Genomic DNA, 57,671 nt, shown 5'->3' on the forward strand with positions numbered 1-57,671 from the left:
TTTCCCACAGGACTGAACCCCGGGTTTGCACAAGCTTCTGTGAATAACTTTTTTTCAGGCATTTTCTGTACACAAGGCTGTAGATATGTCTGAAACAATATGAAAACTATGAAGAAAAGTTTCCACAGGGTGTTTATGACAAAGGTTTCCGGCCTTTTACTGAAGGCTCGTGCAGGTTAGAATCTCCGGTCACTTCAGGCACCGGTTGGCGTTGGTTTAACGGTGCCTTATCAGTCAGGTTTTCGGGAGCAGGCGGTCGTGCCGAACAGTATGTGGCATCAATGTCTTGAAGTACTCCGGGATGAGTTTCCCGCACAGCAGTTCAATACCTGGTTGAGGCCCCTTCAGTCTGATCACCGGGAAGGGCAGCTCATGCTGTTTGCCCCGAACCGGTTTGTGATGGACTGGGTCAACGAAAAATACCTTCGCCGTATAGAAGAAGTATTGAAGGATCTGAATGGTGGTCAGGCGCCACGAGTCATGATGAAAGTGGGCTCTGCGCCCAAGCCCACAGATCCGGTGGTTCGCTCCGAAGTGGCGCCGCCGGTCCGGGTCTCGGAAGAAACCGAGCAGACCGTTACGGAAGAAGAAAGAAGTGTTGCGGCTACTGTTGCGGATTCAGCACCAAGAGCGATGTCTGCGCCGGCACCCAAGGCCCAGGCCGAGCGCCGTCCGGTGCAGGTAGAAGGTGATATCAAACACCAGAGTTTTCTTAACGAAACCTTTACCTTCGATACCTTTGTCGAGGGTAAATCGAACCAGCTGGCCCGGGCTGCCTCCATGCAGGTGGCGGAAAACCCCGGTGGTGCCTACAACCCGCTGTTTCTTTATGGCGGCGTGGGCCTGGGTAAAACTCACCTGATGCATGCCATTGGCAATGAGATTGTGCGTCGCAACCCGCGCGCGAAGGTAGCCTATCTGCGTTCGGAACGGTTTGTGGCCGACATGGTCAAGGCACTGCAGCTGAATGCCATCAATGAGTTCAAACGCTATTACCGGTCGGTGGATGCGCTGCTGATTGACGATATCCAGTTTTTTGCCCGCAAGGAACGCTCTCAGGAGGAGTTTTTCCACACCTTTAATGCGCTGCTTGAAGGTGGCCAGCAGGTGATCGTGACCTGTGACCGTTTCCCGAAAGAAATCTCTGATATGGAGGAGCGGCTGAAATCCCGCTTTGGCTGGGGCCTGACGGTGATGGTCGAGCCTCCGGAACTGGAAACACGGGTGGCGATCCTGATGAAGAAGGCGGAACAGGCCAATGTGAAACTCAGCAGCGAGGCCGCGTTCTTTATTGCACAGAAAATCCGGTCAAACGTTCGTGAGCTTGAAGGGGCGCTGCGTCTGGTGATAGCGAATGCTCACTTCACTGGCTCAGAGATTACCCCGCCGTTTATCCGTGAGAGCCTCAAGGATCTCCTGGCCCTGCATGAAAAGCAGGTGAGCATCGATAATATCCAGCGAACGGTGGCTGAGTACTACAAGATCAAGGTGGCGGATCTGCTGTCCAAACGCCGCACTCGCACAGTCACCCGGCCGCGCCAGGTGGCTATGTCCCTGGCCAAGGAACTGACCAACCATAGCCTGCCGGAGATTGGCGACGCGTTCGGTGGGCGTGACCACACCACCGTTCTGCATGCCTGTAAAAAGATTGTTGAATTGCAGGAAACCGATCCAGGTATCCGTGAGGATTATCAGAATTTTATGAGATTGCTGACCACCTGATTGAAGGTGGCCCGTACGAACAACACATACATTCACTTCCGATAACTGAAGCCGAGTGCCATGAAACTGACCATCAGCCGTGAATCACTGATCACCCCGCTGCAAAGCATCGCGGGCGTTGTGGAAAAGAAACAGACCATGCCGGTGTTGTCCAACGTCCTGCTGGAAGCGGAAGACAATACGCTGACACTGACCGGTACCAATATGGAAGTGGAGCTGGTGGCTCGGGTAGCACCAGTCCATGTGGATCAGCCTGGTCGTATCACGGTTCCGGCGCGGAAGTTGGCGGATATCTGTCGGGCCCTGGGGGATGAGGCGCCTATCGATCTGGCACTGGAAGGCGATCGTCTGCATCTGCGCGCCGGAAATTCCCACTTCACCCTGTCGACGCTGCCGGCGGAGCACTTTCCCAATGTCGAAGATGAGCCGGAAAGCTTCCGTCTGGCATTGCCACAGAAAGAGCTCGGTCGCATGCTGGATGCCACTGCGTTCGCCATGGCCCAGCAGGATGTGCGTTATTACCTGAACGGGTTGTTGCTGGAAGTGGATGTGAATCATGCCCGGGTTGTGGCTACCGATGGTCATCGTCTGGCCATGGCCCAGTTCGATCTGGATACCGGGTGTCCAGAGTTGCGGCAGGTTATTGTGCCTCGTAAAGGTGTGCTGGAGCTGGCCCGGCTTCTGGATGATGAAGAATCGCCGGTTACGCTAGTCATCGGTGACAATCATCTGCGGGCGACGGTGGGCAGCTATACCTTTACCTCCAAGTTGATTGAAGGCAAGTTCCCGGATTACAACCGGGTGATCCCGCGGGGCGGCGACAAGACCGTACTGGCTGATCGTTCAACGCTGAAAAGTACCCTGCAGCGGGCGGGCATTCTGTCTCACGAGAACATCCGTGGTGTGCGTCTGAACCTTTCTCCCAACCAGTTGCAGGTGTTCGCCAATAACCCTGACCAAGAACAGGCCGAAGATGCCTTGCCGGTGGAGTATCAGGGCGAATCACTGCAGATCGGGTTTAATGTAGGCTATCTGGTAGATGTCATGAATGCACTGGATGATGACCAGGTGAAGATTACGTTGTCGAATCCCAACAGCAGTGCGCTGATTGAGGCTCAGAACGACAACCGTTGCCTGTATGTTGTCATGCCGATGCGACTGTAATCAGGTTTGGAGGGCTCTATGGGTGCTGTAACGAATGGAATCAAAGGCGCGTTCAGGATCGGTCAAACCCTGTCTGTGCTTGGCCGCACCGGGGTAAACTGGGTTCGGGGCGATCGGCCCCCTGCCCCGAAACTGTTGAGGCAGACCTTCGAAAGCCTGGGCGCAACCTACATCAAGCTGGGACAATTTATTGCCAGCTCGCCGACCTTTTTCCCCAAGGAGTATGTGGAGGAGTTCCAGTTCTGCCTCGACAAGACCCCGAGCCTTCCCTTCAGCGTAATCAAGAAGATCATCCGGGACGAGCTTGGTCGCCCTATTGATCAGGTGTATTCGGAAATTGATCCGGTTGCACTGGCTTCGGCATCCATTGCCCAGGTTCATGCTGCTCGCCTGGTAACGGGTGAAGAAGTGGTGATCAAGGTTCAGAAGCCGGGTGTGGAAAACATTCTGCTGACGGACCTCAACTTCCTTTACCTGTCTGCCCGAATGCTCGAGACGCTGGCCCCGAAACTGTCCTGGACCTCCATGTCTGGTATTGTTGATGAAATCCAGAAAACCATGATGGAAGAATGCGATTTCATCAAAGAGGCCAACAACCTGAAAGTGTTCCGGGAATTTCTGCAGAACACCCACAATGAAGACGCGACGGTGCCGCGGGTGTACGAGCATTGCAGTACTCGCCGGATTCTGACCATGGAGCGGTTCCATGGGGTCCCATTGACGGATCTGGAGAGTATTCGAGGCTTTTCCCGGGATCCGGAGCGGACATTGATAACCGCCATGAACACCTGGTTTGCCAGCCTGACCCAATGCGAGTTTTTTCACGCAGACGTTCATGCCGGTAACCTGATGGTGCTTGAGGATGGCCGGGTTGGTTTTATCGATTTCGGCATTGTCGGTCGTATCAGGCCGGATACCTGGCAGGCCGTGAGTGATTTCATTTCCGCGATTATGGTGGGCAATTTTGACGGTATGGCCGACGCCATGATCCGGATTGGCGTCACCCGGCATACCGTGCGGGTGGACGATCTGTCTGCTGATCTTCAGCGTCTGTATCGTCAGATGGATCGCATGGTGCCGGATGATGTGCCCTATGAAGTGGAACAGGCCGAGGACGACGTGAATAATATCCTTATGGACATGGTAAAGGTTGGCGAAAGTCACGGTTTGCATTTCCCCCGTGAATTCGCCTTGCTGCTCAAGCAGTTCTTGTATTTCGACCGCTATGTTCACATCCTGGCGCCAGAAATGGATGTGTTCATGGACGAACGGCTAACCATGCTTCATTAACCGGTCTACCGGGGTTTCTAGTACACTAGGGCGATATCGGAAACGGTATCGCCCTTTCTCGTTTTGGTCGTCCGAATTCTCAGCCTGAGCACTCAGTTACCCATGGCGCTAGTCAAACTCCAGACACAGCATTTCCGAAACCTGTTATCTGCGCCTGTAGAATTTTCACCGTCCTTCAATCTTCTTTATGGCGCCAATGGCAGTGGTAAAACCAGTGTGCTGGAGGCAATTGGCTATCTTGGCCTTGGCCGGTCGTTTCGGGTCAGCCGGCATCAGGCAGTCGTGGCTCATGGGCAATCGAAACTGACTGTCTTCGGGGCACTGGATTCAGGTCTGTTGGCGCAAGAGTCTTCAGAGAAGGTTGAGCACAGAATTGGTATTTCCCGGGATGTCAGCCTCAAGGAAACCCAGTTGCGGGTAGATGGTGAGGCGGTTCGCAGTCTTTCGTTTCTGGCGATGCATCTGCCGGTCTCGGTCATTGATCCCGGGGTATTCGACATTGTTGCTGGTGGCCCGGGTAAGCGTCGGCAGTTTCTGGATTGGTTAGTGTTCCACGTGGAACCTTCCTTTTCTTCCCTGTGGCAACAGGTTCAGAGAGTCACGTCACAGCGGAATCAAATGCTGAGAAATGGTAGACTGGACGAATCGTTGATGCGGGTCTGGGATTCCCAGTACGGCGCCTTGGCGGAGTCGTTGAGTGACATCCGGCAAACTGTTTTCCAACGCTTCAAGATCGCTTTTGAATCGGTGTTGGCGGAGCTGGATGCGCCCTGGGTGGAAGGTCTGAAGATGGACTTTTATCCGGGCTGGGATCGAAGCACAGCGTTGACCGAAGTATTGGTCAACCATCGCGAACAGGAACGTCGGATGGGCCACACCTTGTACGGCCCGAACCGGGCGGATATCCGTCTGAAGTTTGGTGGTCGTCCGGTGGCGGAAACGTTCTCGCGGGGGCAGCAAAAGACACTGGTGATCCTGATGAAGATTGCTCAGGGCAAGGTGTTGAGTGATCTTGGCAAACAGGTGACGTTTCTGTTGGACGATATCAACGCCGAGTTGGATGTTCGTCATCGCGTTATGCTGGCTCGCAACTTACAGGAACTGCGTTGTCAGGTGTTTATCACCTCCATTGAGCATCCGGAACCGGACACGTTGTGGCACGATGGGGATACACCTGAATACAGAATGTTCCACGTGGAACATGGACAATTGACGGAAGAATAGCTGAGCCGGGCGGGTTCGCGAATGATCGTGTCTGTCGCCAGGGCTGGGCTCACCTCCAGGAGTCTCTTTTAATGAGTGAATCGAACTACAATTCCTCCAGTATCAAAGTCCTCAAAGGACTCGACGCGGTGCGTAAACGGCCCGGTATGTACATCGGTGATACCGACGATGGCACCGGCCTGCATCACATGGTCTTTGAGTTGGTGGATAACTCCATCGATGAGGCTCTGGCTGGTTACTGTTCTGAAATCGGCATCATCATCCACCCGGACGAATCCATTACAGTAAAAGACAATGGTCGCGGTATCCCGGTCGATCTACATGAAGAGGAAGGTGTTTCGGCCGCCGAAGTCATCATGACTGTGTTGCATGCCGGCGGTAAGTTCGACGACAACTCCTACAAGGTCTCCGGCGGTCTGCACGGTGTGGGTGTGTCTGTGGTCAACGCCCTGTCTTCCTCGCTGACCCTCACCATCCGCCGGGATGGCAAGGTCTATGAGCAGAGCTACACCCACGGTGTACCTAATGCGCCCCTGGGCGAAGTCGGTGAAACCGATGCCTCCGGTACCAAGGTTCACTTTATTCCCTCTCCGGAAACCTTCACTCATATCCAGTTCCATTACGACATCCTGGCCAAGCGCCTGCGGGAACTCGCTTTCCTGAACAGTGGTGTGCGTATCCGCCTGACGGATGAGCGTTCAGGCAAGGAAGAGATCTTTGAGTATGAAGGTGGTCTTCGGGCCTTTGTAGAGCACCTGAATACCAACAAGACGGCCATCAACCGTGTCTTCCATTTCAACCGTGAACGGGAAGACGGCATTGCGGTGGAGGTGGCCATGCAGTGGAACGATGCCTTCCAGGAAAACATCTACTGCTTCACCAACAATATTCCCCAGCGTGATGGTGGTACTCATCTGGCCGGTTTCCGGGCAGCACTGACCCGCTCTCTGAACAACTACATTGATCATGAAGGCCTGGGCAAGAAAGCCAAGGTTGCGACCTCCGGTGATGATGCCCGGGAAGGTCTGACCGCTATCATCAGTGTGAAAGTGCCCGATCCCAAGTTCTCCTCCCAGACCAAGGACAAGCTGGTGTCCTCGGAAGTGAAGACGGCGGTGGAGCAGGAACTGTATCAGAGCTTTGCGGAGTACCTGCAGGAGCAACCCAACGAAGCCAAGCAGATCGTTAACAAGATGATCGAAGCGGCCCGTGCCAGGGAAGCAGCCCGTAAGGCACGGGATATGACCCGCCGCAAGGGTGCCCTGGATATCGCTGGCCTACCCGGCAAGCTGGCAGACTGCCAGGAAAAAGACCCTGCCCTCTCCGAACTGTTCATTGTGGAGGGTGATTCTGCGGGTGGTAGTGCCAAGCAGGGCCGTGATCGTAAGACCCAGGCCATCCTGCCCCTGAAAGGTAAGATCCTGAACGTCGAGAAAGCCCGCTTTGACAAGATGCTGTCCTCTGCCGAGGTCGGCACCCTGATCACCGCGCTGGGTTGTGGCATCGGCCGCGAAGAATTCAACCCGGACAAACTCCGTTATCACTCCATCATCATCATGACCGATGCCGATGTGGACGGTTCTCACATCCGTACTCTGCTGCTGACCTTCCTGTTCCGCCAGATGCGGGAAATCATCGAGCGCGGCCATGTATTCATCGCCATGCCGCCGCTGTACAAGGTCAAACGTGGCAAACAGGAGCAATACCTGAAGGACGAGAAGGCGAAAGAAGCCTATCTGACCCAGACGGCTCTGGAAGGCGCCCAGCTGTATGTAAACCCGGAAGCACCGGCCATCAAGGATTCCGCCCTGGAAACCATGGTGAAGGACTATCAGGCAGTGATGGCGATGATCGATCGCCTGTCCCGGGCCTATCCGGCCAAGGTACTGCAACAGATGGTCTACAACAGCACGCTCAAGCCGGAACACCTGAGGGACGAGACCGAAGTGGCCCGCTGGGTGGCGCGCCTGGGTGAAGGTCTTGATCTGGATACCCGAACCGGTACCAAGTACACCTTCTCTGTGACTCGCGATGAGGAACGGGGCCTGTACCTGCCTAAGGTCACCATCTTTGTGCATGGCATTCCCCATGAGCATGTGTTCAGTCATGACTTCTTTGAGTCTTCTTCGTACGGTGCCATTGCGCGCCTGGGCGAGACCCTGGAGGGGCTGATCGAGGATGGCGCCTACATCCAGCGTGGCGAGCGCAAGCAGTCTGTGCTGTCCTTTGAGGGCGCCCTGGAGTGGCTGATGAAGGAAGCCCAGCGTGGCCTGAACATCCAGCGATACAAGGGTCTGGGTGAAATGAACCCGGATCAGCTCTGGGAAACCACCATGGATCCGGAAACCCGCCGGATGATGAAGGTTACCATTGAGGATGCGATTGCTGCCGACCAGATCTTCACCACACTGATGGGGGATGATGTGGAGCCACGGCGGGACTTCATCCAGAGCAACGCGCTGGAAGTAACCAACCTGGATATCTGATCAGACAAACCTTGTTGGCAATAAAAAACGGTGGCTCCTTGTGGATGCCACCGTTTTTTTATGGGTGTCCGGGGAACCCGGAAACCGGTGTTGTAATAACCTATTTGGAGGAGCCGGACTCTGCCCTCTTCCGCTCCTTTTCTTTTTCCTTTTCAATCAGGTGTGGCGCCATCACCTCTTCCAGGGTATACCCCGTCAGGCGCCGGATGGTGCGCCAGAGATAATAGAAAATCAGCATCATCATCACCATGGAGGGGATGGCAATCATCGGATAGCTCACCAGGGTCATGCGGCCCAGTTCCTCATTGAAAGCCTGGGTGCCCGAAGGGCTCACCACAATCCATTTCGCCAGCACATAATTCATGATGGACGAGAACAGGAAGGTGCCGGCAAAGAAATAGCTGGCCTTAAGTAGGCGCCCTTCAAACTCCTCCACGCAGTTCTTTTCTTCCAGTGAGGCCTGAATCTTGTCCACGTCCAGCACATTCGGGTTATAAAGCAGAGTACGAACCAGGGGGTACCTGGTGCGCGTAGACACCAGTACCGCCAGACCAATGACGGCGGGCACGGCCGCTTCCTTGATGGCGAGCCAGCCCGCATCCAGTTCCAGCAAACCAATGCCGCCGGTGAGGCCGACACTGATCAGGCCCAGCAAGGCGATGAAGTTTTTCTTGTGGTAGCGCACCAGCTCGAACAGGCCCCAGCCCAGGGGAAACGCCAGGCCGATGATCAGCGCATTGACGCTGCCGAGGTGTTCGTCACCACTGAACTTCATCAGAATCACCGAGGGAATGATGATACTGACCAGCAGGTCGATCCAGGGTCTGGGTTGGTGGTCGGGAGTGGGAGAATTACTCTGGGACGTCATGGTTACCGCCTGATCGGTGAATCAACGGCAGAACCCGAGGGGGGAACTGCCGGAAAGAGCTTCCGGCAGTATACGACGAATAGGAAGTCAGACGTAACCGCCTGGTTCAGGCACCCACCTCCTTCAGGCATTCCTCAACAATATTCAGCCCCTCTTCCAGCACCTCGTCTTCGATGGTCACCGGCATCAGGAACCGCAGTGTGTTGCCGTGCATACCGCAACTTAGCAGGATCAGCCCTTTCTCTTTTGCCTTCTTGGTGATAGCACCGGCCAGTTCCGGCATGGGCTTGTGAGTATCCTTGCTTTCCACCAGTTCAAAGGCCGCCATGGGGCCTAGATTGCGGGCGTTGTCCACATGGGTGAACTGCTCCTGCCACTGGTCGAATCGGGCTCTCAGTTTCTCGCCCAGGCGCTGGCTCTTGCCAAGGATGTCTTCTTCCTTGATTACATCGAACACCGCCAGGGCGGCGGCGCAGGCGGTGGGACTGCCGGTGTAGGTGCCGCCCAGGGAATTCGGGCCGGAGGAGTCCATCACCTTGTCGGTGCCGACAATGGCAGAGATGGGCATGCCATCGGCCATGGATTTGGCCATGGTCATGATGTCCGGCTCAACACCACTGTGTTCGATGGCGAACAGCTTGCCGGTGCGGCCAAAGCCACTTTGCACTTCGTCCACGATCATCATGATGTCGTTGTCATCGCAGATCTTGCGGATGGCTTTCAGGAAACTTGTCGGGGCCGGGTAGAAACCGCCCTCACCCAGAACCGGCTCCAGTACGATGGCGGCGGTCTCATGGGCCGGGGAGTCGGCTTTCATGGTCATCGCCAGGCCACGCAGGGACTCTTCTTCGGAAATGCCATGGTAAGGCACCGGGTAAGGCGCGCGGTAGACCAGGCCGGGCATGGGCCCGAAGGAGGTCTGGTAAGGGGCGGCCTTGCCGTTCATGGCCATGGTGAAGAAAGTCCGGCCGTGGTAACCGCCGTCAAAACAGATAACGTTGTTTTTGCCGGTGGCCGCGCGGGCAATCTTGACCGCGTTTTCCAATGCCTCGGCGCCGGAGTTGGCCAGCATGACCTTGCCGTGGCCTTTTACCGGCACTACTTCGCTCAGCTTCTGGGCCAGCTTCACGTAGCCCTCGTAGGGCATTACGGTCTGGCAGGTGTGCATCAGTTTGTCGAGCTGCGCCTTGACGGCCTCAACCACCCTGGGATGTCGATGGCCGATGTTCAATACGCCGATACCGCCGGCGAAATCGATCATGCGTTTGCCATCTGCGTCCCAGACCTCTGCGTTCAGGGCGTGATCTGCAAATTGATCATTGGGGCTTGCTGCGCCCGCGGCGACGTATCGCTCTTTGAGTGCCTGCAATTCTTTGTTGCTCACTTTGCGTGTCTCCCTGTGTCAGGATTAGGAATTTCTAGTACCAGTGTAGGGAGTACGCACCCAACACACAAACCGACCAACGGGGCACTCAGTGTTCTGTCTGGCTCCCGGTGTCTCGGAATTGCAGGCTGGCCAGGCGCCGGTACAGCGCGTTATCGCGGATCAACTGGTCGTGACTGCCCACTGCCAGCAGTCGGCCCTCGTCAAATACCGCGATCCTGTCGGCATCCCGCACCGTTGCCAGCCGGTGAGCAATCACCAGGGTAGTCCGGCCCTCCGTGAGCGCCGGCATGGCCTGCTGAATCAGATGCTCGCTTTCCGCATCCAGGGCGCTGGTGGCTTCATCAAGCAGCAGAATCGGAGCGTCGGCCAACAGCGCACGGGCAATCGCCAGTCTTTGTTTCTGGCCACCGGAAAGGCCCTGGCCGGCATCGCCCAGGGGCGTGTCGTAACCCTGTGGCAGGGCCTGGATGAATTCGTGGGCGTGGGCAATACGGGCGGCCTGCTCGATCTCAGCCTGATTGGCCTCGGGCCGGGCGTAGCGCAGATTATCGGCGACAGTGCCATGAAACAGGGCCGGATTCTGCGTCACCAGGGCGAAACACCGTCGCAGGTCAGCCAGTGGAACCTTGGCGGTGTCTATGCCCTCCAACCGGATAGAACCGTCCTGTAGCGGATAGAAACCCAGTAGCAGATCAAACAACGTGGATTTACCGGCACCGGACGGTCCGACCAGGGCAAGGGTTTCACCCGGCTGGATTTCCAGAGAGACCCTGGCAAGCGCTGGCCGTTCCGTGCGCCCGCTGTAGCTGAAGCTCAGGTTATCCAGAGTAATTGCACCGGTCACTGTGCCCGGAAGCCGGTCCGTTCCTGTCTCGGGACGCCGCTCCGGCTCGGTTTGCAGCAGCTCAAACAGGCGAGCTGCGGAACCGGCGGCGCGCTGCAATTCGCCAATCACCTCACTGATGGCTCCAGCCGCCACGCCAACCAGAAGGCTATAGAACACAAAGGCTGCCAGCTCCCCCGGTGAGATCCGGCCATGAATCACGTCCAGCCCGCCAATCCAGATGACAATACCGACGGCGCCCATTACCAGGGAAATCGCCAGTGTGGTCAGCCAGGCGCGCTGGCGAATCCGTTGCCGGGCAATATCGAAGGCCTTTTCAGAGACCTCGGCGAAGTAGCGGCGATCGTGAGGCTGATGATTGAAGGCCTGTACGGTTTTGATCTGGCTGAGATTCTCCCCGACATAACTGCCAACATCCGCCACCCGGTCCTGACTCAGTCGGGACAGCGCCCGCACCCGGCGGCCGTAAAACAGGATCGGCGCAATCACCAGCGGAAACCCCAGCAGGATGATGCTGGCCAGCTTGGCGTTGGTGACAAACAGAAGAATCAGCCCGCCGATAAGCATCAGCGTGTTGCGCAGGGCGATGGAGACGGTGGAGCCAATCACCGATTGCAGTACGGTGGTGTCAGCCGTAAACCGGGACTGAATCTCCAGGGCCCGGTTCTGTTCAAAGAAGCTGGGCGTGAGATCGATCAGGTGATTGAATACCCGTTTGCGAATATCCGCCACCACCCGCTCGCCAATCCAGGACACCAGGTAGAATCGGGCAAACGAACCAAAGGCCAGGCCGAGTACCAGCACGAAAAACAGGCCTATGGCTTTGGCGAGGTTTTCCGGAGACTGCGTGGCCAGGCCCTGATCGACCAGAATGCGCAGGCCCTGGCCCAGACCAAGAGTGATGCCGGCAGTAATAACCAGTGCCACCAGTGCCCCTACAACCGCGCGTCGATAGGGACTGATAAACTCGATGACAAGTCTTAGAGCTTTACGATGGTTGGGGCTGATGGTCACTCTCCTGATCGATCAAAGTTTAATTAAGCCGTTTGGTTTACGATTTGTTCTCCATTGAAGACGTATCATAGCCTTTAACTTTGGAGTCTGAGCACCTGGGTCCGGTAGGGCTTTCCGGGACACGCTGTAAATACGTCCCTGTACGCTCGACAAAAGCCATCCTTGGCTTTTGACGGTCCCGGAAAGCCCTACCGGACCCAGGCGCTCCCTAACCATGGAGATAGCTTTTTGAGAGCTTACGCCGACAACGACTACCCCGCCGATCATAAGCCCGACTGGTCGATTATTTCCGGGCTGTGGCCGTATCTTCTGGAATTCAGGGGGCGGGTCGCGTTGGCTATGGAGATGCTGGTTTTGGCAAAGCTGGCCACCGTCGCCACCCCGGTGGCACTGAAATACATTGTCGACTACCTGGACCAGAACCGAGGAGCCGACATGCTGCTGTGGATTCCGGTTGTCCTGGTAGTGGCCTACGGCAGCCTGCGTTTTGGTGCCACCCTGTTCAGCGAATTGCGGGATGCCGTGTTTGCGCGGGTCGCGGAGCGGGCTATGCGGCGGGTCTCTCTGCGGGTGTTTGAACACCTGCACCAGAGGGAACTGGGATTTCATCTGGACCGTAAAACCGGTGGCCTGGCCCGGGATATTGAACGCGGCACCAACGGCATCAGCTTTCTGCTGCGCTTCACCCTGTTCAACATTGTGCCTACCATCCTGGAAATCCTGCTGGTGGCGGGCATCCTGCTGGTGGTGTTCAACGTCGGGTATGTCGTCGCCATTCTGGTGGCGGTGGTTGTGTATGTGGTGTTCTCTATCAGGATCACCGAGTGGCGAACCAGGTTCGTGCGGGAAGCCAATGCCCGGGACAACCAGTCCAACTCGCGGGCCATCGACAGCCTGCTCAACTACGAAACCGTCAAATACTTCAACAACGAACGTTATGAAGCCGAGCTTTACGATCAGGACCTGGATGAGTGGGAAAAGGCTCGGTTGAAGAACCGCCTGTCGCTGGCCACCCTGAACGCTGGCCAGGCATTGATCATCGGCGTGGCGCTGATCGTCATTATGGCCATGGCGGTGGGCGAAGTGGCCAGCGGCGAAATCACCCTGGGTGATTTCACCATGATCAACGCCTACCTGATCCAGCTGTTCATTCCTCTGAATGCCCTGGGCTTTGTCTACCGGGAAATTCGCCAGGCCCTGGTGAATGTGGAGCGTCTGTTCAAACTGCTGGGTGACCAACCGGCAATCCAGGACGCGCCGGATGCCAGGCCCCTGGTTGTGGATAACGGAGAGGTACGCTTCGAACATATCCACTTTGCCTACCGCCCGGACCGGTTGATCCTGCAAGACGTTAGCTTCACTATTCCTGCCGGCCATACCGTGGCGGTGGTGGGCGCCAGCGGTGCCGGCAAGTCTACCCTAGCCCGGCTGCTGTTCCGCTTCTACGAGGTCGATAACGGCGCTATCCGGATTGATGGCCAGGATATTCGATCGGTCACCCAAGACAGTCTGCGTTCTGCCATCGGGGTGGTACCGCAGGACACCGTACTGTTCAACGATACCCTTTACCGTAACCTGGCGTATGGCCGCCCCGAAGCGACCGAGGAAGAAGTCTACCGGGCCGCGCGCATGGCCCACCTGGAAGATTTTATCCACAGCCTTCCAGAAGGCTACGAAACGAAAGTCGGCGAGCGCGGCCTCAAGTTGTCTGGCGGCGAAAAACAGCGGGTGGCCATTGCCCGGGTTATCCTGAAAAACCCGCCAATACTGATTCTGGACGAGGCAACCTCCTCCCTGGACTCCTTGTCCGAACAGGCCATCCTCGGTGCCCTGAAAGAGGTCAGCCACCAGCGTACTACCCTGGTGATTGCCCACAGGTTATCCACAGTTCGCGATGCCAATAGCATTCTGGTGATGGACGGGGGCCGGATTGTCGAAAGTGGCAGCCATCACGAGTTGCTGGCCCGCGATGGTCATTACGCCCGTCTTTGGGAACAGCAACATCGGAGTGAGGATAACTGATGCCCGGGGCTATTGCTCCCCGAGCCGAAGCGCCAGTCCTGAAGCCCGCACCACCTGTTGGCTTACGCTGTCTTTGAACACCTGCGCATCGCCGGTAATCAGGCTGAACCAGTTCTTGGCCCGGGTGATGCCGGTATAGACCAGTTCCTTGGTGAGTACCGGGCTGAGTCTATCGGGTAGCACCAGGCAGGTGTGGTTGAACTCCGAGCCCTGGGACTTATGCACCGTCATGGCGTATACCGTTTCCAGCTGTTGCAAACGGCTGGGGGAAATCCAGCGAATGCCGCTGGTGCTGTCACCGCTCGGGAAGGCTACCCGAAGGGTCGCTTTTGGCTCGCCGGTTTCGGTCTTATCCCAGGGTACACTGAAGGTGAGGCCGATATCCCCGTTCATCAGGCCGAGGTTGTAGTCGTTGCCGGTGACCAGCACCGGCCGGCCGGCGTACCAGCCGTCGGTTTTGTCGATCAGTTTTTCAGCCAGCAGCTTCTGGGCGATACGCTGGTTCAAGCCCTCCACGCCCCAAGGGCCTTTGCGTAACGCACACAGCACCTGGAAATCGTTGAAGGCTTCCAGCACCTCAGCGGCGTGGGCATCCCAGGCTTCCCGGGGACTGTCGGCGGTCAAATCACAGCTGTGGATAACTTCCAGATAATGGCGATAGCCCACCGGTGTTGGCAGCGCCTCGCCATTCACCACCCGGCCCTGGCCGGCGTTGCGGAAAGCCTCCGGTGAGCCGGTGATGGCGTGGTAGCAGATCAGCTCAAGTGTTTGATCCGGATCGGGTTTTGGTGTTTGGCCGTTCAGCCAGATTACATCATCAAACCCGGCGTCCCGGATCTGACCCAGTACCTGGCTGGTGAGCTCGCTGGTGTTTACGGCTTCTGCCAGTTGACGGATACCACTGTCCTGTCCGAAGCGGTAGCTCTTGCGCAACATCGCCACCGCCTGGTCGAGTGGCTGGCCGGAGTTATCCACAAGGCTATCCGGCACCTGCGCGCCGGTGATGGCAGCCAGCCAACGGGCAGTATCCGGCGTGTAGTGGGCGTCCAGGGCCCGTTGGCAAAGTTCCCCCAGCACCGCACCGGCGTCCACTGAGGCCAGCTGGTCCTTGTCGCCCAGCAGGATCAGCTGAGCGCTGGCGGGCAGGGCATCGAATACCGAGGCCATCAGGTCGACATCCACCATGGAGGCCTCATCGATGACCAGGATATCCACCAGCAACGGATTGTCTCGGTGATGTCGGAACTGGCGGGTGTCTGGCCGGCTACCGAGTAGCCGGTGCAGGGTGGTGACCTTGGTGGGAATGTCCTCCAGTTGCACGGAGCCGGGCAGGTCGGCCAGTGGCAGCTTGCTGACCGCACCGCCAATGGATTCGTTCAGCCGGGCGGCGGCCTTGCCGGTGGGTGCGGCCAGGCGGATACGGTACTTGCGCCCTGCCCGCTCCGGGCTTTCCCCGGCCACGGCCTGCAGGGCTGCCAGAAGATTCACCACGGTGGTGGTCTTGCCGGTACCCGGGCCACCGGTGATCACGGCAAAGCGGTTACGGGCGGCCAGGGCGCAGGCCAGTTTCTGATAATCCACCGGCTCTGTGGACCGGAACAGTTTGCTGAGCGCTGTGGATAAGGTTTGCGAGGCCGCCGATTGCGGGTCGGCCAGCGGCGATAGCAAGGCCAGTCGTTGCTGAATGCCTTCGGCAATGCGTTGTTCGTAACGCCAGAACCGGCGCAGGTACAGTCGGGTGCCGTTCAGTACCAGCGGTGCCGGCACGGAGCCATCGCTCACGGCCAGAGAACCCTGCAGGGCTGCGAGGCAATCGGTTAGCTGTACCCGTGACAGCAGTTCCTGTGGATAGCGCCCTTGCAGGTTGGCCACCTCGCTCTCAGACAGGCCGGTATTGGCCGGTTCTTCCGGCGGCAGCGCCAGGGTCTGGCCGGCATCGTCGAGTAGCGTGGCCAGATCGATGCATACGTGCCCCCGGCCCACCTGGTGCGAGGTCAGTGCCGCCAAAAGCAGCACCAGTGGTTGCGGGCGTTCGCCCTGCTCTTCGCTGAGTTCCCTGATCAGCCGGGCAAAGCCGGTATCCAGCGGGCGAATCCAGCCGGCCTGTTGCCATTGCCCTAACAGCGCCTCGGTGTCGTCAGAATGGGCCAGCAGCTGGGAGTTATCCACAGCCTCCGGTGATTCTGTGGCCGCCCGGTTCACTGGCGTGTCGTCACCCAGGTCCAGGGCAAACTGGTTTTCGGTATGGCGGGTACGGCTCATGCAGCCACCTCCCCGGACACCGGCTCGCCATCGAACAGGGCGTCCAGTTGTTCGATCAGCACCCTGGGGGGCTTGTCGGTAAAGGCGCCGCCGCTGGCGGAGTTCACCCCTCGCAGGAATAGGTACACCGCGCCGCCAATGTGCTGGTCGTAGTCGTATCCCGGTAAACGGGCCTTCAGCAACCGGTGCAGGGCCAGCAGGTAGAGGATGTATTGCAGGTCGTAGCGTTTGTCCAGAATCGCCTGGCCCATGGCCTGGTCGGTGTAGGCGTCGTCGTCCTCGCCCAGAGCATTGGATTTGTAGTCCAGCACGTAATACTGCCCCTTGTGTTCAAACACCAGGTCGATAAAGCCCTTGAGCATGCCATTGAAGCGGTTGGCCTCGGCCCGGGGCCGGTCCGCGCCGTTCAGGGTGTAACGGGTGACCAGTTTGTCCAGTTTATGGATGCTGACGTTACGGCTTTCAAACCAGAACTCCAGCTCCGGGCGCAGATTGGCCAACTGTGCCAGGCTGGCGGTTTCCCGGCCGTCGCGATCCAGCCGCAGCGGTTTGCGGATCAGCGCCAGCAGCCAGTGTTGCAGGGGTTCCACCCAGTCGCCCCAGCCCCGGGTGCCGCAGCGGCGGGCCAGCTGTTCGTGTAACAGCTCAGGATTATCCACAACCCGCTGGAAGCCCTGGGCCGTGCACCACTCCAGCAATTCGTGCAGGAAGGTGCCGGGGCCGGCGCCCTTGGGGAAATGGTGGTGGTTGCGTATGGCGGGCACGGCGGGTGCCTCTTCCACATGCTCCTGGGCGCTTTCTTCCAGCAGGTTCTGGGTCTGGGCGTCTTCCACCTCGCCGGTGAAGGTAATACCGGTGCCGGTCATGCCGGTGTATTCGATGGTGGAGTAGCTGGCGATCCACCAGTCTTCCTTCGCTTCCCGCGTGGAGATCAGCGCCGGGCCCAGGGCGTCCGGGGCCATTTCGGTGAATATTGTGTTTCCGGCTTCCGGCAGCGGGGAAATCCGGATTTCCGGGCGGCCCTGGGCCAGTGAGGCCAGAGCCTGGCTAATGGACTGCTCCGGTGTTCCGGCAATCGCATAGCCCAGGCCGCTCTGATACCAGTTATCCACAGCCGCCGCGCCCACCCAGGTGGCAAACCGGGCCCGCGTCAGGGCCACATAGAGTTTACGGATGTCTTCGCCCAGGCGTTCCTGGTCGGCCCTTTCAATGTCTTCCGGAGTCGGATCGAACACGGTCACCAGCTTGCCGGTGTCGTCGTGGTAGCGAACATACGCCTGCTTCGGGTTCTCTGCCCGGAAGGCGGTGCCGAAGGGCAGGAATACCAGCGGGTATTCCAGGCCCTTGGATTTGTGCACGGTGATTACCTTTACCAGACCGGCGTCGCTTTCCAGGCGCAGGGTGCGGTGTTCGTCTTCTTCGTCTGCCGCCCGCAGGATCTGGGTGAAGTGGTGCACCAGGGCATGTTCGCCGTCCAGTTGCAGGCTGTCCTGCTGCAGCAGTTCGGCGATGTGCAGGATGTCAGTTAGTCTTCGCTCACCGTCAGAACGCTGAAGCAGGCGGCCAGGAACCTCGAAGTCCATCAGAAAGCTCCGCAGCATGGGCAATACGCCCTGGCTCTGCCACTGTTGCTGGTAGCGCTGGAAGCGCTCGATTTCCCGTTCCAGTATCAGCTCGTCGGTGAGCAGCCGATCCAGTGCCTGCCAGCTCTGGCCCAGGGTCGGTGTGGCCAGCGCAGCCCGGATGAAGGCCAACTGCCGGGGTTCGGCAAAGGCGCGCAGCCAGCACAGTACCTCGTTCGCCTCCCGTGAGGTCAATACTGAATCCCGGTCCGACAGGTAGACACTCTTGATGCGCCGCCGGCCGAGGGCGTCCCGCACCGCAGCGGCCTCGTTGCGGTTATTCACCAGTACGGCAATGTCTCTGGGTTCAACGGGTTCGAGGTCATTCGGGCTGTCTGGCAAGGCAAAGCCGGCCTGCCTTCCCTGCCCCAGGGTCAACAATCGGGCGATTTCACTGGCACAGGTTTCGGCCATTTTAGCCGTGGCGGCGCCCTTGGCGAGGCCTTTTGGGTTGCCCTCTTTGTCGGTTTCACCGGATTCGTGGGCCCAGAACACCAGGCTGGGCTGGACTTCACCCTGCACCGACCACAGCCGCCTGGTGCCATTGGCATCGACGCCCTGGAACGGCAGCGGCGTGCTGTCGCCCTTACCGAACAGGAAGGCGCCCCTGGCGCTGAACTGGTCGCTGTGCTCAAACACCCGGTTGACGGCGCTCACCATGGTTTCGGCGGACCGGAAGTTCTTGCCCAGGGTGTAAGTGCGTGCCTGCACGCCCAGGCGGGCCTGCAGGTAGGTGTGGATATCGGCGCCCCGGAAACCGTAGATGGCCTGTTTCGGATCGCCGATCATCAGCAGGCAGGTGTCCGGTTGGTTGGCTTCGACGTTATAGATCCGGTTAAAGATGCGGTACTGCACCGGGTCGGTGTCCTGAAACTCGTCAATCAGCGCCACCGGAAACTGGCGGCGGATGGTGGCGGCCAGTTGGTCCCCGCGGGGGCCATGCAGCGCGTCATCCAGGCGGGTGAGCAGGTCATCAAAGCCCATTTCCGAGCGCTGCTGCTTTTCCGCTTCCAGCCGCCCGGCAATCCAGTGGCTGGCGTGGCGCAGGATGTCGGACTTGGCACTGGGTGGGTTCTGGCCGAATGCCAGCAAGGCGTCGATGGCGTCAAACGCCGGGTGATGGGGTGCCTGGTCGTCGCCTTTCAGGATGTTGTCCAGACCCTCGGGGGTCTGGTTCTTGTAACCGGCAGCGCTGTCCAGCTTCTCCGGCAACAGCTCGTCGGATTCGGCCCAGGCGACCAGAAATTCCCACACCTTGAGCATGGCGTTCTTGCTGCCGCCGTGCAGGCGCTTGCCTTTGTTCAGATCGTTCAGCAGGTCAGTGACTTCCTGTTGCCACTGGGCCCAGGGGTGGGCTTTCAGTTCACCGGCCCGCGCGAGCCGTTCGCTGACCACCTGGTCAATGGCTTCGTGTACGCTCTGGGGCGGTGTACCCAGAGCATCCGGGTCGTCGATCAGGTTACGTACCGCCTTGCGCAGGTCGGTGGGGGTTTTCCAGTGGCTCAGGGCTTCGTCCATAAGGGCCGGTGGTAAGGGGTAAACGAAGGTGCGCCAGTAATCCCTTGCCACCTCGTCCAGCAGTTCGCTCTGGTCCGTTTCCAGGGTGAGCTTGAACAGGCTGCCGCTGTCGAAGGCGTGTTCGCTGAGCATGCGGTTGCAGAAACCGTGAATGGTGGATACCGCCGCTTCGTCCATCCATTCGGCGGCCAGCAGCAGTTTCTTGCGGCAGTCGGGCCACCTGGCCGGGTCCGGGTAACTGTCATCCCGCAGCTTGTGGATAAGTGCGGTTTCCGGGATGGGTTCGAGGTGGTCAGCGGCGTCGGAAAACACCTCGGCGGCCTGGGTCAGCCGGGTGCGGATGCGGTCCCGCAGCTCCTTGGTGGCGGCGTCGGTAAAGGTGACCACCAGCAGGTTAGGCGGCAACAGGTTCTGCAGCGGGCTGTCTTCTGCCTGGCCATGGCCCAGCACCAGGCGCACATACAGGATGGCGATGGTGAAGGTTTTGCCGGTGCCTGCGCTGGCCTCGATCAGCGCGCTGCCGTTCAGGGGCAGGGCCAGTGGGTCCAGACTCGGGTTTCGGTTGGTTCTCTGTTCCGTCATTCCATGCTCCCGATTTGCTCCGCCGCCGACTTGCCCTGTTCGGCTTCCCACAGAGGCACATAAAGCTGATGCAGCAGGGCTTCAAACTCGCCGCTCGCCATCAGTGCCTCGGGACTTTCGAAGGCACCCAGCAGGTAGCCGGTGTCCCGGTCCAGGGCGGTGGAATAGGCCTGTTCTGCTTCACTGATGGCCCGTTCGTGGTCGCCGATAAATTTCTTGCCGCCATAGAAACTGGTGATCCAGGCAAAGCCGGCTTCGCAGTGAATGGGCAGGGTCCGGGTGGTGGCTTCCATCCAGCGGCCCAGAATGGCTTCGAAGTGCTTTTGTGCCTGCTCCGGGGCCATGACCGGGAAGTGGAATTTACGGCCTTCTTCCTTGCCCAGGATCACGGTTTCAAAGGGCTGGCCACTGAGTTGCCCGGCCAGGTGAATCAACCAGTCCCGCAGGAGGTTGGCGTAGCGGACTTTTTTCGAGTAACCGGAGCCGGTCAGCAGACCGGCGTTGGCGATCACCAGTCGGCACAGTTGTCCTGAAGGGTTGCAGCGCAGATTGTCGATTAAATCGACCACCTCCACGGCGCCTGTGCTATCCGAGTACCGACACTCGAACGGTAAGGGCTCGGCCACTGCTTCCGGCCACTCGGTCAGCGCGCCGCGATAGCGTTGAAACAGGTCTGGCAGGCGGCCGGCCAGCTCGGTGCGCAGGCGATGTTCGGTCACCCCCATACCCAAGTCGCCCCGCCGGGCCATACGGTCCAGAGTGGCTTCCAGGCGTTCGTGCAACTCCTCTTCACTGGCGGCTTTGACGACACCCTCCTGGATCAGCTCGTTGTCCAGGCGCCAGCGGTCCAGGCCGTTCAGGTCGAAGTTTTCGTTATCGGTGTCGTCTTCTTCCACCGCTTCAAAGCGCACCTGTAGCCGGCGCTGGTAGAAGGTGTCGATGGGCTTTTTCAGGAAATTCGCCAGCTCCGTCAGGCTGATGGGCTCTTCGGGCGTCTGGTACGGCAGCGCTTCCCGGCTCTGCTCCGGGTTATCCACGGCATGAGCGCTGCGCCATTCCCGTTCATAGGTGAACAGTCCCCGGGCCTGCAGCACATCGGCCAGGGGTTTGGGTTGGGTCTCTTCACCGTCGCCCACGCCGTTGGTTCTGGGGAAATAGTCCCGGCTGAAAGGCTGCAGCGGATGCTGGGTGGTCAGAGCCTTGGTAACAGAACCATCCGGTTGCCCCGCTACTGTCCACAGACTGTTCAGGTGGTCCTGTAACTGGCCGATGAGCACCGAGGGTGGCCGTTCAGAGTCGTCCCTGATACTGCGCCCCACCCAACTGATGTACAGCTGTTCCCGGGCGGACAACAAGGCTTCCAGAAACAGGTAGCGGTCGTCTTCCCGGCGGGAGCGGTCCCCCGGCCGGTAATCCTGGGCCATCAGGTCGAAATCCACCGGCGGCCGGGAGCGAGGGTAGTCGCCGTCGTTCATGCCCAGCAGGCATACCTTGCGGAACGGAATGGCCCGCATCGGCATCAGGGTGGCGAAGTTGACCTTGCCGGCGAGGAAACGCTGGTTCAGGCCGCCCTCATCCAGGCCCTGCAGCAGCACATCCTTGACGATATTCAAGGGCAGCGGTTGCTGTTCCAGTCCGGCGGCCAGGGCATCGTCCAGCCACTGCTCCAACTGACGGCGGAAGCGGTTCAGCAACAGCAGGTCCTGGCCTTCCACCTTGTGGAAAAACTGCTCCAGCATGGCGGAGAACAGGGCTTCCCATTCCCCCGGCGTGCGGGTGGCCTGCAGTGCCTGCCACAGGGCTTCCAGCTGGTGCACGAATTCGCCCAGGCGACCGGCCAGGCTGGCTTGCAGGCCGCCGATTTCACCATAGGGCTCTACCCCGCCCCAGGGCTGGTCATCGCCCATGCCATAACCCAGCAACATGGCGCGCAGCCCGGCTTGCCAGGTGTTGCGTTCCAGCTCTGCCGGCAGGTCCAGGCTTTCCCGGTGCTTGCCATGCAGGCCCCAGCGAATATTGGCGCCTTCCACCCAGCGCCGGGCCAGAGGGATGTCGTCTTCGCTGATGTCAAAGCGGTCGCGGATGCCGGCTACTTCCAGCAAGCTGATGATTTCGCTCACACCGAAGCGGCTTCGGGGCAATGACATCAGGGTTTCCAGGGCAATCAGCACGGGTTCGTGGTGGCGCTGTCCCTGGTCGGAAATGGTGAACGGAATGTGGCGCTTGCGGCCCGGCGAGTAGCGACCGAACACCGCCTGAATATGAGGCGCGTACACGTTGATGTCAGGCACCATCACAATTACATCCCGGGGCCGCAGCGTCGGATCGGCATTGAACGCAGCCAGCAGCTGGTCGTGCAGAATCTCCACTTCCCGCTGGGGGCCGTGGGCGTCGTGGAACACCACGGAATGGTCGCGGGTCAGATCCACCGTGCGCTGCTGCTGGCGGATTTCCTGCAGCGGCGTCAGGTTGTGGATATCGTTCTGCAACTGGTGCAGCAGGCAGGGGGTATCCACATCGCCATGGTCGGTGAAGATGTCGATCTTCTGGCCCGGCGTCTGGAAACTGGCGCGGTAGTCGTCCGGGTTGTCGAACTCATCCAGCAGGCGAATGTAGTCCCGGCCCTGTTTTCCCCAGGCCGCCAGCAACGGGTTGGCGTGCTGGTGCAACTGGTCCGGGTCGTCAATTTGCGACAACACCGGGTGTGCTGCGCCCCGCTTGCGTTCGGCTTTTAACAGTTCCCGGTCGCTGATGATGTCGGCCCAGTAGAACTGGCAGGGGTTGTGAACACACAGTACCACCTGGCTGAACCGGCTCAGGACATACAGGGCTTCCAGCGCCTGCCGGGGTAAAGACGAGACCCCGAACACCACGATGCGTCTGGGCAGGCGGGCTGGGTTAGCCGGTTCGCTGATGCGCTGGCCCTGTTCCATAAAGCGGGTGTGAATCTGCGAGCGGCTGGTGTGGGCCTCGCTGCCTGTATCTGCTACCAGCTTGCGCCAGAGCAGCGGCTGCCAGCAGGCTTCCGCATCCAGGGCTTTCTCCTCGCCCCGAGCGGTGATTACCACATCCTTGCCCTGCTCCCAGGCCGCCAGCCAGTCGGCCCGGAACACCTGGTACTGGTCGAACAGGTCGGCCACTTTCTCGGCCAGCTGAAAGTTGCGCAGGTCGGTATCGCGGCCGTCCAGGAATCGGGCCAGTGGCGTAAACGCCTCATCCTGCCCCACCAGCTCCGGCAGCAATCGGTACAGCCGCCAGACCAGGCGGCGCTTGTCGAAGGGGGACTGCTCCGGTACTTCGCCGTCGGGCAACACCGCCCGATAGGCCTGCCAGATGAACCGGGCAGGAAACAGGAAATCCATGCCGGCGGCAATGCCCAGGCCGCCTTCCACGCCATCCTCGGTGCGCTTCTCCGCCAGCGCCAGCTTCAGCCACTGGGCAATGCCGTTACTCTGCACCAGAAAGGTCTCGCTCTGCAGCGGCGGCATGGGGTTCTGCCGGCAGATATAGACCACGGCACGGCGCAGGTCTTCCAGGTGGTTGGCGTGGATGGCGTGAAAGCCGGGTTCAATGGCGGCCATGGGTGTCCTTAGCTGCGGAATTCGCTGGAATGGATGGCAAACAGCTTACCTTAAGCGCTCCCGGATTCGCAGAGGGTGCGCCAGGTTGCAGAACAAAGGATACCTGTGACTTGCGACAAAGAAGGTCGCGTTCGGTCAGCGCACCAGGTCGAGGAGCATTTGCCGCACCCGGGCCCTCGATTCCGCATCGAGGCAGGTCAGGTCTTCCACGTGCAGCTGGTGGCTTTGCAAAAGCCGGCACAGGGAGTCGGCGGAAATCGAGATGGCGACCTGAGCGGAATCCGTCGCACCGGGCCAGTTCACCGGATTGTAGTGATGCTGCCGGGATAGATCGGGGTGTAAGAGAGCCATTCCCATAGAGCCTCCCGTCCTCAGTTGATTGCGTTTTCGGCGAGGGTGGCCGGGTATTGAGCCACCGGGAATACCGGCCAGTTCAGGTATTCGCTGAAGAAATCAGCCTGGCGAGTGGTGTCCAGAAGCACGGCAATGCAATCATCGGTGCTGCAGCAGCCGCTGGCGCTGTTAACACAGGGCTCGGCCAGCTGCAGGTTTTCGACTGCCGTGAACAGCACATAATCCGCCGCATTGTGCTCGCCCCGGTCCCGTAGGGCACGGCACACCAGAATGGCGGCCAGCGTCAGTTCCACATGCATGCAGTCCGGGTGCTCCGCCCGCGCCAGGCAGGCCAGGTCAAAGGCGCTGCCGGTGGCGGCAATCATCTTTTCGGCATCCTGGTTCTCGCAGAAGGTGAAGGCGTATTCCATCCAGAACAGCCATAACTCGTTCTGTTCATTGAGAGAAAGGCGGGAGAAGATCTGGCGATGGCGTGGGCAGAGAAATTTCATGGCGTCCTCCTTGTCTTGATGCAAATGATAATAGTTATCATTAAATAAATTGGCAAGGCTCGTGATGATTAATTTTTGTGCATGGAACAGGTTTGAGCCTGCCCGCCTTCCGGCGTAAAGTTTGTGCCTCTCTGCCAATCCAACGTCTGCATTCCTATGATCAAGCACCGACCGGTTCCCGCCAGCCTGGATGATCCGCTCTATTATCTGGAGAACATGGATATTCTGGTGGCCTGGGTAGCGAACCACCACGCGGACCTGTTAACGGAACAGGAGCGAAACCGGCTGGCGGCCTTCAGCGGCCTGGCCACCGGGCCCCGGGCGCTGCTGACCCGCATGGTAATGCGTACCGGAGAGCTGTTCCGGGCCGACAAGCTGCGTTATCCCGAACTGCCGGTGCCGGAATCGGAAGCACTCAGGACACTGGTGCAGGCGGGCTGGCTGGATCCCGCGCCGGAGCTAAGCGTGGACGACCTGTTCCGGCTGTTTACCCTGGCTGAATTACGGCCGGAGTTCGCCGATTGGTTGCAACAGCAGGGTCACCCGAAAACGCTGGGTAAGGCCCGGATGCGGGAGCTGCTGGCGGAACCGTTCAATGCACCAAGAGCCCTGGGGGCTTGGCTGCCTGGTGGCGGTGAGGCTTCGACTGTGGTCCGGTTGCAGGACATGGCCTTGTTCGATCGCATCCGCCTGATGTTCTTCGGCAATCTGCGCCAGAGCTGGACCGACTTTGTGCTGGTGGAACTGGGCGTTCAGCAGTTCGAGTCTGTGCCATTTACCCCGGCATCCCGGGCCTTCCAGCAGCGGGCCGAGGTGGATTGCTACCTGCAGATGCACCAATGCCGGGAACGGCTCGACAATGGCGAACCGGCGGTGGACGTCTGGCCCGATGTCCCGGGCCCTGTGGATAATCCCTGGCTTGCCAGCCGACGGGACCGTTTATTGCTGGAACTGGGCCGGCAGGCGGAGCGCCAGGGCGAACGGGAACTGGCACTTGAGGTCCTGGAAAACAGCGGTCACCGGGAAGCGCGGCTGAAACAGCTTCGCTTACTGGAACGGATGAAGCGTTTTGAGGAAGCCTGGGCCATAGCCTGTCAGTGGCGAACCAGTGCACTGAGCGACGCCGAAGCCCAGGGCCTCGCCCGGTTGCTGAAGCGGCTGGCGCCGAAGGTAGGGGCCGACCAGCCCGAGCCTGTGGATAACCCCCCACTGCAGGAATTCACCCTCACATTGCCGAAGCCGGACACGGGTACGGTGGAGCTGGCAGCGCTGCAGCATCTGGCCACGGATGACGCCCCGGTGTTCTATGTGGAAAACACCCTGATCAACGCCCTGTTCGGTCTGCTGTGCTGGCCGGTGATCTTCCAGCCCCTGCCCGGCGCCTTCTTCCATCCGTTCCATATTGGTCCGGCAGACCTGACCCGGGAAGACTTCGTTGCCCGTCGCCAGCAGGCGTTCGAGCGAAGGTTCCGTTTGCTGGGCACCGGCGCCTATCGCCGGGAAATACTCGACACCTTCAAGAACAAGCAGGGCATCGCCAATCCTTTCGTGTTCTGGCCGGTTTTGGATAAAGCTCTTTTGGAGCTGGCCCTGCACTGCATTCCCTCTGGCCACCTGGAGGCCCTGTTCCGACGCCTGCTCAACAACATCAAGGAACACCGCAGTGGCTTCCCGGACCTGATCCGTCTGGTGCCAGAAGCAGACCACCCGGAACAACGCTATGAAATGATTGAGGTGAAAGGCCCTGGCGACCGCCTGCAGGACCATCAGGTGCGCTGGTTGCAGTTCTTCGCCCGGCAAGGCATCCCGGCCAGCGTGTGCTATGTGCGCTGGCAGGATGATGAGGCCATTGTGTGAAAGTTGCTGTCCGGACCCTGTGTGAATTTGCCGCCCGCCACGGCGACCTGGATTTCCGCTACACCCCTGCACCCACCGCAGAGGAGGGCATAGCCGGCCATCAGGCCATCCAGTCAAAGCGTGGCTACGGCTACAAAAGCGAGTTTTCAGTGACCGGTCTCGTTCTCGGAATGGAGCTGTCCGGCCGGGCTGATGGTTACCATCCGCACAAGAACCGGCTGGAAGAAATCAAGACTCACCGGGGCGATGTGTCCCGCATCCGCCCTCACCAGCGGGCTTTGCACCGGGCCCAGTTACGGGCCTATGGCGCTTTGCTGTGCCGGCAGGAAAACCGCAAGAGCGTGGAACTGGCGCTGGTTTACTACGACATCGGCCGGGACAAGGAAATGGTGCTCACCGAAACCGCCAAAGCCGACGAGCTCTGGCAGGAACTGGAAACCCTGTGTGGTCTGTACAAAGCCTGGGCCGAGCAGGAAGAACACCATCGGGAACACCGGGACGCCCTGCTGGCCAACCTGCGCTTCCCCTTCCCGGATTTTCGTCCCCGGCAACGGCAGCTGGCGGAAACCGTGTACAAGAATTCGGTCAGAGCCGGCACCCTGCTGCTGGAAGCGCCTACCGGCCTGGGCAAGACCCTGGGTACCCTGTTCCCGGCCCTGATGGCAATGCCTGCCGCCAGGCAGGACCGGCTGTTCTACCTCACCTGCCGCAACACCGCCCGTCAGCTGGCGCTGGAAGCAGTGGGCAGGTTGCAACATGCCCGGGATGAATTGCAGCCCTGGCCTTTGCGAGTTCTGGAACTGGTATCGAAGGACGACGCCTGTGAACACCCGGACAAAGCCTGCCACGGCGATTCCTGCCCGCTGGCCAAGGGCTTTTTTGACCGCCTGCACGACGCCCGGGCCGAAGCGGTACAGAGCAAGGAGCCGTTAACCCAGGAGACATTGGCGAACATCGCCGCCGGTCACGATATTTGCCCCTACTTCCTGGCCCAGGAAATGGCCCGCTGGAGTGACCTGGTGATTGGCGATGTGAACCGGCTGTTCGATCAGTCTGCCCTGCTGCACGGCCTGATCCGCCAGAACCACTGGCAGGCCAGCGTGCTGGTGGACGAAGCCCACAACCTGGTAGACCGGGCCCGGGGCATGTACTCGGTGCAGCTGGAACAGCAGCGCTTGTTGAAGCTAAAAAAAACCGCCCCGAAACCGGTGAAAGCCGCCCTGGACCGCACCGCTCGGGCCTGGCAGGCGCTGATCCGGGATCACGGCGAACAGGCCCAGCCGGTGTTCCTGCCGATTCTGCCGTCGCAATTGCTGGGTGCCCTGCAGGCCATGGTCTCGGTGATCACCGACTACCTGGCCGACAACCCGCCGGACCTGGCCCTGCAGGAAGTGATGTTCGAAAGTGTGGCCTTCATGAAACTGGCAGACAGCTTTGGTGATCATTCCCTGTGCGAATTCCAGCGCAGCGGCCGCGGCCGGGCCAGCCTGACCATCCAGAATCTGATTCCGGCGGATTTCCTCATTGAGCGCTTCAAAGCCGCTCACTCGGTGCTGCTGTTCTCCGCAACCCTCAGCCCCGGCGTGTATTACCGGGATTTGCTTGGTTTGCCGGAAGACGCCCGCTTTACGTCCCTGCCCAGCCCTTTCAGCGCCGGACAACTGAAGGTTGAGTTCACACCCGGCATCAGCACCCGGCAGGTGCATCGTGAAGCCAGCCTGCAGCCCGTCGCCGAACTGATCGCCAAACAGTACCGGACACGGCCGGGCCACTACCTGGCGTTCTTCAGCAGCTTTAAATACGCTAAAGAGGTGAGCGATGCGTTGGCAAAACAGGCACCTGATATTCCCCAGCGTTCACAGCAACCGGGGATGAGTGCGGAGCAGCGTCGGCAGTTCCTGGCTGACTTTCGGAAGCCTGAAGGCAGCATCGCTTTCGCGGTACTCGGCGGCGTGTTCAGCGAAGGCATCGATCTGCCTGGTGACCAGCTGATTGGCGCCTTTGTGGCCACCCTGGGCCTGCCACCGTTTGATGCCTGGCATGAAATCCTCAAAGACCGTCTGCAACAACGATTTGGCGAAGGCTATAACTACACTTACCTGATCCCCGGCCTGCAGAAAGTGGCCCAGGCGGCTGGCCGGGTGATCCGCACTCCGGAAGACCGGGGGGTAATCTGGCTGATTGATGACCGCTTTCTGAAACGACCGGTGCGTGGCCTGTTGCCGACCTGGTGGTTCACCAACACCTGATTCAGAGAGCGTCAAATTGTCGCGATCGACGTCAGTTGTTACATGTCACTATGGAAAAACCTGTTCGCTTGCTTAGAATCCGTGGCCCTTAATGACAATCCCCCCGATGATCAAGGACACTGATTGCAAATGAACCCGACCGATCTTGTTTTCCAGAGCTATGGTCGCTGCTGCCGCAAGGATGAATTCTTTGTGGATTTCTACGACTTCTTTATGTCCAGCTCCGATGCCATCCGCAACCGGTTTCTGAACACGGATATGTCTGCTCAGCGCCATCTGCTGCGTAACGGTGTGATGCAGATCATTCTGGTTGCCCGGGGTATGTCCGACCGCAAATTGCGGGATCTGGGAGAAAGCCATAATCGCCACAATTACAATATTCAGCCTGAGTGGTACGACCTCTGGCAGGAGGCATTGCTGAAAACGGTCCGCGCTCACGATCCGGAATACACGCCCGAACTCCGAGAGGCGTGGCGTAGCGTGCTCAAGCCCGGTATCGACCTGATCCGCGGCGCCTACTGAGTTCATGGCAAGCTGACGGGCGGGATAGATTGGAAGCTATCTTGATTCCCGTCAGCCTGAACGTCACACTTCTGCTCTATACTTCCCCTGTCATACATCTTCTTCCCCTCAAGGACGACACATGGCCCACAAAAGCACCAACACCGCTCCCAAACTTTTTCTCGTTGTGCTGATCGTGGCCCTGATTGCCGTTGCAGCCTGGTACCTGATGCCGAAAGGCGATCAGGTGCCGGAGCATATTGGCTCTGGTAACGGTCGTATTGAAGCCACCGAAGTCGATATTGCCACCCGAATACCCGGGCGCCTGGAATCCTTCGAAGTTCGCGAGGGAGACATGGTTGAAGCCGGCATGTTGCTGGCTGTGATGGATACCGACGAACTTGAGGCCAGCCTGGCAGCGGCGCAAGCCAGTTTGCACCAGGCTGAGCAGAGCCGGCGACTGGCCGAGGCCGTGGTGGCCCAACGGGAAAGCGAGCGTCGGTATGCCCAAGCCGAACTGGCCCGTATTGAATCGCTGGCCGATCGGGGCCATGCCTCTCAGGAGCAGTTGGACCGCGCCCGTACCGCGGCGGAAACCGCCGAGGCGGCATTGCAGGCCGCCAGAGTACAAGTGGCGTCTGCCGATGCCAGTATCGAAGCTGCCAAAGCCAGTGCCCGCCGTATCCAGACCAATATCGATGACAGTCAGTTGACCACGCCGGTGGGTGGCCGGGTTCTGTATCGGCTGGCGGAGCCGGGCGAGGTGCTGGCCGCCGGTGGCAAGGTAGCCACGGTACTGGATGTCACCGATGTGTACATGACCATCTTCCTGCCCACAGCCCAGGCGGGCAAAGTCCGGGTTGGCTCTGAAGCCCGGATCGTTCTTGATGCCCTGCCGGACTATGTGGTGCCAGCGGAAGTCAGCTTCGTCGCCGCCGAAGCCCAGTTCACGCCGAAGTCAGTGGAAACCCGCAGCGAGCGGGAGAAGCTGATGTTCCGGGTTCGTATCCGGATTGATCCGGAGTTGCTCAAAGCCTATCGGGACCGGGTGAAAACCGGCGTACCCGGCGAAGCCTACGTAAGACTGGATGAGGGCCAGTCCTGGCCCGAGAGCCTGAAAGTGGCTTTGCCCAATGACTGAGACCGTGGCCCGGCTGGAAGGAGTCAGCCATCGCTACGGGGAAACCGATGCGCTGTCTGAACTATCCCTGACGTTTCCATCTGGCTGCATGGTTGGGCTGATCGGCCCGGACGGGGTGGGCAAATCCACACTGTTGGGCCTGCTTGCCGGTGCCCGTGAGTTGCAGACCGGCGAGTTGCAGGTGCTTGGCGGCGATATGCGCAGCCAGCGGTTTCGTAACCGGGTCGCCCCCCGCATTGCCTATATGCCCCAGGGACTGGGCGGTAATCTCTACCATACGCTGACGGTGGACGAGAACATCGCCTTCTTCGCCGATCTGTTTGGTTTGCGAGGCCCCTCAAGGAAGGATCAGATTGACCGCTTGCTGGAAGCTACTGGGTTGTTGTCCTTCCGGGACCGTCCCGCCGGCAAGCTGTCCGGCGGTATGAAACAGAAGCTGGGGCTGTGCTGTGCCCTTATCCACAGCCCCGATCTGCTGATTCTGGATGAACCCACCACCGGCGTGGACCCGCTCTCCCGCAAGCGTTTCTGGGATCTGATCGATACCATTCGCCGGCAACGCAGCGGTATGAGCGTGTTGGTGGCCACGGCCTACATGGAAGAAGCCGAACGTTACGACTGGCTGGTGGCCATGGACGAGGGCAAGGTACTGGCCACAGGCTCACCGGCAGAACTCCGTGAGCAGACCAATACCGAGACGCTGGACGATGCCTTCATCGCGCTGTTACCCGAAAACCGGCAGGTGCAGGAAAGCGGCGATACGGCTAATGCTGCGCAGCGAGGGCCAACCGGGGAAAATCAAACGCCGGCCATTGAGGCTGAGCATCTGACCCTGCGGTTTGGCAGCTTTACGGCGGTTCGTAACGTCAGCTTTTCCATCCCGAAAGGCGAGATCTTCGGTTTTCTGGGATCCAACGGTTGTGGCAAGACCACCACCATGAAAATGCTCACCGGATTGCTGACCCCAACAGAAGGCGAAGTCCGGCTGTTCGGTGAACCACTGGATGCCAAAGACCTGGCCACCCGGCAGAAGGTGGGCTACATGTCCCAGGCCTTCTCGCTCTATGGCGAGCTCACCGTGCGCCAGAATCTGGATCTGCATGCCCGGCTGTTTCACCTGCCGGACACCAGAATCCCGGAGCGTATTTCGGTGCTGGTTCGGGAGTTCGGTCTTGAAGATGTACTGGACCAGCGAGCAGGCGCCCTGCCACTTGGGGTTCGCCAGCGGCTGTCACTGGCCGTGGCCGTGGTGCACGAGCCCGAATTGCTGATCCTGGATGAACCTACCTCAGGCGTCGACCCGGGGGCCCGCAACCGGTTCTGGCAATTGTTGATGCGCCTGTCGCGGGAAGATGGCGTGACCATTTTTATCTCCACCCATTTCATGAACGAGGGTGAGCGCTGCGACCGGATTTCGCTCATGCACGCGGGCGAAGTATTGGCTTGCGATACGCCCGATCGACTGGTTGAAGCCTCCGGCACCGACAGCCTGGAAGGCGCGTTCATGAAAACCCTGGAAGCGGTGGATAAAGAGCCGGAGACCGGCGCCGACCAACTGGCTCTGGAGCCCGCCAGTCATGGTGACCGGCCGACCGTGTTCAGTCCCCGGCGCTTGCTGGCGTACGCCACTCGGGAAGCGAGGGAACTGTTGCGGGACCCCATTCGAATGGCCTTCGCCTTTATCGGTTCCGCGTTGTTGATGCTGATCCTGGGTTACGGCATTACCCTGGATGTCGAAGACCTGTCGTTCGCCGTGCTGGATCGGGACCAGACACCCCAGAGCCGGGATTACATTGCGGCGGTGTCCGGCTCCCGGTATTTCCTGCAACAACCGGAATTGCAGAATATCCAGGAGCTGGAGCAACGCATGCGCTCCGGCGAGCTGAGTCTGGCGATTGAGATTCCGCCGGGCTTCGGCAAAGACCTGAAACGGGGGCGACCGACCGAAATGGCGGTTTGGGTGGATGGTGCCATGCCTTTCCGGGGCGAGACCATCCTGGGTTACGTTGAAGGCATGCACATCAGTTACCTGACGGAGCTGGCCCAGCGCACTCTGGGCGTGGTACCCACGCTGACACTGGTCACGCTGGAGGACCGGTATCGCTACAACCAGGACTTCCGGAGCCTGGATGCGATGGTGCCAGCGGTTATCCCCATTCTGCTGATCTTCATCCCCGCCATTCTGATGGCCCTGGGCATCGTTCGGGAAAAGGAATTGGGCTCCATCACCAATCTGTACGTCACTCCGGTCACCCGGGTGGAGTTCTTGCTGGGCAAACAGCTGCCCTACATCGCGTTCAGCATGATCAGCTACGTGAGCCTGGTCTTGCTGGCGGTGTACGTGTTTGATGTCGAGATCAAAGGCAGCCTGCTGACGCTCACCTTCGGCGCCCTGCTCTTTGTGACCGCCACCACGGCCTTGGGTCAGGTGATGTCGACCTTTGCCTCGACCCAGATTGCCGCCCTGGCGGCCACTGCGATTCTCACCATACTCCCCACTGTACAGTTTTCCGGCCTGACCGAACCGGTGTCGTCCCTGAGCGGCGCCGGCGCATTGATCGGTCCGGTCTGGCCGGCGACCTGGTTCCTGCAGATCAGCCGTGGCGTCTTTACCAAAGGCCTGTCGCTGGCGGATATGCAGGGCGCGTTCCTGGCCCTGGCGGCGTTCGTTCCGGTGCTGACCGTAATGGCGGTGGCGTTGCTCAGAAAACAGGGGCGCTGACATGAATTCCTTACGCAACATCTGGCACCTCGGCATCAAGGAACTGCGCAGTCTGTGGCAGGACAAGGCATTGATGGTGTTTGTGCTGGTGGCATTTACGGTGATGATCTACACCGCAGGTTCCGCCGGCTCCATGGAGCTTCACAACGCACCGATCGCCGTGGTGGACGAAGACCAGACGGTGTTGTCTGGCCGCATCATCAATTCGCTCCAGCAGCCATGGTTCCTGACGCCGGATCTGGTGGCCTACGGCGACATCGACGACCTGCTGGACAAGGGCAGCCATACCTTTGCCCTGGTGATCCCCGAAGGCTTTGAGCGGGATGTCCGGCAGGGCAACCCGGTGGCGTTGCAGCTGAACATCGACGCCACCCGCATGAGCCAGGCCTTTATTGGCACCAATTACATTCAGCGCTTTGCGATGGCGGAAGTGACGGAGTTCCTGCAACCGGGTAGCTCTGCCAGCACCGGGCTACCGATCGAGCTGGTCACCCGGGTGAGTTACAACCCCAACCTGGACGGAACCTGGTTTGGCGGTGTCATGGAGCTCATCACCCAGGTGACCCTGATCAGCATCATTCTTACCGGGGCAGCACTGATCCGGGAGCGGGAGCACGGCACCGTGGAGCATCTGATGGTGATGCCATTGCGGCCTTTCGAAATCATGGCGTCCAAGGTGTGGGCCAATGGTCTGGTAGTGTTACTGGCCGCGGCGCTGTCGGTAACGCTGGTGATCCAGGGCTGGCTACAGGTACCGGTGGCAGGGTCGGTGTTGCTGTTTCTGCTCGGCGCCCTGATTCACCTGTTTTCCACCACCGCGATCGGCATTCTGATCGGCACCGTGGCCCGAACCATGCCCCAGTTTGGCCTGCTGCTGATTCTCACCATCCTGCCTTTGCAGCTGCTGTCGGGCGGTATCACGCCCCGGGAAAGCATGCCCCAGCTGGTGCAGGATCTGATGCTGGCGGCGCCCACCACCCACTTTGTCAGCATGGCCCAGGCGACTCTGTACCGGGGTGCGGGGCTGGAGGTGGTGTGGCCACAGATGCTGGCTCTGATGGCCATTGGCGGGGTGTTCTTCACGGCGGCGTTGTTGCTCTTCCGTCGCCATCTCTCGGTGTAAGTCAGTAAGCCACCACCCAACCGGGGTGGTGGCGGTCGACGCTTAGCCGAATTCGAAGAACGCCAGCTTGTTGCCATCCGGGTCGCGCACATAGGCGCCGTAGAACATGTCCGGAATGCGCTGCCCCGGTTCGCCATCGCAGGTGGCGCCCAGTTCAATGGCCTTGTGGTAAAACTTATCCACGGCTTCTTTGGAGCCCGCCGGAATGGCCACCATGTTGCCGTTGCCGGGATGGTTGGGTTCACCGTTGAACGGGGTGCAGACGGCCAGCATGGGGGCTCCCATGCTTTTGCCAATAAACGCAATTCGCTCCATGTCCATCAGCACCTTGGCGCCCAGATCTGCCAGCAACTCCGTGTAGAACTGCTTGGCCCGGCCCATATCGCTGACTCCGAGTGTGACGTATCCGATCATATTCGACTCCTTGGTTGGTTAGCGCTGGGTATACGAGCGCCAGGGTGTTTTAGAGCTTAACACCTGTTTGACGATCTTTGCCTGTGGCTTTGCTATGGTTGGTTCACGACTGTTCTTTGGGAGTTTGTCATGAAGACTGGATTGGCTGTAATCGCGTTACTGTTTCTGATGACGGGCTGCACCGGTGTGCCCAAGGGCATTGAACCAGTGACCGGTTTTGACCAGCAGCGCTACCTGGGCACCTGGTACGAGATCGCCCGGTTGGATCACTCGTTCGAAGAGGGCCTGAGCCAGGTTACCGCCGAATACAGTCTAAACAATGACGACAGTATCAAAGTGGTCAACCGGGGCTACAACGCCGAAGCCGGTGAATGGAAAGAAGCCGAAGGCCGTGCGGTATTTGTGGGCGACAGTAATATCGGCCACCTGAAAGTATCGTTCTTTGGACCTTTCTATGCGTCCTACGTGGTGTTCGAGCTGGATGACCAATACACCACCGCGTATATCACCGGGTATGACCGGGATTACCTGTGGCTGATGTCGCGCACGCCGGAGGTGAGCGATGAGGTGCTGGAGGCGTTCAGAGCACGGGCTGAAGCTAAGGGTTTTGAGCTGGAAGAATTAATACTTGTCGAACACGGGGAAGACTAGACAAAAGCGGGAAAGTGGTCGGCGTGGCAGGATTCGAACCTGCGACCCCTTCGTCCCGAACGAAGTGCGCTACCAAGCTGCGCCACACGCCGATCAACGGCCGGTATTATACGCATTGGCGGCGGTTTTGCTACCCCTTCCCCGGGCTGGAATTCAAAAATTCTGTTGTGGATTGTCCGGATCGGTGGCTAGCAGAAGCCTCGCCCTGGCAGTGGTAAACCCGGTTGAATGGGCGTATAACAGCGGCGTGGATGTCGCCTTGCCTTGTAAGGCGTTGTGACTGGCCTGTGTCCGGACATCGGAGCCCCCTGCCCTGTGAACATTATCCCCATTGTTCAGATCCTCGGTTTTCTGCTCATCCTGCTCAGTTTCCTAATGACCCTTCCGGTTAACCTGCTGGTATTCGGTGATACGCCGGATTGGCTGGCGTTCGTGAAATCCTCGGTGGTCTGTTTCGGCATTGGTGCCGCGGCTCTGGCTTTGGCGGGGCGGCAGAAACACGCCTTGAGGCAACAACAAATGTTCATGCTGACGGTGTTGGCGTGGGTTGTGATTCCGCTGTTCTCCAGTTTGCCGCTGCTGCTGAGCGACATGAAGCTGAGCATGACCGATGCCTTCTTTGAAAGCATTTCCGGCGTGACCACCACCGGTTCCACCGTGCTCACCGGCCTGGATCATCTTCCGGACGACATTTTGCTCTGGCGTTCGATTATGCAATGGATGGGCGGTATCGGGATCATCGGTATGGCCGTTGCCATCCTGCCGTTTCTCCGGATTGGCGGTATGCGGCTGTTTGCCACCGAATCGTCCGAATGGAACGAGAAAGCGGTGCCCCGCACCAACCATCTGGCCCGCAGTCTGGTACTCATCTATCTGGGCTTGACGCTCGGTTGCGTGCTCACCTACTGGCTGCTGGGGATGAGTTTCTTTCAGGCACTGAATCACGCGTTGACCACGGTATCGACCGGCGGCTATTCCACTTCAGACAGCTCCATGGGGCAGTTTGATTCGCCGTCCATTCTCCTGGCGTCGACGGTATTCATGGCGATGGGCGCCATGCCGTTCTTTCTGTTTGTCCGGTTTATTCACGGGCAGCGCCAGCCCCTGATTCGGGATCAGCAGGTGCGTTTCTTCCTCCGGTTCCTGGTGATTGTCGCTGCGTTGCTGACCATTTACCGGGTTCTGAGGGAACCGGTAGATCCGTTTGAGACCTTTGTTTCAGCGCTGTTCAATGTTACGTCGGTGGTGACCACCACGGGCTATGCTTCTACCGACTATTCCTTGTGGGGCCCGTTTGCGGTGGTGGTGTTTCTGTTCATCACCTTTGTTGGCGGCTGTTCCGGGTCCACGTCCGGTGGCATGAAAATCTTCCGGTTTCAGCTGTCCATGCTGTTGCTCAGGGAGCAGGTACGTCGTTTGCTGCACCCTCACGCGGTGTTTGCCCGCAACTACAACGGGCGGGTGATTGGTGACGATATCGTGGCCTCCAGTGTCGCCTTCTCTTTCATCTTTCTGGCGACGCTGGCGCTGGTGACGGCGATTCTGGGTGCATTGGGACTGGATCTGGTGACCAGCCTTTCCGGAGCGGCTACGGCTTTGACGAATGTCGGGCCAGGACTGGGCGATACCATCGGTCCTGCAGGCAATTTCCAGACGTTGCCGGATGCGGCCAAATGGGTCCTGATGGGCGCCATGATTCTGGGCCGGTTGGAACTGTTGAGTGTGATTGTGATGTTGTCGCCGGACTTCTGGCGCAGCTGAGTGGAAAAGCAGGACAGGCAGGCCGCTGGTTTATCGTGAACCAGCGGCCTGTGTGCCTCAGCCTGCTGTGGGCAGCAGGGAGATGTCGGCAACCCGCAGGAACAGGTTGCGCAGGCGGTTCAACAGTGCCAGACGATTGTTGCGCACGGCTTCGTCGTCGGCCATCACCATCACTTCATCAAAGAAGGTGTCTACCGGCTCACGCAGGCTGGCCAGCGACGTCAGCGCACTGGCGTAGTCACCCTGCTCGAACATCGGCAGTACTTTCTGTGCCTGCTCTTCCACCTTCGCGGCCAGGGTCTTCTCGGCAGCGTCCTGCAACAGTGTGTTGTCTACGGTCTCGCCGATGCTGTCACCACCCTGTTTGGTGAGGATGTTGGAAACCCGCTTGTTGGCGCCTGCCAGAGCCTGGGCTTCCGGCAGCTGGCGGAAGGCTTCCACGGCTTTTACCCGGCGATCGAAGTCCAGCGGGCGGGTTGGGCGGCGGGCGTGCACAGCCAGGTACACTTCGGCGCCGATGCCCTGCTCATCATAGTGGGCACGGAAACGCTCCAGCATGTAGTCCACCACTGTGCTGGCGGTGTTCTTCTCGGTCAGCACGGTAAAGTTCTGTTCCGCCCACTCGCACACCGTCTGCAGGTCCAGCGGCAGTTCACGTTCGATGATGATGCGCAGCACACCGAGAGAAGCACGGCGCAGGGCAAACGGGTCCCGGGTACCGGACGGCGGCTGGTTGATGCCGAACAGGCCGACCAGGGAATCGATGCGGTCAGCAATGGCCACCGCACAACCGGTCAGGGTGGTGGGCAGGTCGTCGCCGGCAAAGCGCGGCATGTACTGCTCGTTCAGGGCCTTGGCGACATCGGCATGTTCGCCGTCATTGGCCGCGTAGTACTGACCCATAATGCCCTGCAGGTCGGTGAACTCCAGCACCATTTCGGTGACCAGATCGGTCTTGGCGAGCATGGCAGCACGCTCGGCCAGGGCCGGGTCGCTGTTGATGGCTTCGGCAATCTTTTTGGCCAGGGCTGCTACCCGTACAGATTTGTCGTAGATGCTGCCCAGCTTGTCCTGGAACACGATGGGCTTGAGTACCTCGACGCGGTCTTCCAGTCTGGTCTTGCGGTCGGTGTCGTAGAAGAAGGCGGCGTCGGACAGGCGCGGGCGAATCACTTTCTCGTTACCGGAAATCACCTGGGCCGGGTCTTTACTCTCCAGGTTGGCCACGGTGATAAACAGCGGCAGCATCTTCCCGCCGGTATCCACCACGTGGAAGTACTTCTGATGTTCCTTCATGGAGGAGATCAGGGCTTCGGCGGGTACATCCAGGAAGCGCTCCTCGAAGCGCCCCATCAAGGGTACCGGCCATTCGTTCAAGGCAGTCACTTCGTCCAGCAGGTCTTCGTCGATTACGGCCTTGCCGCCGGCTTCTTTCTCTGCCAGCGCGGCCACGCCGGCGCGGATCTGCTCACGACGCTCGGCGAAGTCTGCCAGTACGTAGCCTTCCTGCTTGAGCACCACTTCGTAGTCGGCCGGGGTGGGCACAATCAGCTCTTTCGGGCAGTGAAACCGGTGGCCACGGGTCTTGTTGCCGGGCTTGAGGTTCATCACCGGTGCTTCAATCACCTTGTTGCCGTACAACAGAATGAGCCAGTGTACCGGGCGCACGAATTCCGTCTTCCAGGCACCCCAGCGCATACGCTTGGGAATGGGCAGGGCGGCCAGGGATTTCTCGACCAGATCCGGCATCAGTTCTACGGTGGGCTTGCCCTTCTCAACGGTACGGTACACCAGCCAGGCACCCTTGTCGGTCTCCATGGTGTCGAGCTGATCCGGGGTAATCCCGAGGGAGGTGGCGAAGCCGGTCAACGCCCGGGTCGGGTTACCGGAATCATCAAACGCTGCTTTCACGGCCGGGCCGCGCTTTTCGACCGATTTGTCCGGCTGGGCATCGGCCAGGTCCCGGATCCGTACCGCCAGACGACGGGGTGCTGCGAAGCTTTCCACTTCGCCAAAGGCCACGCCGGCTTCTTCCAGGCCTTTGACAATGCCCTGGGTGAAGGCGTCAGACAGCGGCTTGAGAGCTTTTGGAGGCAGCTCCTCGGTGCCCAGTTCGACCAGAAAATCCTGAGTTGCCATGATTATGCGTTCCCCTGTTCCTGCGGTGCCTTGTTGGCTTTCTTGCCCTTTTTACTGGCCTTGGCGTCGGCGGCTTCAGCGGCGGCCAGCACTTCCTTGCGGAGGTTTTCCGGGGCCAGCGGGAAGCCCAGCTTGCGACGGCTCTCGAAGTAGGCCTGGGCCACGGAGCGAGCCAGGGTACGTACACGCAGGATGAAACGCTGGCGCTCTGTCACGGAGATGGCGTGACGGGCGTCCAGCAGGTTGAATGTGTGGGAGGCCTTGAGCACCTGCTCATAGGCCGGCAGTGGCAGGCCGGCGTCGATCAGGCGGGCGCTTTCCCGCTCATAGACATCGAAGCTGTGGAACAGGAACTCGGTGTCGGCATGTTCGAAGTTGTAGGTGGACATCTCCACCTCTTGCTGATGGAACACATCGCCGTAGGTAACCACGCCATCCGGGCCATTGGTCCAGACCAGGTCATACACGCTGTCCACACCCTGCAGGTACATGGCGATACGCTCAAGGCCGTAGGTCAGCTCGCCGGTGACCGGATAGCATTCCAGGCCGCCTACCTGCTGGAAGTAAGTGAACTGGGTCACTTCCATACCGTTCAGCCAGATTTCCCAGCCCAGGCCCCAGGCGCCCAGGGTCGGCGATTCCCAGTTGTCTTCGACAAAGCGGATGTCGTGCACCAACGGGTCCAGGCCCAGCGCGCGCAGAGAATCCAGGTACAGCTCCTGAATGTTGTCCGGAGACGGCTTCAGAACCACCTGGAACTGGTAGTAGTGCTGCAGGCGGTTGGGGTTCTCGCCGTAACGGCCGTCGGTGGGGCGGCGGCTGGGCTGGACGTAGGCGGAGTTCCAGGTTTCCGGACCAATGGATCGCAGGAAGGTGGCCGGGTGGAAGGTACCGGCGCCCACTTCCATGTCCAGGGGCTGGAGAACCACGCAGCCGTGCTGCGCCCAGAAATTCTGCAATGCCAGGATCAGACCCTGGAAGGTCTTGATGTCCGGCGCGGAGTTGTTGGTTGCCTTGTCTGTCACGACGTTTGCCTGCTGGTCAGTCTGTGTGTGGGCCCCGGTTCCGGGGCACTCCGAAAATTTGAAAACGCGCATTATACGCTGGCCGGCGCCGCATTTCTAAGTGCCAGCCAGGGTGTTGTTTTGCCTGAGATCAATCAGAAGAACGTGAGGCCCACCTGGAACAGTTTCTCGACGTCCCGTATGCGCGACTTGTCTACCAGGAACAGGATCACGTGGTCGTCCGGTTGCACCCGCAGGTGGTCATGGGCGATGAGCACTTCGTTGTGCCGGACAATGGCACCAATGGTCGTTCCGGATGGCAGATTGATTTCGTCCAGGCGCTTGCCAACCACCTTGGAGGAACGGTGGTCGCCGTGGGCGATGGCCTCAATGGCTTCGGCCGCGCCCCGGCGCAGGGCGTGCACGTTCACCACATCACCCCGGCGCACGTGGGTAAGCAGACTGCCGATGGTGGTCTGCTGGGGTGAGATGGCCACGTCGATATCGCCGCCCTGGATCAGGTCCACGTAATCGGGGTTGTTGATCAGGGTCAGGACCTTGCGGGCACCCAGTCGCTTGGCCAGCAACGAGGCCATGATGTTGGCTTCGTCGTCGTTGGTGACGGCGCAGAACACATCGGTATTTTCGATGTTCTCTTCCAGCAGGATGTCCTTGTTGGCTGCGTTACCTTCCAGTACCACGGTCTTGCGCAGGCGCTCGGACAGCATCACGCAGCGTTCATGGTCCCGTTCCAGGAGTTTCACCTGGTAGCGGTCTTCCAGGGTGTTGGCCAGCCGGTAGCCGATGTTGCCACCGCCGCAGATAAAGATGCGTTTGTAGGGCTTCTCCAACGGTTGCAGTTCACTCATCACCGAGCGGATATGGTCGGCGGCGGCGATAAAGAACACCTCGTCGCCGTCTTCGATCACGGTATCGCCCTGGGGCATGATGGCCCGGTCCTTGCGGAAAATCGCCGCCACCCGGGTATCAATCTTGGGCATGTGGGTGCGCAGGTAGGACAGTTCGTGCCCCACCAGTGGGCCGCCCTCGGTGGCGCGAATGGCGACCAGTCGGGTCAGGCCCTTGGAGAACTCCAGTACCTGCAGGGCACCGGGGTATTCAATCAGCCGGGTAATGTGCTGGGTCACCAGATGTTCCGGACTGATCAGAACGTCCAGGGGGAAGCCTCTCAGGCTGTCCAGGTCCTTGACCGTATCCCGGTTGTAGAACAGTTCCGGCTTGGCCAGGTAGGCGCCGGCCCGCACCCGGCAGATGGTAGTGGGGGTCTTGTACAGCAGCTTGGAGACCTGGCACGCCACCATGTTGGTTTCATCGCTGTTTGTTACCGCGATGATCATGTCGGCATCTTCGGCTCCGGCCTGTCGCAATACCGTGGGATAGGAGGCGCGGCCATGCATGGTGCGGATATCGAGCCGGTCCTGCAGTTCGCGAAGGCGTGCGCTGTCGTTGTCCACCACGGTGATGTCGTTGGCTTCGTTTGCCAGGTTTTCCGCCAGGGTGCCGCCGACCTGGCCGGCGCCGAGAATCAGGATTTTCATGGTTCAGGTTTCTCCAGCACGGCGTAGAAAAAGCCGTCATGGCTGTCCGGGTCTGGGAACAGCTGACGCCCGGTGGTCATATCCCGGCCCCAGTCTGCATCGATGGTCTTCAGCGTTGCCTGATTCTGCTGCTTCAGGAACCGCTGGATTATACGGTGGTTCTCCTGTGGAAACACCGAGCAGGTGGCATACACCAGTCGCCCACCGGGCTTCAGGATAGACCACATGGCCTCCAGCAGGCCAAGCTGGATACTGGCCAGCGGCACAATATCGGATTCCCGGCGCAGCAGTTTGATGTCCGGGTGCCGGCGAATCACGCCGGTAGCGCTGCAGGGAACGTCCAGCAGGATGCGGTCGAAGGGCGTGCCGTCCCACCAGCTGTCGATATCGGCGGCATCGGCCTGGGTCAGGGTGGCCTGCAGGTCGAGCCGGTCCAGGTTTTCCTGGACCCGGGGCAGGCGCTCGGCGGATTCGTCGATGGCCACCACTTCGTCCAGTGCGCCACAGGCTTCAAGGATGGCGCAGGTCTTGCCGCCCGGCGCGGCGCAGGCATCCAGTACCCTCTGGCCTGGCTGCAGATCCATCAAAGTCGTACACAATTGGGCGGCTTCGTCCTGAACACTGACCGCGCCGTCCTCGAACCAGGGCAGTCGGTCCACCGGCACCGGCCGTTGGAGCTGGATGCCGCTGGGGGCAAAGCGCGTGGCGCGGGCCTCAATGCCGGCTTCCGACAACAGGTTCAGGTACTCGTCGCGTTTGAAGCGCAGGGCATTGACCCGCAGGGTCATGGGTGCCTGCTGGTTGTTGGCTTCAAGGATGGCCTGCCAATCGTCCGGCCAGTTGTGGCGAAGCTTCTCCACCATCCACACCGGATGACTGAAGCGGCCACTATCGTCTTTCGGCGCTGGCGCCCCTTCCCGTTCGGCGGCCCGCAGCACTCCGTTGACCAGACCGGTCAGGTGGGGCTTGTCCAGTGCCCGGCAAGCCTCCACGGTTTCGTTCAGTACCGCGTAGGTGGCCTGTTCGCTGTAACGTAACTGAAACAGGGCCACCAGCATCAGGTGGTGAATGATCCGGTCCGGCTTGCGCAGGGGCTTTTTCAGGCGCTGGTTCAGCTCGCTCTCAAGCCGGTGAAACCAGCGGCAGGTACCGTAACAGATAGCTTGCAGTTGTGGCCGTTGTTCCGGGGGTAACTGATTCAGGGCGGGTGGCAGGCATTGGGATAACGACTGGCCCTGTTCCACCGCCAGCAATACGTTGGCGGCAATGGCGCGGAATGGCAGGGGCTGGTAAGCCATGGTCAGTTCAGCTCCTGGCCGGGCAGCAGCACCTGCTTGCCACCATTGATCAGGTCGTTGATGCTCTGGGCCTTGCTGCCTGGTAACTGCACGGAAGTGATTCTGAGGGTGCCGGTGCCGCAGGCAACGTCTACACCGTCCCGCTCCCGGGCAATCACGGTGCCGGGACCCTTGTCGCTGTCCTGCTTCAGGGCGCCGGCCTGATGAATACGGATACGTTGCTCGCCAAGATCGGTAAAGGTACCGGGCCAGGGGTTGAAGGCGCGAATCAGTCGTTCGATCTCCTGCGCGTTTTGGCGCCAGTCGATGTGGCCCTCTTCCTTCGACAGCTTATGGGCGTAGTTGGCCTCTGCCTCATTCTGGACTTCGCCGGTCAGATCGTTGTTGGCCAGCCTCTCCAAGGCCTGCACAATGGCCTTGCCTCCCATCTCGGCCAGCCGGTCATGCAGGCTGCCGCCGGTATCGTCGGCACTGATGGGGGTGTCCAGTTTCAGCAACATGCCGCCGGTATCCAGGCCTTCGTCCATCTGCATGATGGTGATGCCGGTTTCGGCGTCGCCGGCGGCAATGGCCCGCTGGATCGGGGCGGCACCTCGCCAGCGCGGCAGCAGGGAAGCGTGGATGTTCAGGCAGCCGTGGGTTGGTATGTTCAGCACTGCCTTGGGCAGAATCAGGCCATAGGCAGCCACGATCATCACATCCGGTTGCAGCGACGCCAATTCCTGTTGGGCCTCTTCTGGCTTCAGACTGACCGGTTGATACACGGGAATACCAGTATCCAGTGCCACCTGTTTGACCGGGCTGGGCATCAGTTTTCGGCCGCGGCCGGCGGGGCGATCAGGCTGGGTGTAAACGCCGACGATGTCGTAACCGGCATTCAGCAGGGTTTTCAGGGCGGTGGCGGCGAAATCCGGGGTGCCGGCAAACACAATGCGCACGTTGGTTGCTTCTCTGTGTCGTTGATACGAAAAAACCGGGTCGTAACCCGGTCCTGAATTCGGTCTATGCTGGCAGCGCCTCAGGCGCTCTGCTTGTGCAGCTTTTCCAGCTTCTTGCGAATGCGATTACGTTTGAGCTGGCTCAGGTAATCGACAAACAGCTTGCCATTCAGGTGGTCCATTTCATGCTGGATGCAAACTGCCAGCAGGCCTTCAGCCTCCAGGACAAACTCCTTGCCGTCACGATCCCTGGCGGTAATCCGGCAGTGCTCGATGCGCTTCACATCTTCATAGAACCCCGGTACCGACAGGCAGCCTTCCTGCATGGCTTCGAGCTCGCCATCCAGCACTTCCACTTTCGGGTTGATGAACACCCGCGGCTCGGTTTTATCTTCGGACAGATCCATTACGATGATCTGCTTGTGCACATCCACCTGGGTCGCGGCCAGGCCAATGCCGCGGGCATCGTACATGGTCTCGAACATGTCGTCGATCAACGTACGGATGTCATCGGTCACTTCCTCCACCGGCTTGGCGATGGTGCGAAGTCGTGGGTCCGGATACTCAAGAATTTCTCGAATCATAATGCTCTTGCTTCTGGCCTGTGTGTATCGGGCAATCTCTAATGTCAGCCTGTTTGACGGGCTGCCGAGCGCAGAATTTTACCATTTGTAACGCTGTGAAACCGATTGCCGAAATGCGACAGCGTACTGCGCAAATTTTCTTGGTCTGCCTATGATGAATCCAGAGATTCCGACAGTATGAACCGTTAATGCTGGCAGAGTTCCCAGGTTCAAGGTAATAACATCCGCCTGACGGTGCCTATTATCCAATAATTCGCCGATTGAGTACAAACTGATCAGTTAATAGTTAAAATCTTTCACGAATGCGCTTCGATGGCTGCAGAAATCACTCGAAGAACAAAAGATAACATCACAAATTCCGGGACTTCTTCTATAGTAACGGGAATAACAACGTAATATGCTGCGGGGATTCTGCGGCGACATTACCGAACGCAAAGATTCAAGGCACGCGATCAAGGACATAAACAATGAGGAAACTGTTGTACGCTCTGGCAGCCTCTGCGCTGCTGTTTACCTCCTGGGCCCAGGCACAGCCGGAGCTGAGGTCTGATCATCCTGAGCGTTACACTGTCGTCAAAGGGGATACCCTCTGGGACATTTCAGCGCGATTCCTGAACAACCCGTGGTACTGGCCGGAAATCTGGCACGTGAACCCGCAGGTTGCCAACCCCCACCTGATCTATCCCGGTGACCGCCTGGCACTGGTGTACATCGATGGCAAGCCCCGGATTACCAAGGTCGCGACCAGCGATGTGGTGAAGCTCTCGCCCCAGGTTCGTTCCGAGGCCATCGACACACCAATACCGGCCATCCCCCTGGATGCCATCGCCAGTTTCCTGACCGAAACCCGTATTGTCAGCCCGGAGGAAATCAACGGTGCGCCCTATGTGCTTGAGGGTGAGGACGGCCGCATCATCACCGGCGCCGGTGACCGTATTTACGCTCGCGGCGAGAAGCCGGCCGATCGCGTGGGTATTTTCCGTCGCAGTAAGGAATTTGTGGATCCGGACACTGGCGAGTTCCTTGGCCTGGAAGCCCGGAGCATTGCCCGCGGCAACGTTAATGCCGAAAACGGTGATGTGCTGACCGTAGGCATTACCAAATCCAGTGAGGAAGTGCGTATTGGCGACCGGCTACTGGTGAATGAAGATCGCCGGCTGACCACCAGCTTCGTGCCCAGCTCGCCGGATAGTGAGATCGAAGGCAAGATGATTTCTGTCGATGGCGGTGTCAGCCAGATCGGTCAGTACGATGTGGTCGCTATTAACCGTGGTGAGCGCGAAGGCCTGGCGGCCGGTAATGTGCTGGCGGTGCTGAAGGCGGGCAACATGGTTCGTGATCCGGTCACCGGCGAAACCATTGAATTGCCGTCTGAGCGGGCTGGCCTGCTGATGGTGTTCCAGGCCTATGAGAAAATGAGCTACGGTCTGGTGCTGCAGGCAACGCGGCCCCTCTCGGTGGGTGACAAGGTCACCAATCCCTGAGGCCGCGCGTTTGATGAGTTGAAGGAATAAGACATGGCCGGGCCGGAATGCCCGGCCATTGTTGTTTTCAAGGAAGAGAAAATGTCAGATCAGGAATTTCTGCAAACACCGGCAGGCCAGTGGCTGCTGCTGTCACTGCTGCCCCGGTTCGGAATCCCCCTCAGGGAGCGGATTCTGGGTTCTGTTGATACGCTCACCGATATCCTGCCCCTGAATGCTGCCACACTTCGCGCCATGGGGCTTGGCGGCGATGCCGTGGAGGCGATTGTCGCCTGGCAGGCGGGTGATCTCAGCCAGGGCGTCATTGCCCGGGCACTGGATATCTATCGCCAATGTCGGGAACGGGGTATTGGCGTGCTCGGACAGGGCCAGGCGCCCTACCCGGAATGCCTGCGCCATATCCACAATACCCCTCTGGTGCTCTATACGCTGGGTAATGTTGAGTTATTGCAACGGGACCAACTGGGCGTGGTCGGCAGTCGCAACGCCACCCGGGCGGGGCTGGATCATGCCCGCCAGTTTTCTGCCGAACTCAGCCGGCGAGGGCTGCTGATCACCAGTGGTCTGGCCCTGGGAATAGATGGTGCAGCCCACGCCGGCGCCCTGGATGCTGGCTATCCGACACTGGCGGTGGTGGGTTGTGGTCTCGACCGGTTGTATCCGGCCCAACATCGTAACCTGGCTCACCGCATCATTGAGAACGGCTTGATTGTTTCTGAGTACCCGCCGGGCACCCAGGCTCGGGCCGCCTATTTCCCCCAGCGTAACCGCATTATCAGTGGCCTCGCCCGGGGCGTGCTGGTGGTGGAGGCCAGCCTCCGGAGCGGTTCACTGATTACCGCTCGAACCGCCCTCGAGCAGGGGCGGGAGGTGTTTGCCATTCCCGGTTCGGTGCACAGCCCGGTGGCCCGGGGCTGTCACCAACTGATTCGCCAGGGCGCCCGGCTGGTGGAGACCGCCAACGACGTGATGGAAGAACTGGGTACCTGGTGGTCCATGCAGGCGCAGCCCGCAGAACCGGAAGCAACGGAGAATTCGTCAGACCTGTCGTTTCTGGACAGCCGGGAAATCGCGGTATTCGAGGCTTTGGGGTATGATCCGCAGTCTACCGATGCACTGAGCCTTGCCACGGGTTTGCCCGCGGATCAGTTGCTGCAGTCACTACTGATCCTGGAGCTTGAGGGCCTCGCCCATGCCTGCCCGGGTGGTTATCAGCGCACCGGTCGGGACCTTGTTCATTGTTCTGCATGAGGGCGCCGATATCTGATGGCGAATACATCTTCTCCGAGTTTTCTTCAACTGGCTCTTGCCCGCCAGACGGTACTGGCAGGCGGGGTAATCGCCTATCCCACGGAAGCGGTGTGGGGACTGGGGTGCGATCCCTGGAACCGGGAGGCGGTCGAATACATCCTTGAGCTCAAGCGGCGACCCATGGAGAAGGGTGTGATACTGGTGGCAGCCTCGGTTGAACAGGTGCGTTTCCTGCTGGATCCGTTGCCCGACGCCGTTCAGAGCGAGGCTCTGCGCCACTGGCCAGGGCCGGTCACCTGTCTGTTGCCGGACGTAAACCAGCAGGTGCCGGAGTGGGTCCGCGGCAAACACAGTTCCATCGCCGTTCGGGTCAGTGATCATCCGGTGGTGCGGGCCTTGTGTGAGGCGACGGGTATGCCGCTGGTCAGTACCTCATGCAATCCGGCGGGGCGTCAGCCAGCCCGTGCGATCTGGCAGGTGCGGCGCTATTTCGGCGACCGCATAGATCGTATTGTCCCCGGTGCGCTGGGCGGCAATCGCAAGCCCAGTCGCATTATTGATATTGTTACCGGTCAACAGTTTCGCTAGGAGAATTCATGTCACAGCAGCCGGATATCCAGGCCGTCAAGGACTACCTCATCGGTCTTCAGGAGCGGATTTGTCAGCGGCTGGAAACGGTCGATGGCCAGGCATCGTTTATCCGTGACAGTTGGCAGCGGCCGGAAGGCGGTGGCGGTATCAGCCGCGTACTGGCCGACGGTGGTGTTATCGAGAAGGGCGGCGTTAACTTTTCCCACGTGATGGGCGAGACCATGCCAGCGTCTGCCACGGCTCACCGCCCTCACCTGGCGGGCGCACCCTGGCAGGCCATGGGGGTGTCGCTGGTGATTCATCCGAACAATCCATACGTGCCCACCTCTCATGCCAACGTGCGCTTTTTCATCGCTACGCCGGAGGACAGCGCTCCGGTGTACTGGTTCGGTGGTGGCTATGATCTCACGCCCTATTACGGATTTGAGGAAGACTGCGTGCACTGGCACCGCACCGCAAAGGCAGCCTGCCAGCCATTCGGTGACTCCGTCTACGCGGACTACAAGCGCTGGTGCGACGACTATTTCTACCTCAAACACCGGCAGGAGCCACGGGGCGTCGGCGGGCTGTTCTTTGATGACTACAACACCGGCGATTTCGACCGTGACTTTGCCTTTATGCAGGCCGTGGGCGACAGTTACATTGAGGCCTACGAGCCGATTGTGCGCCGGCGTATGGATCAGCCCTGGGGGGAACGGGAGCGGGAATTCCAGCTCTACCGCCGGGGCCGCTATGTCGAGTTTAACCTGGTGTACGACCGGGGCACGCTGTTTGGACTGCAGTCGGGCGGCCGGACCGAGTCTATCCTGATGTCCCTGCCCCCGTTGGTGCGCTGGGATTACGACCGCCGTCCGGAGCCAGGCACTGAGGAAGCCCGGCTGACCGAGTATTTTCTGACCGGCCGTGACTGGTTGGAGGAACGTAATGACTAACGATCTGTATGCCGTGGTGGGCAACCCCATCAGCCACAGCAAATCACCCCGTATCCACAGCCTGTTTGCCCAACAGACCGGTGAGGCCGTGGAATACACCGCGATTCAGGCGCCGCTGGAGGATTTCGCCGGCACCGTTCATCACTTCTTTGACCACGGCGGCAAGGGTCTGAACATTACGGTGCCGTTCAAGGAACAGGCCTGGACCCTGGCCGAGCACCGGACTCACCGGGCCGAGCTGGCAGGTGCCGCCAATACTCTCTATCTGGATCAAGAAGACCAGCTGGTGGCCGATAACACAGATGGTGTGGGTATTGTTCGCGACCTCCGGGACAACCATGGCGTGCCTCTGAAGGGCGCGCGTGTGCTGGTGCTGGGCGCTGGTGGTGCGGTGCGAGGTGTGCTCGGGCCTCTGCTGGACGAGCAGCCCGCCAGTGTGGTTGTGGCCAATCGCACTGTCGCCAGGGCCGAAGCGCTGGCCCGGCTGTTCGGCCGGGAACACAGTGGCATTGAACTCTCGGCCTGTGGTTTTGAGCAGGTCGAAGGACCGTTTGATCTGGTGATCAACGGCACCAGCGCCAGCCTGAAGGGTGATTTGCCAGCCATTACGGCAGATGTGATCGGCGCAGATACCGTGGTCTACGACATGATGTATTCTCTGCAGACCACCACGTTTAACCAGTGGGCCCTGGATCATGGCGCCGTAAGCGTGTTTGATGGTCTGGGCATGTTGGTGGAACAGGCTGCCGAAGCTTTTTTCGTGTGGCGGGGCGTACGCCCGGAAACCTCGGCCGTCATCGAGGAACTGAGAACAGACTGAGGCAGGCGATGCAGCCGAGCCGTCGATAAGGGTCAGTTATGGATATTCTTACGCTTGTCGGGTTGCTAGCCGGAACCCTGATTGTGTTGCTCGCCATGTTGGCGAATGCAACCGTACTTACCTTTCTGAACCTGCCTGGCCTGGCCATCGTACTCGGGGGTACGTTTGCCGTAACCCTGATCAAATTCCGGATGCCCTCCGTGCTGAGTGCTTTCCGACTGGCTTTCCGCGCAGCCTTTACGGACCGGTTGGCGCGCCCGGCGGAACTGATTCGGGAAGTGGGCGTGCTGGCCCGGGTGGTTCGCAAGGAGGGCATTCTGGGTCTGGAGAACCATGACACCAAGGACGAGTTCCTGCAGAAAGCCATCAACCTCTGTGTCGATGGCCACCCGCCGGAACTGGTGGAAGAGGCCCTGTTGCAGGATAGCCAGCAGACCGCCGAACGCTACGAAGTGGCGGAACGGGTGTTCCGCGGCATTGGCGAATCGGCACCGGCCATCGGCATGCTCGGTACCCTGGTGGGGCTGGTGCAAATGCTCAATACCCTTGATGATCCTTCCTCTATTGGTCCGGCCATGGCCATTGCTCTGCTCACCACCCTGTACGGCGCATTCATTGCCCAGCTGATGGCGTTACCCCTGGCCGACAAGTTGCAGCTGAAGGCGGAAGACGATGCCCGTAACCAGATGCTGATCATTACTTCCATCAAGAGCATCATGCGCGGTGAAAACCCCAGGGTTATGACCGAACTGCTGTCTTCCTACGTGTCTCCGGAACACCGCACCAACCTCGAACCCGAGCGGGAGGCCTGAGGTTTGCAACCGGCACGGCCACTGAAAAAGAACCGGGGCAAGAAAGGCACCCCGGACTGGATCGTGACGTTTGCCGATCTGGCCACATTGCTGCTGACGTTTTTTATTCTGCTGCTGTCCTTCGCCGAAATGGATGTGGAAAAGTACCGGGCCATGGCCAACTCCATGTCGCTGGCCTTTGGCTCCAGCAACGTGGTGGCGGAGGACGTGGGTGGCTCCCCTATTACCCTGGTTGAATCGGATACCGTCTCGCTGCCCGAACCGTCGGAGTCGTTGCAACAACAACCTGAGTTTATTGATGAGCGTACCGAGCGCTCGGAAACCCGGCAGATACCCGGCGGTGTGCTGGACCTGGCCGGGCGTCTGGTTCGGGAACTGGAAGAGGAAGTGGCTTCCGAAACCCTGCATGTGAACTACGACGAGGATCAGGTGGTTATCCGGTTCTCGGAGGAAGCGACCTTCCGCTCTGGCGACGCCACCATCAAGCCGGAAATGATCCCGATCATCGAGCGTGTGGTGAGCGTCCTGTCCGCCTGTAGCGGGGATGTGGTGGTTTCCGGGCATTCCGACGATCGACCGATTTCCAGCAGTCAGTACCGCTCAAACTGGGACCTGTCTGCTGCCCGGGCGGTCTCGGTGGTGCATGAACTGGTACTCAACCGGGATATCCCCGCCGAGCGGGTCGTTGCCGCGGGCCGTGCCGAGACCCGGCCACTGGCCCCCAACACCAGCCCGGAAAACCGCGCTATCAATCGCCGGGTGGAAATCGCCATCCGTAACCCCGAATGCAGTGATGAAGTGCCCACCGCAGACCTGCCGGTGGAAATCCTGCCCTGAGCCGCCGGTATCTCCGCTCTCCTTATGCTCGCAGCGCAGATACTCATAGTGGATTCATATAACCTCTGCCCATTCAAAGCCTTATACTGTGCGCCCTGAATTGCACACAGCAGGAGATGCCAGCATGAGCGGACCGGACAAACCGAAAGTCATTGGTGAGGAATGGAGTGACGAGCGGGTAAAGAGCTATCTCGACCTGACCCCCTGGGACCGAAGCATCAATGCCGATTATTTCGTGCTGAGTCGGGCTTATGAATCTATGCGGGCCGAAGACTTCGAGCGCTTTATCAGCTTTTTTGTTGAAGCCGGTCGTGACCTGAATGCTGAAGACGAACACGGAGCAACCATTCTGGATCGGGTCGCCCGCCACCGGCGTAGTGCAGAGTATGCCCGCGTCCTGGAAAACGCCGGCGCACAAAAAAAAGCAGCGGCCGGGAACTGATTCCCGGCAAGGCTGCCTTGCCGCTGCTTTTTATTCTGAGGGATTCAGGTATTCGTCTTTCAGTTTGACGTAGTTGGCGGCAGTGTATTTGAAGAACGTTTTTTCCTTGTCGCTCAGGGCCCGGGCCTGCTTGCACGGGGAGCCCACGTACAGGTAGCCGGATTCCAGGCGTTTGCCTGGCGGTACCAGGGTGCCGGCGCCGATAATGACTTCGTCTTCCACCACGGCGCCGTCCATTACGGTACAGCCCATGCCGACCAGAACCCGGCTGCCAATGGTGCAGCCATGCAGCAGGGCTTTGTGGCCAACGGTCACGTCGTCGCCCAGGATCAGCGGCCAGCCGCCGGGGTTGTAGTCGCTGGCGTGGGTGATGTGCAGCACCGAGCCGTCCTGGATGCTGCAACGGTCGCCGATGCGGATCTTGTGCATGTCGCCTCGGATTACGGTCATGGGCCAGACCGAGCAATCCTCCCCCATTTGTACATCTCCGATGACCACGGCGCTGTCGTCTACCCAGGTGCGTTCGCCAAATTGTGGTGTGATACCCTTGTGAGTTCGTACATTCGCCATTACATATACCTCAATGCTGTCCAAGTGCGGTGCAAGGTGCCGGTGGGGGATGGCTTTCAGAAACACGCTCCTTCGGCACATCCCTGTGACGCTTGAGTTCCGCCATCCCTGGCTCCACACAGTTTCTGAAAGCCATCCCCCACCGGCACCCCGTAAGTTGGTGCAAGCTATCTCATAAACGAACAGCTGAGAAGGGGACCTATGAATAACCCGCTACTGACTGACGATCTGTTGCCGAAGTTCGGCCATATCCGTACCGAGCACATGGAAACGGCCATAGACCAGATTCTCAGCGAGAACCGGATGAAGATCCAGACGCTGGCCCAGCAGGAGGATCCCAGTTGGGAAACTCTGGCTCAGCCCATGCAGGAGCTGGAAAACAAGCTAAGCAATGCCTGGTCGGTGATCTCCCACCTGAACGGTGTCATGAACAACGATGACCTGCGCAAAGTGTACAAGAACTGCCTGGAAAAACTGACCGAATACAGCACGGAAGTCAGCCAGAACAGTGCCTTGTGTGAGGCCTATAAAAAACTGGCCGCCCGCGATGATTTCCACAATCTGAGCGAATCCCAGCGCAAGTCCATCGACAACATCCTGCGGGATTTCCGGCTCGGTGGTGTGGATCTGCCCGAGGACAAGAAAAAGCGTTACGCGGAACTGTCCCGGGAGCTGGCGGAACTGTCCAACAAGTTCAGCGATAACGTGCTGGACGCCACTCAGCACTGGTACAAACACATCACCGATGTGGACGAGCTGTCCGGTCTGCCGGAAACGGCCATTGAAGGCGCCAGGCAGGCGGCCCGGCAGAAGGAGCTGGATGGTTATGTGATTACCCTGGATTTCCCCAGTTTCTATCCGGTGATGACCTACGGCGACAACCGCAGCCTGCGCCGGGAAGTGTACGAGGCGTTTGTGACCCGGGCCTCGGATCAGGGCCCGGATGCGGCTAAGTGGGACAATACCCCGGTGATGGCTGAGATTCTCAAGCGTCGCCATGCCCTCGCCCAGTTGCTCGGATTCGACAACTACGCCGAGCGTTCGCTGGCCACCAAGATGGCCCGCAGTGTCGATGAGGTGATGGAGTTCCTGAATCAGTTGGCGGCCAAATCCAAGCCCCAGGCGGAGAAAGAGTTCGCCGAGCTGAAGGCGTTCGTGAAAGACGAATACGGCGTCGAGGATCTTCAGGCCTGGGACGTCGGCTATTACAGCGAGAAGCTGCGCCAGAAGCGTTACGACATTTCCCCGGAAACCCTGCGCCCCTGGTTCCCGGTGGACAAGGTGGTACCGGGCCTGTTCCGGGTGGCAGAGAAGCTGTTTGATGTTCAGATCGAAGCCCATCCGGAGGTGGAAACCTGGCACGCAGATGCCCAGGCCTACTGCATCAGTCGCCACGGCGAGCCGATTGCCTGGTTCTACCTGGACCTCTATGCCCGCCAGGGCAAACGTGGTGGTGCCTGGATGGCGGACTGCCGGGTGCGCTGGCGCGATCTGCGCGGCCGGTTGCAGTTGCCAGTAGCGTTCCTGACCTGCAACTTCACGCCGCCGGTGGACGGCAAGCCGTCGCTGCTGACTCACGACGAAGTCACCACCCTGTTCCACGAATTCGGCCATGGCCTGCATCACATGCTGACCCAGGTGGAGGTGATGGATGTGTCGGGTATTAACGGTGTGGCCTGGGATGCGGTGGAATTGCCCAGCCAGTTCCTGGAGAACTGGTGCTGGAATCCGGAGTCGCTGGCGCTGATTGCCAGTCACCATGAAACCGGAGAACCGCTGCCGGAAGATCTGCTGCAGAAACTGCTGGCGGCCAAGAACTTCCAGTCCGGTATGGCCATGGTGCGGCAGCTGGAGTTCTCGCTGTTCGATTTCCGTTTGCATGCGGAATTCAGCGAGCAGGCGCCGACCAATCCGCTCGACATGCACCGGACAGTGCGGGAAGAGATTGCCGTGGTTCAGGCGCCGGAGTTCAATCGTTTTCCGAATGCTTTCTCCCACATTTTCGCCGGGGGCTACGCGGCGGGCTATTACAGCTACAAGTGGGCGGAAGTGCTGGCGGCCGATGCGTTCTCGCTGTTTGAGGAGAATGGTATTTTTGATCCGGAAACCGGCAAGGCCTTCCTGCACAACATTCTGGAGAAAGGCGGCTCGCAGGAGCCCATGGAGCTGTTCAAGGCCTTCCGGGGCCGGGAGCCCGAGGTGGATGCTTTACTGAAGCAGACCGGCATTGCGGACGAAGCGGCCTGATACAAACACGCTCGGTGGTCGTACTGGCCATCGGGTGACTTATCTGGAGTTGAATTATGGCGAGTCCGAAACGCTTTATCGCCGGTGCTGTCTGTCCCCGTTGTGCGGAGATGGACAAGATCATGATGTTTACCGATGACCACGGTGAGCAGGTGCGCGAATGTGTGGCATGTGGGTTTACCGATGCCATGTCCGATCAGGAGCAGCCGGCGGCACCGGAGATCGAGACCCGGGTGAACAAGCGCGACAACAAGGACGATCACACGGTAAAACAGGTAGTGTTCTTCAAGTCCGGTTCAGAAGACTGATCCCCCGGCTTGCCTGGCCGTCTTCGGCCGGTGGCAAACCGAGGGCGTCGCCGGTGCCTCAGAGCACCATGGCGGCCAGCCAGCCGAAGGCCAGCAGTGGCAGGTTGTAGTGCAGGAACGTGGGCACCACAGTGTCCCAGATGTGGTTGTGCTGGCCATCCACATTCAGTCCAGCGGTGGGGCCGAGGGTGGAGTCTGATGCCGGAGAGCCGGCATCGCCCAGAGCACCCGCCGTGCCCACCAGGGCTACGATGGCCAGGGGGCTGAAGCCTAGTTGCAGGGCCAGTGGCACATACAGCGCTGCGATAATGGGGATGGTGGAGAATGATGACCCGATGCCCATGGTGATCAACAGGCCCACCACCAGCATCAGCAATGCTGCCAGCGCCTTGTTCTCGCCTATGGCGGCGACCGAACCTTCTACCAGAGTGGCGATTTCGCCGGTTTCCCGCATCACTTCCGCAAAGCCGTTGGCGGCAATCATGATGAAGCCGATCATGGCCAGCATTTTCATGCCTTCGGTGAACAGGTCGTCGGCTTCTTTCCATTTCACCACGCCAGAGACATTGAACAGCACGAAGCCGGCCAGGGCGCCCAGGATCATGGAGCCCAGCCAGAGTTGCACCACGAACGCTACGGCAATGGCGACCAGCGCCATCACCAGCGTTCTGGGGCTGTATTTCACATCCACACGCTCGGTCTGTTCGATACGCTTGAGGTCATAGCCGCGACCGCCCCGGTAGCTGAAGAAGACCGCAACCAGCAGGCCAAGGAGCATGCCCAGGGCCGGCAGCGCCATGGCAGACATGACGTTCAGGTTGCTGGCATCAACGCCGTTGTCGGCCACGTTGGCCAGCAGGATTTCGTTCAGATAGATGCCGCCGAAGCCTACCGGCAGGAACATGTAGGGCGTGATCAGGCCGAAGGTCAGCACGCAGGCCACCAGCCGGCGATCCATGTGCAGTTTCGCCATCACATACAGCAGTGGTGGCACCACCAGCGGGATGAAAGCGATGTGAATCGGCAGGATATTCTGGGATGACACGGCAATGGCCAGCAGCAGGCCGATGATCATGAACCGGATGCCGGTGGCAGCGCCACCTTCATCCTGCCGGCCCACCATGGCCAGGGCCTTGTCGGCCAGGGCGTGGGCCAGCCCCGATTTTCCGATGGCGACGGCAAATGCACCCAGGGTGGCATAGGACAAGGCCACGGTGGCACCACCGCCCAGGCCGGTATTGAAGGCATTGATGGTATCTTCAAGGGACATGCCTGCCACCAGGCCACCGGATATGGCGCCGATGATCAGGGCAACAACAACGTGAATGCGGCACAGGCTCAGTACGAGCATGATCAGTACCGCGGCAACTACGGCATTCATGGCAAACTCCGGATAGGAATCTAGGGAATACCGGCACCTTTTGGGCGCCGGCCGCACGAAAAGTGCGCTAATGTGCAGGAAATGGCCGCCGCAGTCAAAACGGTTGTGTAACCGTTACTCGTCCTCAACCCGCATGAAACGGGGAACCTGTTCGCCGGCCACATCGACGGTTTCCAGAAACATGGGGAGCGGGCGAACCCATAGACTATGGTCGCCGTACAGGCAGCGATAGACCACCAGCGGCTCTTCGGTTTCGCTGTGGCGGGCCACGCCGATCACGTCGTAGTCCTTGCCTTTGTAGTGCCGGTAGCGGCCGGGCTGAACCGTGTGTCTGCGTTCGGGCATGTCTTCCTCTCTGGTGGTAGCGGGGCTTTACCCCTTAATTTCGTCGGACTTGAGCGGGATATCCGTCTACACTGTTTGTGAAGCACGGTTGGTTATGGTGTTTCCCATCAGAACACAACAGTGTAGTTCAAGCACCTCGGGCCGGAAATTACAGACAAGAATGAACGGGCGCATTTCCCGCAGAACAGGCATATTCCTTACCTTGCTGCTGTGCTTGGCCTTCACTGCTGCCCATGCCGAGCCGGTATCCTTCCAATGGTTGTCGGTACCTCAGGGGGCCAGGGATGTCGAGGCGGTCCGCGCCATCGGCCCTGACCAGTGGCAGACGGTTCCCGCCGGCCAGACCCTGAACCGGGGATTCAGTGACGACGAATTCTGGTTGCAGGTACGGGTACCGGCGCAACCCGCCAACCGGGTTCTGGAAGTGGGTTATCCCCTGCTCGATGAAGTGTCGGTGTATTGGGAACTGGATGGCCGGATTATCGAATCCCATCACACCGGGGATACCCGGCCGTTCGACAGCCGGCCAATTGTGCACCGCAATTTCGTCTTTCTGGTGCCGTCCAATACCGAGCCGGTCACCGCCTGGATTCGTGTGCAGACCCAGGGCTCCGTTCAGGTTCCCGTCGCGGTCACACCGTCCGCCGAATTTCTTGCTAACGAACAGATTTCCTATGGCTGGCAGACCATGTTCCTGGGGATCGTGGTCGCCCTGGCCCTGTATAACCTGTTTCTGTTCCTGATTGTCCGCCACCAGACCTACCTCTGGTATGTGCTGACGGTTGTCTGTTCCGGTGCTGTGCAGCTCAACTTCAATGGCCTGCTGTTCCAGTGGTTCTGGCCAGACGTGCCGTGGATCAACCGTTACTTCACTGTGCCGGTGGTCAGTGCCGCGCTGATTGCGGCCATCGTTTTTACCATGAAATTCCTGTTGGTCAAGAGTTACTCGCGCTGGGGTTATCGGGTCCTCCAGACACTACTGGCGGTCAATCTGTTGGGTCTGATCTACGGTTTCGTTGGCTCTTACCAGGTGGGTATTATCTGGATAAGCAGCCTGGCTGCGTTCGCGACCCCGGTGGCCTGGCTGATTGGTATCAATGTCTGGCGCAGGGGCCAGATCCTGGGCGGCTTTTATGTACTTGCCTGGACGCCCTTGCTGCTGGGGCATCTGGTGCTGGCGGTCAGCAAGCTGGGCTGGATTCCGCGCAGTCCGTTTACCGAGCTGGCGCCCCAGGCCGGGGTGGCGGTTGAGGTGATTCTGCTGTCGTTTGCCCTGGCC

Annotated in this window: 43 protein-coding genes and 1 tRNA gene (1 of these 44 running past the window's edge); 25 read left to right on the forward strand and 19 right to left on the reverse strand. The window is 59.6% G+C overall.

Annotated features, from left to right (window positions below; all coding sequences use genetic code 11):
• Window positions 1-258: 258 nt before the first annotated feature.
• The 5 genes from dnaA to gyrB all read left to right on the forward strand — a co-directional run bounded on the left by dnaA (window position 259) and on the right by gyrB (window position 7,886).
• The gene (gene dnaA, locus MARHY_RS00005; protein WP_011783582.1) at window positions 259-1,722 is read left to right on the forward strand and encodes a chromosomal replication initiator protein DnaA; all 1,464 of its coding nucleotides are present in this window, start codon (window positions 259-261) and stop codon (window positions 1,720-1,722) included.
• 60 nt (window positions 1,723-1,782) lie between these two features.
• Window positions 1,783-2,886, forward strand: a complete 1,104-nt coding sequence (dnaN, locus tag MARHY_RS00010; RefSeq protein ID WP_014419997.1) for a DNA polymerase III subunit beta — start codon at window positions 1,783-1,785, stop codon at window positions 2,884-2,886.
• Window positions 2,887-2,904: 18 nt separating this feature from the next.
• Complete coding sequence (locus MARHY_RS00015) at window positions 2,905-4,176, forward strand: ABC1 kinase family protein (RefSeq protein WP_023007665.1); 1,272 nt, start codon at window positions 2,905-2,907, stop codon at window positions 4,174-4,176.
• A 102-nt stretch (window positions 4,177-4,278) separates the two neighbouring features.
• Entirely contained in the window at window positions 4,279-5,400 is a 1,122-nt protein-coding gene (gene recF / locus MARHY_RS00020) for a DNA replication/repair protein RecF (RefSeq protein ID WP_014419999.1), read from the forward strand.
• 71 nt (window positions 5,401-5,471) lie between these two features.
• Window positions 5,472-7,886, forward strand: a complete 2,415-nt coding sequence (gyrB, locus tag MARHY_RS00025; protein ID WP_014420000.1) for a DNA topoisomerase (ATP-hydrolyzing) subunit B — start codon at window positions 5,472-5,474, stop codon at window positions 7,884-7,886.
• A gap of 100 nt (window positions 7,887-7,986) precedes the next feature.
• Here gyrB and MARHY_RS00030 read toward each other — a convergent pair whose 3' ends face one another.
• The 3 genes from MARHY_RS00030 to MARHY_RS00040 form a co-directional block, all read right to left on the reverse strand.
• Entirely contained in the window at window positions 7,987-8,754 is a 768-nt protein-coding gene (locus MARHY_RS00030) for a VC0807 family protein (protein ID WP_011783587.1), read from the reverse strand.
• Between the two features lie 106 nt (window positions 8,755-8,860).
• The gene (gene gabT / locus MARHY_RS00035) at window positions 8,861-10,138 is read right to left on the reverse strand and encodes a 4-aminobutyrate--2-oxoglutarate transaminase (protein ID WP_014420001.1); all 1,278 of its coding nucleotides are present in this window, start codon (window positions 10,136-10,138) and stop codon (window positions 8,861-8,863) included.
• 88 nt (window positions 10,139-10,226) lie between these two features.
• Window positions 10,227-11,999 (reverse strand): ABC transporter transmembrane domain-containing protein, encoded by a 1,773-nt coding sequence (locus tag MARHY_RS00040; protein WP_014420002.1) that lies wholly within the window; start codon window positions 11,997-11,999, stop codon window positions 10,227-10,229.
• Window positions 12,000-12,227: 228 nt separating this feature from the next.
• On the opposite strand from MARHY_RS00040, the gene MARHY_RS00045 reads away from it, so the two are divergent.
• Window positions 12,228-14,021: an ABCB family ABC transporter ATP-binding protein/permease gene (locus MARHY_RS00045; RefSeq protein ID WP_041654398.1), complete on the forward strand. Its 1,794-nt coding sequence runs from the start codon at window positions 12,228-12,230 to the stop codon at window positions 14,019-14,021.
• Window positions 14,022-14,030: 9 nt separating this feature from the next.
• On the opposite strand, the gene recD is transcribed toward MARHY_RS00045, so the two are convergent.
• From recD to MARHY_RS00070, 5 genes are all read right to left on the reverse strand, one after another.
• The gene (recD, locus tag MARHY_RS00050; RefSeq protein WP_014420004.1) at window positions 14,031-16,283 is read right to left on the reverse strand and encodes an exodeoxyribonuclease V subunit alpha; all 2,253 of its coding nucleotides are present in this window, start codon (window positions 16,281-16,283) and stop codon (window positions 14,031-14,033) included.
• On the reverse strand, window positions 16,280-20,005 hold the full coding sequence (gene recB / locus MARHY_RS00055) for an exodeoxyribonuclease V subunit beta (RefSeq protein WP_041654399.1): 3,726 nt from the start codon (window positions 20,003-20,005) through the stop codon (window positions 16,280-16,282). The genes recD and recB overlap by 4 nt, the downstream gene beginning before the upstream one ends.
• The gene (recC, locus tag MARHY_RS00060) at window positions 20,002-23,586 is read right to left on the reverse strand and encodes an exodeoxyribonuclease V subunit gamma (RefSeq protein WP_014420006.1); all 3,585 of its coding nucleotides are present in this window, start codon (window positions 23,584-23,586) and stop codon (window positions 20,002-20,004) included. Before recC ends, recB begins: the two co-directional genes overlap by 4 nt.
• A 135-nt stretch (window positions 23,587-23,721) precedes the next feature.
• Window positions 23,722-23,937 carry a hypothetical protein gene (locus tag MARHY_RS00065; protein WP_158011860.1) on the reverse strand — a complete coding sequence of 72 codons (216 nt, stop codon included), beginning with the start codon at window positions 23,935-23,937 and terminating at the stop codon, window positions 23,722-23,724.
• A gap of 20 nt (window positions 23,938-23,957) precedes the next feature.
• Entirely contained in the window at window positions 23,958-24,431 is a 474-nt protein-coding gene (locus MARHY_RS00070; RefSeq protein ID WP_014420008.1) for a hypothetical protein, read from the reverse strand.
• A 156-nt stretch (window positions 24,432-24,587) separates the two neighbouring features.
• Here MARHY_RS00070 and MARHY_RS00075 point away from each other — a divergent pair, with 156 nt between their 5' ends.
• The 6 genes from MARHY_RS00075 (at window position 24,588) to MARHY_RS00100 (ending at window position 34,024) form a co-directional block, all read left to right on the forward strand.
• Window positions 24,588-26,288 (forward strand): VRR-NUC domain-containing protein, encoded by a 1,701-nt coding sequence (locus tag MARHY_RS00075; RefSeq protein WP_041654401.1) that lies wholly within the window; start codon window positions 24,588-24,590, stop codon window positions 26,286-26,288.
• Complete coding sequence (locus tag MARHY_RS00080) at window positions 26,285-28,537, forward strand: ATP-dependent DNA helicase (RefSeq protein WP_014420010.1); 2,253 nt, start codon at window positions 26,285-26,287, stop codon at window positions 28,535-28,537. Before MARHY_RS00075 ends, MARHY_RS00080 begins: the two co-directional genes overlap by 4 nt.
• Window positions 28,538-28,666: 129 nt before the next feature.
• Window positions 28,667-29,059 carry a globin domain-containing protein gene (locus MARHY_RS00085; protein ID WP_011783597.1) on the forward strand — a complete coding sequence of 131 codons (393 nt, stop codon included), beginning with the start codon at window positions 28,667-28,669 and terminating at the stop codon, window positions 29,057-29,059.
• Window positions 29,060-29,180: 121 nt separating this feature from the next.
• A complete protein-coding gene (locus MARHY_RS00090) occupies window positions 29,181-30,179 on the forward strand; it encodes an HlyD family secretion protein (RefSeq protein WP_014420012.1) in 999 nt (332 codons plus the stop codon).
• Window positions 30,172-32,901 carry a ribosome-associated ATPase/putative transporter RbbA gene (rbbA, locus tag MARHY_RS00095; RefSeq protein WP_014420013.1) on the forward strand — a complete coding sequence of 910 codons (2,730 nt, stop codon included), beginning with the start codon at window positions 30,172-30,174 and terminating at the stop codon, window positions 32,899-32,901. The genes MARHY_RS00090 and rbbA overlap by 8 nt, the downstream gene beginning before the upstream one ends.
• A 1-nt stretch (window position 32,902) precedes the next feature.
• Window positions 32,903-34,024: an ABC transporter permease gene (locus MARHY_RS00100; RefSeq protein ID WP_014420014.1), complete on the forward strand. Its 1,122-nt coding sequence runs from the start codon at window positions 32,903-32,905 to the stop codon at window positions 34,022-34,024.
• A 42-nt stretch (window positions 34,025-34,066) separates the two neighbouring features.
• Here the strand turns inward: MARHY_RS00100 and MARHY_RS00105 are convergent, their stop codons facing one another.
• On the reverse strand, window positions 34,067-34,438 hold the full coding sequence (locus tag MARHY_RS00105) for a VOC family protein (RefSeq protein ID WP_014420015.1): 372 nt from the start codon (window positions 34,436-34,438) through the stop codon (window positions 34,067-34,069).
• 129 nt (window positions 34,439-34,567) lie between these two features.
• Between MARHY_RS00105 and MARHY_RS00110 the strand changes: the two genes are divergently transcribed.
• Entirely contained in the window at window positions 34,568-35,089 is a 522-nt protein-coding gene (locus MARHY_RS00110) for a lipocalin family protein (protein ID WP_014420016.1), read from the forward strand.
• A 15-nt stretch (window positions 35,090-35,104) separates the two neighbouring features.
• On the opposite strand, the gene MARHY_RS00115 is transcribed toward MARHY_RS00110, so the two are convergent.
• Window positions 35,105-35,181, reverse strand: a tRNA-Pro gene (locus tag MARHY_RS00115).
• A 223-nt stretch (window positions 35,182-35,404) separates the two neighbouring features.
• Between MARHY_RS00115 and MARHY_RS00120 the strand changes: the two genes are divergently transcribed.
• Window positions 35,405-36,850, forward strand: coding sequence for a TrkH family potassium uptake protein (locus MARHY_RS00120; protein WP_193364630.1), 1,446 nt, complete (start codon window positions 35,405-35,407; stop codon window positions 36,848-36,850).
• Between the two features lie 57 nt (window positions 36,851-36,907).
• On the opposite strand, the gene glyS is transcribed toward MARHY_RS00120, so the two are convergent.
• From glyS to def, 6 genes are all read right to left on the reverse strand, one after another.
• The gene (gene glyS / locus MARHY_RS00125) at window positions 36,908-38,989 is read right to left on the reverse strand and encodes a glycine--tRNA ligase subunit beta (protein ID WP_014420018.1); all 2,082 of its coding nucleotides are present in this window, start codon (window positions 38,987-38,989) and stop codon (window positions 36,908-36,910) included.
• A gap of 2 nt (window positions 38,990-38,991) precedes the next feature.
• Complete coding sequence (glyQ, locus tag MARHY_RS00130) at window positions 38,992-40,014, reverse strand: glycine--tRNA ligase subunit alpha (RefSeq protein WP_041655309.1); 1,023 nt, start codon at window positions 40,012-40,014, stop codon at window positions 38,992-38,994.
• 134 nt (window positions 40,015-40,148) lie between these two features.
• Entirely contained in the window at window positions 40,149-41,552 is a 1,404-nt protein-coding gene (gene trkA / locus MARHY_RS00135) for a Trk system potassium transporter TrkA (protein WP_014420019.1), read from the reverse strand.
• Entirely contained in the window at window positions 41,549-42,850 is a 1,302-nt protein-coding gene (gene rsmB, locus MARHY_RS00140; protein ID WP_014420020.1) for a 16S rRNA (cytosine(967)-C(5))-methyltransferase RsmB, read from the reverse strand. The genes trkA and rsmB overlap by 4 nt, the downstream gene beginning before the upstream one ends.
• Window positions 42,851-42,852: 2 nt before the next feature.
• Window positions 42,853-43,788 carry a methionyl-tRNA formyltransferase gene (gene fmt / locus MARHY_RS00145; RefSeq protein WP_014420021.1) on the reverse strand — a complete coding sequence of 312 codons (936 nt, stop codon included), beginning with the start codon at window positions 43,786-43,788 and terminating at the stop codon, window positions 42,853-42,855.
• 80 nt (window positions 43,789-43,868) lie between these two features.
• Complete coding sequence (gene def / locus MARHY_RS00150; RefSeq protein WP_197535995.1) at window positions 43,869-44,375, reverse strand: peptide deformylase; 507 nt, start codon at window positions 44,373-44,375, stop codon at window positions 43,869-43,871.
• A gap of 464 nt (window positions 44,376-44,839) precedes the next feature.
• On the opposite strand from def, the gene MARHY_RS00155 reads away from it, so the two are divergent.
• From MARHY_RS00155 to MARHY_RS00190, 8 genes are all read left to right on the forward strand, one after another.
• Window positions 44,840-45,856: a LysM peptidoglycan-binding domain-containing protein gene (locus MARHY_RS00155; RefSeq protein ID WP_014420023.1), complete on the forward strand. Its 1,017-nt coding sequence runs from the start codon at window positions 44,840-44,842 to the stop codon at window positions 45,854-45,856.
• A 33-nt stretch (window positions 45,857-45,889) separates the two neighbouring features.
• Window positions 45,890-47,107 carry a DNA-processing protein DprA gene (dprA, locus tag MARHY_RS00160; protein ID WP_014420024.1) on the forward strand — a complete coding sequence of 406 codons (1,218 nt, stop codon included), beginning with the start codon at window positions 45,890-45,892 and terminating at the stop codon, window positions 47,105-47,107.
• Between the two features lie 15 nt (window positions 47,108-47,122).
• Window positions 47,123-47,695, forward strand: a complete 573-nt coding sequence (gene tsaC, locus MARHY_RS00165) for an L-threonylcarbamoyladenylate synthase type 1 TsaC (RefSeq protein ID WP_014420025.1) — start codon at window positions 47,123-47,125, stop codon at window positions 47,693-47,695.
• A gap of 8 nt (window positions 47,696-47,703) precedes the next feature.
• Window positions 47,704-48,630 (forward strand): oxygen-dependent coproporphyrinogen oxidase, encoded by a 927-nt coding sequence (gene hemF, locus MARHY_RS00170; protein WP_014420026.1) that lies wholly within the window; start codon window positions 47,704-47,706, stop codon window positions 48,628-48,630.
• Entirely contained in the window at window positions 48,623-49,450 is an 828-nt protein-coding gene (gene aroE / locus MARHY_RS00175) for a shikimate dehydrogenase (protein ID WP_041654402.1), read from the forward strand. Before hemF ends, aroE begins: the two co-directional genes overlap by 8 nt.
• A 38-nt stretch (window positions 49,451-49,488) precedes the next feature.
• A complete protein-coding gene (locus MARHY_RS00180; RefSeq protein WP_014420028.1) occupies window positions 49,489-50,262 on the forward strand; it encodes a motility protein A in 774 nt (257 codons plus the stop codon).
• A gap of 3 nt (window positions 50,263-50,265) precedes the next feature.
• Window positions 50,266-51,099 (forward strand): flagellar motor protein MotB, encoded by an 834-nt coding sequence (locus MARHY_RS00185; RefSeq protein ID WP_014420029.1) that lies wholly within the window; start codon window positions 50,266-50,268, stop codon window positions 51,097-51,099.
• A 124-nt stretch (window positions 51,100-51,223) separates the two neighbouring features.
• Window positions 51,224-51,541 (forward strand): PA4642 family protein, encoded by a 318-nt coding sequence (locus tag MARHY_RS00190; protein ID WP_014420030.1) that lies wholly within the window; start codon window positions 51,224-51,226, stop codon window positions 51,539-51,541.
• Window positions 51,542-51,571: 30 nt separating this feature from the next.
• Here the strand turns inward: MARHY_RS00190 and MARHY_RS00195 are convergent, their stop codons facing one another.
• On the reverse strand, window positions 51,572-52,111 hold the full coding sequence (locus MARHY_RS00195; protein WP_014420031.1) for a gamma carbonic anhydrase family protein: 540 nt from the start codon (window positions 52,109-52,111) through the stop codon (window positions 51,572-51,574).
• A gap of 201 nt (window positions 52,112-52,312) precedes the next feature.
• Here MARHY_RS00195 and prlC point away from each other — a divergent pair, with 201 nt between their 5' ends.
• Both prlC and MARHY_RS00205 read left to right on the forward strand, forming a co-directional pair.
• Complete coding sequence (gene prlC / locus MARHY_RS00200; protein ID WP_014420032.1) at window positions 52,313-54,358, forward strand: oligopeptidase A; 2,046 nt, start codon at window positions 52,313-52,315, stop codon at window positions 54,356-54,358.
• A 56-nt stretch (window positions 54,359-54,414) separates the two neighbouring features.
• Complete coding sequence (locus MARHY_RS00205) at window positions 54,415-54,666, forward strand: YheV family putative zinc ribbon protein (protein WP_011783635.1); 252 nt, start codon at window positions 54,415-54,417, stop codon at window positions 54,664-54,666.
• A 58-nt stretch (window positions 54,667-54,724) separates the two neighbouring features.
• Here MARHY_RS00205 and MARHY_RS00210 read toward each other — a convergent pair whose 3' ends face one another.
• Window positions 54,725-56,047: a Na+/H+ antiporter family protein gene (locus MARHY_RS00210; RefSeq protein WP_023008112.1), complete on the reverse strand. Its 1,323-nt coding sequence runs from the start codon at window positions 56,045-56,047 to the stop codon at window positions 54,725-54,727.
• A gap of 114 nt (window positions 56,048-56,161) precedes the next feature.
• A complete protein-coding gene (locus MARHY_RS00215; RefSeq protein WP_011783637.1) occupies window positions 56,162-56,392 on the reverse strand; it encodes a DUF1653 domain-containing protein in 231 nt (76 codons plus the stop codon).
• A 160-nt stretch (window positions 56,393-56,552) separates the two neighbouring features.
• Here MARHY_RS00215 and MARHY_RS00220 point away from each other — a divergent pair, with 160 nt between their 5' ends.
• Window positions 56,553-57,671 carry the 5' portion of a sensor domain-containing diguanylate cyclase gene (locus MARHY_RS00220; protein WP_226374368.1) on the forward strand. It continues 678 nt past the right edge of the window, so 1,119 of the gene's 1,797 nt are visible here — the first part of the coding sequence; it begins with the start codon at window positions 56,553-56,555; the stop codon falls past the right edge of the window.

Source organism: Marinobacter nauticus ATCC 49840, from assembly GCF_000284615.1.
GTDB lineage: Bacteria > Pseudomonadota > Gammaproteobacteria > Pseudomonadales > Oleiphilaceae > Marinobacter > Marinobacter nauticus.

Coding starts and splice junctions, on each gene's coding strand:
- dnaN (WP_014419997.1), top strand. CDS start 1,783: ATGAAACTGACCATCAGCCGTGAATCACTGATCACCCCGCTGCAAAGC.
- MARHY_RS00015 (WP_023007665.1), top strand. CDS start 2,905: ATGGGTGCTGTAACGAATGGAATCAAAGGCGCGTTCAGGATCGGTCAA.
- recF (WP_014419999.1), top strand. CDS start 4,279: ATGGCGCTAGTCAAACTCCAGACACAGCATTTCCGAAACCTGTTATCT.
- gyrB (WP_014420000.1), top strand. CDS start 5,472: ATGAGTGAATCGAACTACAATTCCTCCAGTATCAAAGTCCTCAAAGGA.
- MARHY_RS00030 (WP_011783587.1), bottom strand. CDS start 8,754: ATGACGTCCCAGAGTAATTCTCCCACTCCCGACCACCAACCCAGACCC.
- recD (WP_014420004.1), bottom strand. CDS start 16,283: ATGAGCCGTACCCGCCATACCGAAAACCAGTTTGCCCTGGACCTGGGT.
- recB (WP_041654399.1), bottom strand. CDS start 20,005: ATGACGGAACAGAGAACCAACCGAAACCCGAGTCTGGACCCACTGGCC.
- recC (WP_014420006.1), bottom strand. CDS start 23,586: ATGGCCGCCATTGAACCCGGCTTTCACGCCATCCACGCCAACCACCTG.
- MARHY_RS00065 (WP_158011860.1), bottom strand. CDS start 23,937: ATGGCTCTCTTACACCCCGATCTATCCCGGCAGCATCACTACAATCCG.
- MARHY_RS00070 (WP_014420008.1), bottom strand. CDS start 24,431: ATGAAATTTCTCTGCCCACGCCATCGCCAGATCTTCTCCCGCCTTTCT.
- MARHY_RS00075 (WP_041654401.1), top strand. CDS start 24,588: ATGATCAAGCACCGACCGGTTCCCGCCAGCCTGGATGATCCGCTCTAT.
- MARHY_RS00085 (WP_011783597.1), top strand. CDS start 28,667: ATGAACCCGACCGATCTTGTTTTCCAGAGCTATGGTCGCTGCTGCCGC.
- MARHY_RS00090 (WP_014420012.1), top strand. CDS start 29,181: ATGGCCCACAAAAGCACCAACACCGCTCCCAAACTTTTTCTCGTTGTG.
- rbbA (WP_014420013.1), top strand. CDS start 30,172: ATGACTGAGACCGTGGCCCGGCTGGAAGGAGTCAGCCATCGCTACGGG.
- MARHY_RS00100 (WP_014420014.1), top strand. CDS start 32,903: ATGAATTCCTTACGCAACATCTGGCACCTCGGCATCAAGGAACTGCGC.
- MARHY_RS00105 (WP_014420015.1), bottom strand. CDS start 34,438: ATGATCGGATACGTCACACTCGGAGTCAGCGATATGGGCCGGGCCAAG.
- MARHY_RS00110 (WP_014420016.1), top strand. CDS start 34,568: ATGAAGACTGGATTGGCTGTAATCGCGTTACTGTTTCTGATGACGGGC.
- glyS (WP_014420018.1), bottom strand. CDS start 38,989: ATGGCAACTCAGGATTTTCTGGTCGAACTGGGCACCGAGGAGCTGCCT.
- trkA (WP_014420019.1), bottom strand. CDS start 41,552: ATGAAAATCCTGATTCTCGGCGCCGGCCAGGTCGGCGGCACCCTGGCG.
- rsmB (WP_014420020.1), bottom strand. CDS start 42,850: ATGGCTTACCAGCCCCTGCCATTCCGCGCCATTGCCGCCAACGTATTG.
- MARHY_RS00155 (WP_014420023.1), top strand. CDS start 44,840: ATGAGGAAACTGTTGTACGCTCTGGCAGCCTCTGCGCTGCTGTTTACC.
- dprA (WP_014420024.1), top strand. CDS start 45,890: ATGGCCGGGCCGGAATGCCCGGCCATTGTTGTTTTCAAGGAAGAGAAA.
- tsaC (WP_014420025.1), top strand. CDS start 47,123: ATGGCGAATACATCTTCTCCGAGTTTTCTTCAACTGGCTCTTGCCCGC.
- hemF (WP_014420026.1), top strand. CDS start 47,704: ATGTCACAGCAGCCGGATATCCAGGCCGTCAAGGACTACCTCATCGGT.
- aroE (WP_041654402.1), top strand. CDS start 48,623: ATGACTAACGATCTGTATGCCGTGGTGGGCAACCCCATCAGCCACAGC.
- MARHY_RS00180 (WP_014420028.1), top strand. CDS start 49,489: ATGGATATTCTTACGCTTGTCGGGTTGCTAGCCGGAACCCTGATTGTG.
- MARHY_RS00190 (WP_014420030.1), top strand. CDS start 51,224: ATGAGCGGACCGGACAAACCGAAAGTCATTGGTGAGGAATGGAGTGAC.
- MARHY_RS00195 (WP_014420031.1), bottom strand. CDS start 52,111: ATGGCGAATGTACGAACTCACAAGGGTATCACACCACAATTTGGCGAA.
- prlC (WP_014420032.1), top strand. CDS start 52,313: ATGAATAACCCGCTACTGACTGACGATCTGTTGCCGAAGTTCGGCCAT.
- MARHY_RS00205 (WP_011783635.1), top strand. CDS start 54,415: ATGGCGAGTCCGAAACGCTTTATCGCCGGTGCTGTCTGTCCCCGTTGT.
- MARHY_RS00210 (WP_023008112.1), bottom strand. CDS start 56,047: ATGAATGCCGTAGTTGCCGCGGTACTGATCATGCTCGTACTGAGCCTG.
- MARHY_RS00215 (WP_011783637.1), bottom strand. CDS start 56,392: ATGCCCGAACGCAGACACACGGTTCAGCCCGGCCGCTACCGGCACTAC.